56 protein-coding genes, 1 tRNA gene and 2 pseudogenes (1 of these 59 only partly in view) are annotated in these 54,228 nt (G+C 64.4%); 19 read left to right on the top strand and 40 right to left on the bottom strand.

Annotated elements, in window-relative coordinates; translation table 11 throughout:
• Nucleotides 1-167: 167 nt before the first annotated feature.
• On the bottom strand, nt 168-3,848 hold the full coding sequence (locus CDN99_RS08165; RefSeq protein WP_088384459.1) for a DUF7149 domain-containing protein: 3,681 nt from the start codon (nt 3,846-3,848) through the stop codon (nt 168-170).
• A 174-nt stretch (nt 3,849-4,022) separates the two neighbouring features.
• Between CDN99_RS08165 and CDN99_RS08170 the strand changes: the two genes are divergently transcribed.
• The 6 genes from CDN99_RS08170 (at nt 4,023) to qatD (ending at nt 11,457) form a co-directional block, all read left to right on the top strand.
• Nucleotides 4,023-4,096 (top strand) — tRNA-Gly (locus CDN99_RS08170).
• A gap of 238 nt (nt 4,097-4,334) precedes the next feature.
• Nucleotides 4,335-6,188, top strand: a complete 1,854-nt coding sequence (locus tag CDN99_RS08175) for a tyrosine-type recombinase/integrase (RefSeq protein ID WP_033470438.1) — start codon at nt 4,335-4,337, stop codon at nt 6,186-6,188.
• Between the two features lie 319 nt (nt 6,189-6,507).
• The gene (qatA, locus tag CDN99_RS08180) at nt 6,508-8,466 is read left to right on the top strand and encodes a Qat anti-phage system ATPase QatA (protein ID WP_033470440.1); all 1,959 of its coding nucleotides are present in this window, start codon (nt 6,508-6,510) and stop codon (nt 8,464-8,466) included.
• Nucleotides 8,467-8,702: 236 nt separating this feature from the next.
• Nucleotides 8,703-9,350, top strand: coding sequence for a Qat anti-phage system associated protein QatB (qatB, locus tag CDN99_RS08185; RefSeq protein WP_207949509.1), 648 nt, complete (start codon nt 8,703-8,705; stop codon nt 9,348-9,350).
• Nucleotides 9,347-10,696 (top strand): Qat anti-phage system QueC-like protein QatC, encoded by a 1,350-nt coding sequence (qatC, locus tag CDN99_RS08190; RefSeq protein WP_033470447.1) that lies wholly within the window; start codon nt 9,347-9,349, stop codon nt 10,694-10,696. The genes qatB and qatC overlap by 4 nt, the downstream gene beginning before the upstream one ends.
• Before the next feature lie 8 nt (nt 10,697-10,704).
• Nucleotides 10,705-11,457, top strand: a complete 753-nt coding sequence (qatD, locus tag CDN99_RS08195; protein WP_033470450.1) for a Qat anti-phage system TatD family nuclease QatD — start codon at nt 10,705-10,707, stop codon at nt 11,455-11,457.
• A 162-nt stretch (nt 11,458-11,619) separates the two neighbouring features.
• Here qatD and merB read toward each other — a convergent pair whose 3' ends face one another.
• Genes merB through CDN99_RS08220 form a run of 5 tightly spaced genes read right to left on the bottom strand, consistent with a single transcriptional unit; the run spans nt 11,620 to nt 14,620 of the window.
• Nucleotides 11,620-11,805 carry an organomercurial lyase gene (gene merB, locus CDN99_RS08200; RefSeq protein ID WP_088384460.1) on the bottom strand — a complete coding sequence of 62 codons (186 nt, stop codon included), beginning with the start codon at nt 11,803-11,805 and terminating at the stop codon, nt 11,620-11,622.
• Between the two features lie 12 nt (nt 11,806-11,817).
• On the bottom strand, nt 11,818-13,503 hold the full coding sequence (gene merA / locus CDN99_RS08205; RefSeq protein WP_088384461.1) for a mercury(II) reductase: 1,686 nt from the start codon (nt 13,501-13,503) through the stop codon (nt 11,818-11,820).
• Between the two features lie 22 nt (nt 13,504-13,525).
• Complete coding sequence (gene merC, locus CDN99_RS08210) at nt 13,526-13,960, bottom strand: organomercurial transporter MerC (RefSeq protein ID WP_088384462.1); 435 nt, start codon at nt 13,958-13,960, stop codon at nt 13,526-13,528.
• A 9-nt stretch (nt 13,961-13,969) separates the two neighbouring features.
• Entirely contained in the window at nt 13,970-14,263 is a 294-nt protein-coding gene (gene merP / locus CDN99_RS08215) for a mercury resistance system periplasmic binding protein MerP (protein ID WP_088384463.1), read from the bottom strand.
• A gap of 12 nt (nt 14,264-14,275) precedes the next feature.
• Nucleotides 14,276-14,620 carry a mercuric transporter MerT family protein gene (locus tag CDN99_RS08220; RefSeq protein ID WP_088384464.1) on the bottom strand — a complete coding sequence of 115 codons (345 nt, stop codon included), beginning with the start codon at nt 14,618-14,620 and terminating at the stop codon, nt 14,276-14,278.
• Between the two features lie 58 nt (nt 14,621-14,678).
• Between CDN99_RS08220 and merR the strand changes: the two genes are divergently transcribed.
• The gene (gene merR, locus CDN99_RS08225) at nt 14,679-15,089 is read left to right on the top strand and encodes a mercury resistance transcriptional regulator MerR (RefSeq protein WP_088384465.1); all 411 of its coding nucleotides are present in this window, start codon (nt 14,679-14,681) and stop codon (nt 15,087-15,089) included.
• Between the two features lie 341 nt (nt 15,090-15,430).
• Here merR and CDN99_RS08235 read toward each other — a convergent pair whose 3' ends face one another.
• Nucleotides 15,431-16,027 (bottom strand): GNAT family N-acetyltransferase, encoded by a 597-nt coding sequence (locus CDN99_RS08235; protein WP_088384467.1) that lies wholly within the window; start codon nt 16,025-16,027, stop codon nt 15,431-15,433.
• Complete coding sequence (locus CDN99_RS08240) at nt 16,024-16,602, bottom strand: MarR family winged helix-turn-helix transcriptional regulator (RefSeq protein ID WP_088384468.1); 579 nt, start codon at nt 16,600-16,602, stop codon at nt 16,024-16,026. The genes CDN99_RS08235 and CDN99_RS08240 overlap by 4 nt, the downstream gene beginning before the upstream one ends.
• Before the next feature lie 119 nt (nt 16,603-16,721).
• Between CDN99_RS08240 and CDN99_RS08245 the strand changes: the two genes are divergently transcribed.
• Genes CDN99_RS08245 through CDN99_RS08260 form a run of 4 tightly spaced genes read left to right on the top strand, consistent with a single transcriptional unit; the run spans nt 16,722 to nt 18,815 of the window.
• The gene (locus CDN99_RS08245) at nt 16,722-16,958 is read left to right on the top strand and encodes a thioredoxin family protein (RefSeq protein WP_088384469.1); all 237 of its coding nucleotides are present in this window, start codon (nt 16,722-16,724) and stop codon (nt 16,956-16,958) included.
• 57 nt (nt 16,959-17,015) lie between these two features.
• Nucleotides 17,016-17,492 (top strand): cytochrome P460 family protein, encoded by a 477-nt coding sequence (locus CDN99_RS08250; protein ID WP_088384470.1) that lies wholly within the window; start codon nt 17,016-17,018, stop codon nt 17,490-17,492.
• 8 nt (nt 17,493-17,500) lie between these two features.
• Nucleotides 17,501-18,016: a redoxin family protein gene (locus CDN99_RS08255; RefSeq protein ID WP_207949521.1), complete on the top strand. Its 516-nt coding sequence runs from the start codon at nt 17,501-17,503 to the stop codon at nt 18,014-18,016.
• A 1-nt stretch (nt 18,017) separates the two neighbouring features.
• Entirely contained in the window at nt 18,018-18,815 is a 798-nt protein-coding gene (locus CDN99_RS08260) for a YggS family pyridoxal phosphate-dependent enzyme (protein ID WP_088384472.1), read from the top strand.
• A gap of 194 nt (nt 18,816-19,009) precedes the next feature.
• Here CDN99_RS08260 and CDN99_RS08265 read toward each other — a convergent pair whose 3' ends face one another.
• On the bottom strand, nt 19,010-19,624 hold the full coding sequence (locus CDN99_RS08265) for a hypothetical protein (RefSeq protein WP_133320753.1): 615 nt from the start codon (nt 19,622-19,624) through the stop codon (nt 19,010-19,012).
• Nucleotides 19,625-19,628: 4 nt separating this feature from the next.
• Nucleotides 19,629-20,066 (bottom strand): helix-turn-helix domain-containing protein, encoded by a 438-nt coding sequence (locus CDN99_RS08270; RefSeq protein ID WP_238139429.1) that lies wholly within the window; start codon nt 20,064-20,066, stop codon nt 19,629-19,631.
• A gap of 45 nt (nt 20,067-20,111) precedes the next feature.
• On the opposite strand from CDN99_RS08270, the gene CDN99_RS08275 reads away from it, so the two are divergent.
• From CDN99_RS08275 to CDN99_RS08290, 4 genes are all read left to right on the top strand, one after another.
• On the top strand, nt 20,112-20,408 hold the full coding sequence (locus CDN99_RS08275; RefSeq protein WP_202820242.1) for a helix-turn-helix domain-containing protein: 297 nt from the start codon (nt 20,112-20,114) through the stop codon (nt 20,406-20,408).
• A 227-nt stretch (nt 20,409-20,635) separates the two neighbouring features.
• A complete protein-coding gene (gene istA, locus CDN99_RS08280; protein WP_088384475.1) occupies nt 20,636-22,171 on the top strand; it encodes an IS21 family transposase in 1,536 nt (511 codons plus the stop codon).
• A gap of 10 nt (nt 22,172-22,181) precedes the next feature.
• The gene (gene istB, locus CDN99_RS08285) at nt 22,182-22,922 is read left to right on the top strand and encodes an IS21-like element helper ATPase IstB (RefSeq protein WP_088384476.1); all 741 of its coding nucleotides are present in this window, start codon (nt 22,182-22,184) and stop codon (nt 22,920-22,922) included.
• A gap of 10 nt (nt 22,923-22,932) precedes the next feature.
• Nucleotides 22,933-23,130, top strand: coding sequence for a hypothetical protein (locus CDN99_RS08290; protein WP_088384477.1), 198 nt, complete (start codon nt 22,933-22,935; stop codon nt 23,128-23,130).
• A gap of 295 nt (nt 23,131-23,425) precedes the next feature.
• Here the strand turns inward: CDN99_RS08290 and CDN99_RS08295 are convergent.
• Nucleotides 23,426-24,049: pseudogene (locus CDN99_RS08295) on the bottom strand (substrate-binding domain-containing protein); the annotation flags it as partial.
• A gap of 107 nt (nt 24,050-24,156) precedes the next feature.
• Here CDN99_RS08295 and CDN99_RS08300 point away from each other — a divergent pair.
• On the top strand, nt 24,157-24,456 hold the full coding sequence (locus tag CDN99_RS08300) for a helix-turn-helix domain-containing protein (protein ID WP_033470452.1): 300 nt from the start codon (nt 24,157-24,159) through the stop codon (nt 24,454-24,456).
• 8 nt (nt 24,457-24,464) lie between these two features.
• Here CDN99_RS08300 and mobH read toward each other — a convergent pair whose 3' ends face one another.
• The 3 genes from mobH to CDN99_RS08315 form a co-directional block, all read right to left on the bottom strand.
• A complete protein-coding gene (gene mobH / locus CDN99_RS08305) occupies nt 24,465-26,309 on the bottom strand; it encodes a MobH family relaxase (protein ID WP_033470454.1) in 1,845 nt (614 codons plus the stop codon).
• Nucleotides 26,310-26,513: 204 nt separating this feature from the next.
• Nucleotides 26,514-27,434 (bottom strand): nucleotidyl transferase AbiEii/AbiGii toxin family protein, encoded by a 921-nt coding sequence (locus CDN99_RS08310; RefSeq protein ID WP_033470456.1) that lies wholly within the window; start codon nt 27,432-27,434, stop codon nt 26,514-26,516.
• A complete protein-coding gene (locus CDN99_RS08315) occupies nt 27,427-28,185 on the bottom strand; it encodes a type IV toxin-antitoxin system AbiEi family antitoxin domain-containing protein (protein ID WP_033470458.1) in 759 nt (252 codons plus the stop codon). The genes CDN99_RS08310 and CDN99_RS08315 overlap by 8 nt, the downstream gene beginning before the upstream one ends.
• A gap of 231 nt (nt 28,186-28,416) precedes the next feature.
• Here CDN99_RS08315 and CDN99_RS08320 point away from each other — a divergent pair, with 231 nt between their 5' ends.
• On the top strand, nt 28,417-28,779 hold the full coding sequence (locus CDN99_RS08320) for a DUF3742 family protein (RefSeq protein WP_439650516.1): 363 nt from the start codon (nt 28,417-28,419) through the stop codon (nt 28,777-28,779).
• 28 nt (nt 28,780-28,807) lie between these two features.
• On the opposite strand, the gene CDN99_RS08325 is transcribed toward CDN99_RS08320, so the two are convergent.
• The 20 genes and pseudogenes from CDN99_RS08325 to CDN99_RS08425 all read right to left on the bottom strand — a co-directional run bounded on the left by CDN99_RS08325 (nt 28,808) and on the right by CDN99_RS08425 (nt 45,838).
• On the bottom strand, nt 28,808-30,340 hold the full coding sequence (locus CDN99_RS08325) for a conjugal transfer protein TraG N-terminal domain-containing protein (RefSeq protein ID WP_033470462.1): 1,533 nt from the start codon (nt 30,338-30,340) through the stop codon (nt 28,808-28,810).
• 15 nt (nt 30,341-30,355) lie between these two features.
• A complete protein-coding gene (locus CDN99_RS08330; protein WP_033470464.1) occupies nt 30,356-30,709 on the bottom strand; it encodes a hypothetical protein in 354 nt (117 codons plus the stop codon).
• On the bottom strand, nt 30,706-32,112 hold the full coding sequence (locus tag CDN99_RS08335; protein ID WP_033470466.1) for an integrating conjugative element protein: 1,407 nt from the start codon (nt 32,110-32,112) through the stop codon (nt 30,706-30,708). Before CDN99_RS08335 ends, CDN99_RS08330 begins: the two co-directional genes overlap by 4 nt.
• A 10-nt stretch (nt 32,113-32,122) precedes the next feature.
• Nucleotides 32,123-33,067, bottom strand: coding sequence for a TIGR03756 family integrating conjugative element protein (locus CDN99_RS08340; protein WP_033470467.1), 945 nt, complete (start codon nt 33,065-33,067; stop codon nt 32,123-32,125).
• Nucleotides 33,064-33,510 carry a TIGR03757 family integrating conjugative element protein gene (locus CDN99_RS08345; protein WP_033470469.1) on the bottom strand — a complete coding sequence of 149 codons (447 nt, stop codon included), beginning with the start codon at nt 33,508-33,510 and terminating at the stop codon, nt 33,064-33,066. The genes CDN99_RS08340 and CDN99_RS08345 overlap by 4 nt, the downstream gene beginning before the upstream one ends.
• Nucleotides 33,511-33,891: 381 nt before the next feature.
• Nucleotides 33,892-34,058, bottom strand: a pseudogene (locus CDN99_RS29190) (thymidylate synthase); the annotation flags it as partial.
• A gap of 17 nt (nt 34,059-34,075) precedes the next feature.
• On the bottom strand, nt 34,076-35,407 hold the full coding sequence (gene bioA, locus CDN99_RS08360; RefSeq protein ID WP_050485076.1) for an adenosylmethionine--8-amino-7-oxononanoate transaminase: 1,332 nt from the start codon (nt 35,405-35,407) through the stop codon (nt 34,076-34,078).
• A gap of 53 nt (nt 35,408-35,460) precedes the next feature.
• On the bottom strand, nt 35,461-37,134 hold the full coding sequence (gene ilvD, locus CDN99_RS08365) for a dihydroxy-acid dehydratase (RefSeq protein WP_033470471.1): 1,674 nt from the start codon (nt 37,132-37,134) through the stop codon (nt 35,461-35,463).
• Nucleotides 37,135-37,220: 86 nt separating this feature from the next.
• Complete coding sequence (gene pyrC, locus CDN99_RS08370; RefSeq protein ID WP_033470473.1) at nt 37,221-38,264, bottom strand: dihydroorotase; 1,044 nt, start codon at nt 38,262-38,264, stop codon at nt 37,221-37,223.
• 10 nt (nt 38,265-38,274) lie between these two features.
• Nucleotides 38,275-39,123 (bottom strand): DUF6671 family protein, encoded by an 849-nt coding sequence (locus tag CDN99_RS08375; RefSeq protein WP_042928636.1) that lies wholly within the window; start codon nt 39,121-39,123, stop codon nt 38,275-38,277.
• The gene (locus CDN99_RS08380; RefSeq protein ID WP_042928637.1) at nt 39,120-40,214 is read right to left on the bottom strand and encodes a calcium/sodium antiporter; all 1,095 of its coding nucleotides are present in this window, start codon (nt 40,212-40,214) and stop codon (nt 39,120-39,122) included. The genes CDN99_RS08375 and CDN99_RS08380 overlap by 4 nt, the downstream gene beginning before the upstream one ends.
• A gap of 66 nt (nt 40,215-40,280) precedes the next feature.
• A complete protein-coding gene (locus tag CDN99_RS08385) occupies nt 40,281-41,279 on the bottom strand; it encodes a YcjF family protein (protein ID WP_033470479.1) in 999 nt (332 codons plus the stop codon).
• The gene (locus CDN99_RS08390) at nt 41,276-41,503 is read right to left on the bottom strand and encodes an amphi-Trp domain-containing protein (protein ID WP_042928639.1); all 228 of its coding nucleotides are present in this window, start codon (nt 41,501-41,503) and stop codon (nt 41,276-41,278) included. Before CDN99_RS08390 ends, CDN99_RS08385 begins: the two co-directional genes overlap by 4 nt.
• Entirely contained in the window at nt 41,500-42,210 is a 711-nt protein-coding gene (locus tag CDN99_RS08395) for a VC0807 family protein (protein ID WP_088384478.1), read from the bottom strand. Before CDN99_RS08395 ends, CDN99_RS08390 begins: the two co-directional genes overlap by 4 nt.
• Nucleotides 42,211-42,218: 8 nt before the next feature.
• On the bottom strand, nt 42,219-43,076 hold the full coding sequence (locus tag CDN99_RS08400) for an ion transporter (protein WP_033470486.1): 858 nt from the start codon (nt 43,074-43,076) through the stop codon (nt 42,219-42,221).
• Entirely contained in the window at nt 43,076-43,285 is a 210-nt protein-coding gene (locus CDN99_RS08405) for a M48 family metallopeptidase (RefSeq protein ID WP_033470488.1), read from the bottom strand. Before CDN99_RS08405 ends, CDN99_RS08400 begins: the two co-directional genes overlap by 1 nt.
• A 16-nt stretch (nt 43,286-43,301) precedes the next feature.
• On the bottom strand, nt 43,302-43,898 hold the full coding sequence (locus tag CDN99_RS08410) for a hypothetical protein (protein WP_050485078.1): 597 nt from the start codon (nt 43,896-43,898) through the stop codon (nt 43,302-43,304).
• A gap of 124 nt (nt 43,899-44,022) precedes the next feature.
• Nucleotides 44,023-44,325, bottom strand: coding sequence for a P-II family nitrogen regulator (locus CDN99_RS08415; protein ID WP_033470490.1), 303 nt, complete (start codon nt 44,323-44,325; stop codon nt 44,023-44,025).
• Nucleotides 44,322-45,281: a sodium-dependent bicarbonate transport family permease gene (locus CDN99_RS08420; protein WP_033470491.1), complete on the bottom strand. Its 960-nt coding sequence runs from the start codon at nt 45,279-45,281 to the stop codon at nt 44,322-44,324. Before CDN99_RS08420 ends, CDN99_RS08415 begins: the two co-directional genes overlap by 4 nt.
• Entirely contained in the window at nt 45,278-45,838 is a 561-nt protein-coding gene (locus tag CDN99_RS08425) for a hypothetical protein (RefSeq protein ID WP_141100704.1), read from the bottom strand. Before CDN99_RS08425 ends, CDN99_RS08420 begins: the two co-directional genes overlap by 4 nt.
• 161 nt (nt 45,839-45,999) lie before the next feature.
• On the opposite strand from CDN99_RS08425, the gene nhaR reads away from it, so the two are divergent.
• Both nhaR and CDN99_RS08435 read left to right on the top strand, forming a co-directional pair.
• Nucleotides 46,000-46,920, top strand: a complete 921-nt coding sequence (nhaR, locus tag CDN99_RS08430; RefSeq protein WP_050485079.1) for a transcriptional activator NhaR — start codon at nt 46,000-46,002, stop codon at nt 46,918-46,920.
• Between the two features lie 17 nt (nt 46,921-46,937).
• Complete coding sequence (locus tag CDN99_RS08435; protein WP_033470498.1) at nt 46,938-47,888, top strand: L-threonylcarbamoyladenylate synthase; 951 nt, start codon at nt 46,938-46,940, stop codon at nt 47,886-47,888.
• Nucleotides 47,889-48,146: 258 nt separating this feature from the next.
• On the opposite strand, the gene CDN99_RS08440 is transcribed toward CDN99_RS08435, so the two are convergent.
• From CDN99_RS08440 to CDN99_RS08465, 6 genes are all read right to left on the bottom strand, one after another.
• Nucleotides 48,147-48,557, bottom strand: coding sequence for a hypothetical protein (locus CDN99_RS08440; protein WP_229659165.1), 411 nt, complete (start codon nt 48,555-48,557; stop codon nt 48,147-48,149).
• Nucleotides 48,558-48,840: 283 nt separating this feature from the next.
• Nucleotides 48,841-49,335: a RadC family protein gene (gene radC, locus CDN99_RS08445; RefSeq protein WP_033470504.1), complete on the bottom strand. Its 495-nt coding sequence runs from the start codon at nt 49,333-49,335 to the stop codon at nt 48,841-48,843.
• 195 nt (nt 49,336-49,530) lie between these two features.
• Complete coding sequence (locus tag CDN99_RS08450) at nt 49,531-50,271, bottom strand: DsbA family protein (RefSeq protein ID WP_033470507.1); 741 nt, start codon at nt 50,269-50,271, stop codon at nt 49,531-49,533.
• Nucleotides 50,272-50,283: 12 nt separating this feature from the next.
• On the bottom strand, nt 50,284-53,166 hold the full coding sequence (locus tag CDN99_RS08455) for a conjugative transfer ATPase (RefSeq protein ID WP_033470510.1): 2,883 nt from the start codon (nt 53,164-53,166) through the stop codon (nt 50,284-50,286).
• Entirely contained in the window at nt 53,166-53,600 is a 435-nt protein-coding gene (locus CDN99_RS08460) for a TIGR03751 family conjugal transfer lipoprotein (RefSeq protein ID WP_033470513.1), read from the bottom strand. The genes CDN99_RS08455 and CDN99_RS08460 overlap by 1 nt, the downstream gene beginning before the upstream one ends.
• Nucleotides 53,581-54,228, bottom strand: the 3' portion of a protein-coding gene (locus CDN99_RS08465; protein ID WP_033470516.1) for a TIGR03752 family integrating conjugative element protein. It continues 816 nt past the right edge of the window; the window shows 648 of its 1,464 coding nt (coding positions 817-1,464); its start codon lies off the right edge, out of view; it ends in the stop codon at nt 53,581-53,583. The genes CDN99_RS08460 and CDN99_RS08465 overlap by 20 nt, the downstream gene beginning before the upstream one ends.

The following is a 54,228-nucleotide window of genomic DNA, read 5'->3' on the forward strand; positions in this document are numbered from 1 at the left end:
TCGCGGCGTTCCTCAGCTTGGTCTTGCTCAGCGGTTTGTCGATTGGCATAAATGCTCCGGGGTCGGGTCATGTTATGCCTCGCACACAAAATTCAGGACAGGTCCGGACTGTCTCATGCTCCAGGTCTCCGCGAACCTGAAGCGTGTCGCGGCTGCGATCCGTGAACCTACTCAACAGCAGCAACGGCTTCCGCTTCTTCTTCAGATTTCGTAAACCACCGCTCCACTATGTCAATTTCTCGTTGACTCAACCCATAGAGCCCATAGACCAGCGCGTCAAGCCTGCCTTCCGGTTCGATTGCCAACAGTCCTACTGCTGCATTAGATTCCAGCGTATGCGCAATCGCATCAAGCTCCGCCAACACCTCTGGGTTAATGGTGCGAGGCATTGGAAAAGTTTCGATATCGTGAACAAGGATCTTCGGGAATGCTCCCTTAGACGCCTTCGGTGACGAGTTGAAGTGGAAAAAGGTTGCCAACTTCGAGTTCAAGATTGCAGCAGCGCTTGTCAAGGAGATAGTGCTCGAAGGACTGTCTTTCACAATGATGACGGCTGGATCGTTATAAAGCTCCGCACTTGTGACTGCCGCGAAAATTCGAGGATTAGTTATCTCGCGAACAAGCAGCCGTTTGCCCACGAAGAACTTAGGGTTCCGTGGATTCGCGATGCCGGCACCATACTTGATGTATTCATGTTGATTCCAGGACACCCGGAATCTGGTGACGTCACTTCCCCAGAGCCATTGCTTCCATTCTGGTCCGTGGCAGATCGTTGAGTGATAAACGCGATTCTTGATCGTGTTTTGATCCTGACCCTGATAACGGTCATACGCAATGAGGCCCTGACTTACCTCAGGAAAGTGGGTGCTAAGGTGCGAAGAGTTCGAGCGCACTTTTCCGACCAGATCGAGGACTTCCCTCGGCAGCCGAAACAATAGCCCCCAATTCAGATTGTTTGCAGCAGCTTGTTCACTCGAAACATGTTGCCGTTCTCGACGCACGAGCTCCTGAAATGACATTGCTCCAGAGGTGGGGCGATAACTTAACGCTTCCCCAGCCTGCCTCCGACCAGTAAGGACTACATTGCGGACTGTGGCCTCTGCAAAAATACTAAAATTTGTGCAATCCAGAACCTCGTCAAACGACCAGTTTTTGAATAATTCCAAGCGATATGCAGCCGCACCCAAATTGAACAAAATCGTATTGGGGACGATGAAAGACAAGATTCCACCACTGGCGAGCAGTTGTTGCGCCCGGTTGATAAACCAGTAATAGATCTCAAAATCAGGAACTTTGCCCAAACGAGCCACCAAGTGTTTCCGATCCTCCCCTTGGATTGGAACGCCATAAGGTGGATTGCCAATGATGACGTCGAAACCTTCGAAAGCGCCATGAACATTCAAGGCTTCGGGGAATTCAAACCGCCATTCAAATGCATTTCGGTACATGCGGTTGTTTCGAATCGTCTCGATTTCAGCCGCTAACCTACCAACCTCGTTGGTAAGCCTGTTCACCGTCTGGTCATGCTTCCTTTTCGCCGCAGGAGTCAGCCCAAAGAGCGTTTTTTGCCGTGTCAGCGTTTCAAGCTCTTCTGAGGCACTGCGATGCCGAAGAACCTTCGGATCGTTGCTGTAAATCTCCTGTTGGTAACTGGATTTTATTTCCGAGATGAGTTTCTCCATCTCGAACTTCTCTTCTTTGCTTTGAGCTGTTCTGTAATTGACAACAGCAGTTCGATAGTCCGTCAGACTTCGCTTGCTTTTCTTCAGGGCGTTCCTCAGATCAGCGTCTAACTGGTACTGAGCTATTAACGAATTTCCCGCTTTGATGTTGATGTCGATGTTCGGCAGTGTTTCCAACTCGTCGTCGGACTTGTAGTACGCCGACTTCAGCAACTCGATCCATAAGCGCAATCGACATATCTTGGCGGAGTTCGGGTTGATATCAACGCCGAAGAGACAGTTTTCGATAAGCTGCTCTTTCTCGTGGAAGATCGCCTCTTGTACGCGCTGACTTTCCGCGCTATGGCGTTTGTATTCAAATAACTCGCCGTCTTCATCCGTAACCACCAGCTCGTCATTTGTCACTTCGACTCTGTACTCCTTTAGGCGAGCGCCGGAACGGTCAGTCAGGATCCGTAGCTCGGATTTGACTGCGATGAGTTCGTTAAGGACAGATACTAAGAAATGCCCGGAGCCCACCGCCGGATCACAGATGCGAAGTTCATTGATGATTTGGTTGGCTTCTTGACGGTCTTCGATCTTGTCGTAAAGCTCCGCGAAGCTTACGCATGTCCAGTCTTTTACCTTGTTAAATCGATTTAGCACAGCCGTTCGAACCGCCTCGCGGGCCATGTACATGGTCACGAAGCCCGGAGTAAAGAAGGCACCATCTTGATAGTTATTGATTTTTTCAAAAATCAATCCCAAAACGGACGCGCTAATCAACGATTTTTCATCTTCCTGAATGGCCTCCGCGCCCGTGCTAGCGAAGTCGTACGCATCCAAGAATCGCAGCAAGTAGGTAAGTGCATCCAGCTTTCCCGCGTTGCGTTTCCCCGACGGATTCCTGAGTACGGTTGTCGATAAGACTGGAAGTTCGCGCCCTTCCGAGAGATTGCTAACAAGAAGAGTATCGTGTTCTAAGGGGGTCGGCTCAAAAAGCGAGCTGTTCAGATACGGTATCCGACCGAACTGAAGCTTTGCCTCTTCGTCGCGCGTATCCCAGCGCCTCGCGAGTACGCGGAAGAATAGAGCATTCAGATCGTCGTACGACTTTACTCGCTGAGAATTGAAAAAATTATGGCTTTTGTCCCCGGCATTGAAGGCTACGAGTTGTGCTTCAAGCAGCTTCAGAAAGAGAACGCGATTGATCCAAGTGATACAAAGTTCAAGACCAACATTCAATAGCTGCTCTTCTTTATCGCCCCCGTAAGACGAAAGATTTTTTATTCTATTCAGCTTATCGAGCGTATCGACTTGAGTTATGGCATTTTCGAGAAGAGCTCCAGCATTCCGCGCACCTGGCAGTTTCCTACGGATGATCCGTTTGCCCTTCTCTTTTACTTCCTCCAAGCCGATCAGATGGAGGAGCTCGCTATAAAAGCCTTGATCAAGGCTATTGCTATCATTTTGAAATGGAAGTTTCAGCAAGTGTTCGGGAGAAAAGACCTTGAGAAGCTCAATGAGCTTGCGATCATTCTTCTTATCTGAGTCCCGGGCATAAGCCTCATAGCTGCGGAGATCGACGTACGTAAACGCAATATCGCCAGCGATCTTTTGGAGTGCCGGCGAGGCTACCTGTTTATAGAAAAAATCCGTCGTAGTGCCGGATAGACGTCCTTGCTCAAAGTCATTGAACTGTCGCGTCAGCTCACTATCCTGTGCGAAGAGGCGTTCGAATACCTGGGCATCGAAGAAATACCATTCCCAGGCATTCGTAATTGCAAGATTCCTAACTTCCAGATTTTTCAGCGTGATGCGTTCACGAAGGTAGTACAGAAGAAGCTCTTGCAAAGCCTTGCTATTAAGTTGCCCGCGTTGTGGCATCTCCGATTTGTTTGTCGGCTTTTTGGTTTCGACGATGACCCCGGCAGTAGACGAAGCTTGTCGTCCGTTATGGACGACCAAATCCGTTCTGGCCTTGGTGTTTATGAAGTGCTTGCCGTCATACCCGATTTTTCGGAGGAAATCGGATATGAGGTTCTTGTGATGCTCTTCGGACTCATGAGCATTGACGTTGTCAAGCAGCCATGTGAGTTGAACCTTGAAGGCCTCCACATATGATCGCGGTGGTTTTGCCTTCAAGAAAGCCTTGTTCAACGCCTGCTTCGCAGATATTTCCTTCATGCGACATGTTCTCTCGTCCCCGGGGACAGTCATGTTAAGCGAGGAAGAAGCCGAAGCCGTTGCTGCTGTTGAGTAGGTTCACGGATCGCAGCCGCGACACGCTTCAGGTTCGCGGAGACCTGGAGCATGAGACAGTCCTGGCAGACCGTTCCATCGCGTAAACTCTGCCCCATCGCGGGATTCGTATAGTGGCAATACCCTGGCTTCCCAAGCCCGTGCGGCGGGTTCGATTCCCGCATCCCGCTCCACCGCATCAATCTGCGGACTTCCGCAGAAGTCCAAGAGAGTCTGTAAGTCGTTGCCACGCAAAGACTTTTCCTCTCTTTGATGTTCTGCTGTGGTCCACTGCGATCCGCCTACAGCCGGGACTTTTAAGTCCACAAACAAGTCCATTTTTGCGGGCGCGGCTGATTCCGGATTGTTGATGGAGGGGCGAGGTCGACGTGACCAGCATCTGGTTCCTGACTCATGTTCAGGAGCAAGAGCATGGCACTCTCAGACCTGGCCGTTCGACAGGCCAAGGCAACTGGCAAGGCATACACCCTCCCTGACTTGGATGGCCTCTCCCTGGCCGTCACGGCGGCAGGGGGCAGGACTTGGCACTTCCGCTACTACTGGGCGGGCAAGCAGAAGCGGATGTCGCTCGGCACCTACCCGGAGGTGACGCTTCGAGAGGCCCGCAGCCTACGCGATGACGGCCGCGCCCTGCTGGCCAAAGGCATCAATCCTCGCGTTCACCGCAAGCAGAAGCGCACCGCTGTCCGGCTCGCCGACGAAAACACTTTCGAGGCGGTGTATCGCAAGTGGCTCAAGCATCGCGGGCTCAGCCTCAAGGAAGGCCGGCAGACGACTCTCTCGATCCTTCCGCGCATCTTCGACAAGGATGTGCTGCCGACCTTGGGCAAGCGGTCGATCTATGAGATTAAGCGTCCCGACCTCTTGGAGGTGATCGCCAAAATCGAGAAGCGCAGGGCGCTCTCCGTCGCCGAGAAAGTCAGGACGTGGTTCAACCAACTGTTCCGCTACGCGCTGGTGATCGTGCCGGGCCTGGAGCAGAACCCTGCCTCCGATCTCGATGTGGTGGCGCTGCCACTGCCACCCGTCAACCACAACCCGTTCCTGCGCATGGCCGAGCTGCCCAAGCTGTTGCAGCGGCTGCGGAGCTATCGCGGCCGGCGGCAGACCCAGCTCGGGCTGCGGCTATTGCTGCTGACGGGCGTGCGAACCGGTGAGCTGCGGCAGGCGACGCCGGATCAATTCGATCTGGACCGTGGGCTGTGGATCATCCCGCCCGAGGTCGTGAAGCAACTCCAGGTGGACATGCGCAAAAAGCGGCAGCAGCCGAAGGACATCCCGCCATACATCGTGCCACTGTCGATTCAGGCCATGGAGATCGTCCGGCACCTGCTGGATGAGTTCAAGCCGGCCCAGCGCTACCTGTTCCGGCACGACAGCGACTTGAAGAAGCGCATCAGCGAGAACACGCTCAATGGTGCGCTCAAACGCATGGGCTATCAGGAACGCCTGACCGGACACGGTATCCGTGGCACGATGTCCACTGCGCTCAACGAGATCGGCTACCCGAAGGTCTGGGTGGATGCACAGCTCTCGCACGTCGATCCCAACAAGGTCAGCGCGACCTACAACCATGCCGAGTACGTGGAGCAGCGTCGCCGCATGATGCAGGACTGGGCCGATCGGCTCGACCTCTTCGAGCAGAACCAGGTCGAGGCGGCCAGCATGCCGCTCACCGTGCATCTGGAAGGCGTGCCCGCGTTCCCGAATGAGCAAACCGCAAGCGCACCCTCCACGCCGGTTGCCGCTTCGCCAATCCTGCTCGTGACGAAGCCGGGTGACGCCATGCCGTTGGTTTCTGCCGCCACACATCGGCTGCCGGCGGTTCCGCCCCCTCGATCAGCCGCGCCGCTGGTGCCTTCGGACATTCAGCGCGAGAGGATGGAGCTGTTCGATGTCTTCGAAGCGCCGCACAACCTTCCCGTCGCTGCGTTTGCCAAGATGGCGGGCAAATCCCGCAGGTGGATCAGCTACGAGATCAAGGCGGGCAACTTGCTGGCGTTGAACGTAGGCAACCGCGGCCAGCGCGTGCCGGACTGGCACCTCGACCCACTCAAGCACGAGCTGATCCAGTCCGTCCTGAAGCTGACCAGGGGTGCGGACCCTTGGCAGATCTACCATGCACTGCTGCAACCGCGCTCGATGCTGCGGGGGTGTTCGGCACTGGAGGGCGTGACGGCCGGCAATCTCGACAAGCTCGTGATGGCGGTGAGCACGACCGTAAAGGAAAACGAGTGGTCCCCGCAGCAGGCGAGGTTGGCCTGAGCGGCGCGCGGCGAACGCCGGCCTCTCGGGCTTGGCATGCATCCCGGTAAGATGCCTATCGAACTGCGCGTCGAGAATGCAGACTCTGATCGCTCATGACCACCCAGTCTGATTGATCTTGGTTAGTAATTCAGACAGCGTGATCGAGCCAACGGCGGGACTCGACCCGAAGCGGCCGGAAGGAATACGCAAGCCCAACCGCTGGTTCGCCCTATGGGGCAACAATCTAGTCACAATGAATGAACTGTCCTAATAGCGTTGCGTATGGGACTTTAGCGTCATTACTTGCTGCGAGTCACTGTGAGGAAGAGAGGGCGGGATGATTCTCACGGACAATGAGACAAAGGTCGACCTCCTCAACAACGAGGCGATCGCCAAGACCATCATCGAGCTGCTGTGCGAAAAGCCCGAGCGCGCCGTGACGATCGGCGTTCACGGCGACTGGGGCGCCGGAAAATCCAGCATCTTGGAGATGATCGAGAACGGCCTCGGTTCGGATGAGGACGTGCTCTGCGTCAAATTCAACGGATGGCGTTTTCAAGGATTCGAAGACGCCAAGATCGCGCTGATTGAGGGCATCGTCACCGGGCTTATCGAAAAACGCCCGTTGCTCACCCAGGCCGGCATGGCCGTGAAAGACATCTTCCGGCGGATCGACTGGCTCAAGATCGCGCGACACGGGGGCGGTCTGGCTTTCACTGCGTTCACCGGCATCCCCACAGCCGATCAGGTCGGCGCGGTGGTCGGCACCTTGAAGGGCATCTTCTCCGATCCCGCGAAACTCGCCACGCAGGAGAATTACGACAAGGCCATCGACGGTGTGCAGGGTCTGCTGAAACCAGGTGAGTCGAAGAATGTGCCGGAAGAGATCGAGGCGTTCCGAAAAGCCTTTGACGACCTGCTCAAGCAGGCGGGCGTCAAGCAACTGATCGTTCTCATCGACGATCTCGACCGCTGCCTGCCCGACACGGCGATTGAAACCCTCGAAGCCGTCCGCCTGTTCGTATTCACCGCCCGCACCGCGTTCATCGTCGCGGCCGACGAGGCGATGATCGAATATTCGGTGCGCAAGCATTTCCCCGAACTGCCGGACACGACCGGCCCCCGCGACTATGCACGCAACTATCTCGAAAAGCTGATCCAAATTCCGTTCCGGATTCCGGCTTTGGGCGAGACCGAAACTCGTATCTATGTCACCCTGTTGCTCATCGGTGCCGAGCTGGGCGAGGACGATGTCGATTACTCGGCGCTCATCATCGTCGCGCGTGAATTGCTCAAACGCCCTTGGCAAACGGCGGGGCTCGACGCGCAGACGGTCAAAACCGCCTTGGGCGACAAAGCCGGCAAGGTCCAGAACGCGCTAACCTTGAGCGATCAGATCGGTCCGATCCTAGCCAGCGGCACTCAGGGCAATCCCCGGCAGATCAAGCGCTTCCTGAACACCCTGCTCCTGCGCCATCAGACCGCACTCGCGCGCGGCTTTGGGGACGAGGTGAAGCTGCCCGTCTTGGCGAAGCTTATGCTGGCCGAACGGTTCCTCTCCAGATTGTTCGACCAGATCGCCAGCGCCGCCGCCCGCGATCCGGAAGGCCGCTGCGTAGATTTGGCGGCGCTTGAAGCCGCCGCATCGGAGGAGAAGCCAGCCCCCAAAGCGAAGCGGGCCGGGCCGAAGATCAGTTCCACCGATGACGCCAAGGCGACCGCCGTGCCGGACTCCCAGGACAGCGCCATCCTCACCGAATGGAAGGCGGCCGACGCGATACGGTCTTGGGCGCGGCTGTCACCGGCCTTGGCCGAAGTCGATCTGCGCCCCTATCTGTTCGTGACCAAGGATCGGAAAGACTATTTTGGCGCGGCCTCCGTCCTCGGGCGTCTCGCCGCGGTGGTCGAAAAGTTGCTCGGCCCGAAACTTGCCGTCCAGGCGTTCGAAGGTGAACTCAAACAGCTCGTTCCGGCCGAGGCCGCGCAGATCTTCGAGGAGCTGCGCGGGCGCGTCATGGGCGGAGACACCTTCGATACCGTGCCGCCGGGGGTCGATGGGCTCGCGGTGCTGGTTCGCGCGCATCCAACGCTTCAAGCTAATCTTCTCGATCTGCTGGAAGCCTTGCCGGTGGATCGGTGCGGGCCGTGGCCCGCGTCGGGTTGGGAGGGCGTTATCAAGGATTCCGACGCCGTGGCGCGCTTCGAGAAGCTACTCCAAAAATGGTCCACCTCCGGTTCGTCCTTCTTGAAGCCTACGGCGAGCGCCGCGCTTCGCACGCGGAAGGGTGGGCGCTGATGGGCACATCGAACGCCTATGGGGGTGCGGGTGGAGCCACCCCGCTCATTCCGAGTTGGTTGCAGGGTGACGGCGACGGCGGGGCCGGCGCGGCCGGGGGCGATGGCAACGGGACACAATCCCCGTCACCCGATGGATCGCCCTCAGCCGTTCCTCCCGCGCCAGCGCCTCGGCCAATCGCGCCGGTAGGGGCATCGGATCGGTTCACGTCCGCCCGAAACAATTTCACTCGCTTCGTGAGTTCGGGCGGCAGCGACCGCAGAAGTCTCGGCCGTGCTGTCTCGCAATATGTGTCCAAGTCGGCGGGTGGCTCACGCCAAGCCTCGCAGCGCATGGGCTCATCGCGCGGCGTGGGTGCCGGGCTCGTCCGATTCCTCAACGACGCCAGCGCCAATGGCGTTCGCGAAGCGCTGCGAACGCTCAACCTCGAAAGCCTCGCGGGGCGGCCGATCGAGGAAGTGTTCGCGGGGCTCGCCGACTACATCTGCCCCGAAGGCGGGTCGATCGACGAGGGAATCGCGCGAGACGCCTTCGTCGAGACGATCGCCGATCTCGCCGGTGCGGGCATTACCGACATCGACGCGCTCACACCCGGCCAGATCCAGACCGTCTTCGAACTATATGCGACGCACGCGATCGAGGCGCGCATCTGCAACGACATCGGCACCAAGGTCGTTATCTTGCCCACCGATCCGCGCGCGGCCGAGAGGGTTCAGGCGCAACTGCGTGATTTCATCCAGCGCGGCGTCAGCGATGCGATCAACGCCGCGGGTGTCAACATCCAGTCGCTGACCCCTGATGCGGTGATGGGCTTCGTGACCGACGTCTACCAATCTGCATTCGACGTGTTGCAGACGATGGGCGACGGGGAGGCCGCAAAATGAGGCGCCATGTCATCATCGGCCGTTTCGGGCCGGACGATAAGACCCGCGTCCCGAAGGCGCGCGACGAGGTTGCATCGACCTTGCAGTTGGTGACGAGCAAGCGTCTCGATCATGGAATCGGCCGCGCCTTGGCCGACCTCAAGGCGCTGCACCTTACCCCGAGCGAGATCGGCGCGGACATGCTCGTCGTCGCGGCCCATGTCCACGCGGCAGACACCCGCATCTCCCGCTCCACGGAATCGCAGGACGCCTGGACGCGCGAGATTCGTCTGGTCATCCCTGTGAGCGATCCGGTGCGATGGACGGCCGCCGCGCCCATCCTGGTCCGCGCCCTGAACTTCCTGACCGGCGACAGATGGGATGTGGGCTTCCGCAAACGGGCCAAGGGCTATGCGAAGCTGGTTCCCGCCGCGGCACCCACACTTATTCCCGCCCCGTTCGATGGCGTGAGTCTGTTCTCCGGTGGCTTGGACAGTCTGATCGGCGCGATCGACAGCTTGAATGATGGCGAGATGCCGCTCCTGGTCAGCCACGCGGGCGAAGGGTTGGTGAGCAAGTCGCAGGAGCAGTGCTTCGAAGGTTTGAAAGCCGCTTACAAATCATCCGCCTTCGATCGGCTGCGGGTGTGGATGAGCTTCGATAGCGGGCTCGTCGAGGATGTCGGATCGGAGGACACCACGCGCGGCCGCTCGTTCCTGTTCTTCTCCCTGGGCGTCGCCGCCGGCACCGCGCTCGGCCGCGACTTCGTGCTCAAGGTTCCAGAGAACGGGCTGATCGCGCTAAATGTGCCGCTCGATCGGCTTCGGCTCGGCGCGTTAAGCACCCGGACGACGCATCCTTTCTACATGACCCGGTGGAACGATTTGCTCCAGGCGCTCGGCGTCGGAGGGAAGGTCGAGAATCCCTATTGGGACAAGACCAAAGGGGAGATGGTGGCCCAATGCGCCAATCCGGCCCTATTGAAGCAACTCGCCCCGCTGTCGCTATCATGTTCGTCGCCGACGAAGGGGCGCTGGACCAAGAAGCCGCAGGGTCACTGCGGATACTGCCTGCCATGTCTCATCCGGCGAGCCTCTCTGCGAGGCAAGGATTCGACGGTTTACGGCGTACCCGACCTGAATGCTGCCACGTTGGACACCAGGCAGGCCGAAGGTCAGCAGGTCCGATCCTTCCAGATCGCAATCGCGCGGCTATCGAAGCGCCCGGAACTCGCCAAGGCCCTCATCCACAAGCCGGGGCCACTCTATGACGACCCCTCCCGCCACGATGACTTGGCCGATGTCTATCGCCGTGGATTAGAAGAGGTCGGGCGCTTGCTGACTGGCGTTCGCGCCGCACCGTCGTGAGAGGCCTCATGCGATCGGGTCTCGTCGATTTTCATTGCCACCTCGATCTCTACCCCGACCACGCGGCCGCGGTGGAGCGTTGCGAGCGCGATGGCGTCTTCACCCTTACCGTGACCACCACGCCCAAGGCTTGGCCGCGGAACCACGAACTGGCGTCCGCCACCCGTCATGTCCGGGCGGCCCTCGGACTGCATCCTCAACTGGTCGCTGACCGCGCCCACGAGATCGAACTTTGGGAGGAGTTCTTGCCTAGAACCCGCTATGTGGGAGAGGTCGGGTTGGACGCCGGCCCGCGGTTCTATAAGTCTTTCGAGACGCAGAAGGAGATTTTCGCTCGCGTGTTGTCGCTCTGCGCAGCGGCGGGGAACAAGATCGTCACGATGCATAGCGTCCGAGCGACCAAGGCCGTGCTCGATATGATCGAGAAATACATGCCGCCTTCGCGCGGTCGCGTGGTGCTTCATTGGTTCACCGGCACCGCAGCGGAGGCCAGGAGGGCGGTTGATCTCGGCTGCTACTTTTCGGTGAACGCGGAAATGCTCGCCAATGAAAAGCGCGCCGCGATAACCAAGACGCTGCCGTTGGATCGCGTTCTGACGGAGACAGATGGGCCGTTTACAAAGACCGATGCTCGTCCGACCACACCGAGCGATGTCTGGATCGCTGCGGAAGGTTTGGCGCGTCTGCATGGAATCCCGCCCATTGATATGTCCGCCACCATATTGCGGAATCTGAAAAGCCTGCTCGAAGAACAGGGCTAGTTTGTGCGTACCGCCGGGTAGTTGCGCAGTGATCGCCAGAGAAGCTGCGCAACCTCGCCGCAGAAGCTGATCAGCGAGTGCCGGGCCGTTGCGCGGTCGGCGGTGGGCAGAGAGTCAGCATGCGGCCAGGAGCGTGTGCCAGTACGAGAGCGGACTGGCTGCTCATCGCGACAGGCTCCTCCGTGAGAGTTCTTGGCCCAGGCGGAACGCTTCTTCGACGCTGACGATGGTCACGTGCTTGTGCGTACCCGTCCAGACTTCCGCGGTGGATGCCGAGGCGAAGAAGTGCACGTGACGGCAGAACGTGCCGCGGATGTCACGCGAGGCACCGAGAAGTGATGGGTGCATTCCGATTCTCCGTCAGCCCGCGCAGCAGGACAGCTGCTTCACATCCTTGGTGAAGGTCTGTGCTGCAAGCTTCAGCCCCTCGACCATCGTCAGGTACGGGAACAGCTGATCGGCCAGGTCCTGCACAGTCATGCGATGTCGAATGGCCAGTGCCGCCGTCTGGATCAGCTCACCCGCTTCCGGTGCGATCGCCTGCACGCCGATCAGCCGACCCGATCCGGCTTCCGCCACCAGCTTGATGAAGCCGCGCGTGTCGAAGTTGGCGAGCGCGCGCGGCACGTTGTCGAGTGTCAGCACGCGGCTATCCGTCTCGATGCCGGCGCGGTGCGCTTCCGCTTCGCTGTGGCCGACGGTCCCGACCTGCGGATCGGTGAACACCACCGCCGGCATCGCCGACAGATCCAGCGCGGCCTCGCCGCCGGTCATATTGATGCCGGCACGCGTGCCGGCCGCCGCCGCCACGTATACGAACTGCGGTAGGTCGGTGCAGTCACCGGCGGCGTAGATGTCGGACGCGTTCGTGCGCATGGTCGCGTCCACGACGATGGCGCCTTGCTGGTTGGTTGTCACGCCGGCGGTGCCGAGATTCAGGCTGCGGGTGTTGGGGGTGCGGCCGGTGGCCATGAGCAGGCGATCCGCGCGCCGCTCGCCGTGATTCGTGGTGAGCACGAACTCGCCGTCGACATGCGCGATCCGGCTTGCCTGAGTCTGTTCCAGCACTTCGATGCCTTCGGCGCGAAACGCGGCCGTCACCGTCTTGCCGACCTCGGGGTCCTCGCGGAAGAACAGTGAGCTGCGCGCCAGGATCGTGACCCGGCTGCCCAGCCGCGCGAACGCCTGCGCCAGCTCCACGGCGACCACGCTCGATCCGATCACGGCCAGCCGCTCGGGAATGGCGTCGCTGGCCAGCGCCTCGGTGGAGGTCCAGTACGGCGTGTCTTTCAGGCCCGGGATCGGCGGGATCGCAGGGTTGGCGCCTGTAGCGATCAGGCAGCGGTCGAAGTGCACGACTTGCTCGTCGCCGTTCCTCAGCTTCACGATAAGCGCGCGGTCATCCTTGAAGCGCGCCTCACCGCGCAGCACGGTGATGGCGGAATGGCCGTCGAGAATGCTCTCGTACTTGGCGTGGCGCAGCTCCTCGACACGCCCCTGCTGCTGCGCCAGCAGCTTGTCGCGCAGGATGGCAGGCGCCGCCGCGGCGATACCCCCGTCGAACGGGCTTTCGCGGCGCAGGTGCGCGACATGCGCCGCGCGGATCATGATCTTGGACGGCACGCAGCCGATGTTGACGCAAGTGCCGCCAATGGTTCCGCGCTCGATCAGCGTGACACGCGCCCCGCGCTCGGTGGCCTTCAGCGCGCCCGCCATCGCGGCGCCGCCGCTGCCGATCACGGCGAGATGCAGGGATTCATCACTGCCTGGGCGCTTACCGTCGCCGCCGAGCCAGGACTGCATGTTGCCCAGCAAGCCGCCGGAGGGCGGTGGCGTACGGCCCTCGTCCACGCGGGCCTGATAGCCGAGCGCGTCCACAGCCGCGATCAGTGCGTTCGCGGTCGTGCCGTCTGCCAATGCCACCTCGGCCGAGCCCAGGGTGTAGGACACGCGCGCGGACTGAACGCCCGGCACTTTTTCCAGCGCCTGCCTGACATGTGTCGCACAGGAGTCGCAGGTCATGCCGGAGATCTTGAGTTGAGTCATGGTTGAGTTCCGATGAGCGGGGTCAGGATTGTTTGGCCGGGAGTTCGCAGTGCTCCGGGTCGCAGCGCCGGCTGGCCGGCGATACGAGGTCCCAGACGGACACGGCGATCATCAGGCCGAGTCCGGTATAGGTGGCGTAGCTGCTCCAGCCGTACTTGAACCAGGGGTACAGCGACAGCAGCAGGACGGTCGGCCCCAGCATCCCCAGCAGGCTGCGGTGCCACTGACGGTGGTTGAACCAGCCCAGGGCGTTGATGACCAGCGCCAGCGAGGCAAACACCGGCAGCAGGGTGTTGATGAACACCCCCTCCCATTGACTCAGGAACCCAAGGCCCACGGCCGCACCGAGGCTGGCAATGGCGGGGAAACACATGGCGCATCCCATCGCCGAGATGAGCGCACCCACTGAACCCGTTTTGTCGCCGATGCGAGTAATCCACTGAATCAACTGCTCCATGTCGCGCTCCTACTGCCGCACCGTGGACGGAAAGCCGGCGTTCGCCGTCGCCCGGGTCATGTCCTCGACCGTGGTCTTGGCATCGTCGAAGACGACTGTGGCTTGCTTGTCCTTGAAGCTGACATCCACCGACTCGACGCCGACCACGCGCGACAAGGATTTCTTGACCGTGATCGGACAGGTGACGCAGGTCATGCCCGAGACGTCCAGCGTGACGGTGCGAGTCGCCGCATGAACCGCGCTGCATTGGCAGCAAGCCAGTACGGCGGCCAGCCCCAGAGCAATGAATAGACTCTTGACCATGATCAGTCTCCTTCAGAAGAACAGAACTGCGTAGTAGGGGAATGTGAGCAGGCCGGCGACCAGCGTCGCCACACCCAAGAAGATCCACTTGCGTCGCCGCTGTACGCGCGGATCGGCGCAGGCCCGGTCAGGTTCGCAGACCTCGGCGGTTCGGAAAATGCCGCGGTAGGCGAAGAACAGGGCGAGGACCGCCACCGCCACGAAGATCGGGCGGAAGGGTTCGAGAACCTTCAGCGTCGCCAGCCACGAACCGCCGAGGCCGGCCATGACCAGCACCAGCGGCAACACGCAGCACACCGAAGCGCCGAGACCAGCGGCGACGCTGGCGGCGAGCGAGAGGTTGGAACGGTCCTGCATACAGCCTCCTGTGAACGGATGCTGTTACGCTACGACCGTAGCTGACTACGGAGTCAAGATGCCCGAGACCTACACCATCGGCAGCCTGGCGCAGCACACCGGCGTGCATCTGGAAACGATCCGCTACTACCAGCGCCGGGGGCTGGTGGACGAGCCGGAGCGCCCGCTGGGCGGCATCCGGCGCTACACGGCGCACCACGCCCGGCGGCTGCGCTTCATCCGCCATGCGCAGGATCTCGGCTTTTCCCTCGATGAAGTCGGCGATCTGCTGAAACTCGAGGACGGTGCGCATTGCCGGGAGGCGCGAACGCTGGGGGAGCGCCGGCTCGCCGACGTCCGCAACAAGCTGACGGACCTGCAACGCATCGAATCTGCGCTGGCCGCACTGGTCGATCGCTGCGCATCGGTCAAGGGCCGGGTACGCTGTCCGCTGATTGCTTCCCTGCAGCAGACCATTGATCCGCAATGAATCGGCACCGACGCGCGCGCCTCGCCAACACAGCCGGGCAATCGGGCGCGTCAGACTGGCGTCGATCCACAATGGGCAGGATCGGGTAGCGAATCGACTGGAAAGCCTGCGCCCTCGGCGTGGAGCCGATGGCCCGCGTTGGATCGCCACTCCCAAGTGTGAGCATGCGCCGGCTTTTGCTCGTTCAAACCGGTCGTCGACCTCGATCATTCCGTGTGCGCGATCGAGCAGGCCGCGGCAGTCTGCGCTCGGGCTCTGCAGATACAAATCACATCTAGGGGAAGATGGCGCGCTCGTTGAGCAGCACAGACCCGTGGGCGCACTGAAGCCGGATTGCCGCGTCACTCTCCAGGCCGATGCATCTCCCAATACCGGGATTCACGCGAGGTACCATCGGCCCGCGTGCAGAGCCTGGTTCCCATGTACTGGAATCCTGCGGTCTCGATGACACGAGCAGAACGCAGATTGTCCAGTGCGGCAGTCACCACGATCAGCCTGACGCCGAAGGCGTCAAATATCCAGTCAAAGCTGCGTGCTGCGCCGAGCTTGCCTTCACCTTGGCTTTGGCGGTCCGCGCGGTAGCCTCCGGCAATCTCTGCTGCGGAGTGCTCCGGCCAGACGGTGAAGCAGGAGTAACCGCACACGCCACCGGCGGCGTCGAGCATCACGACGAGCAAGCCTTCGCCATCCGCGTGCTTGCGCTGCGCTGCCGCAATCCAGTCAGATATGTTGCGAAGCGTGGTCGGGCGCGGCAGATCGTAGATGGGATCCGATACCCGAGGATCGACCAGAAGCTCGGTGAGCCCTGCCGCATGCTCAGATCTCGCCAGGCGGTAGTTGGCCCCAAGCGTCAGAGGATCGGCGCGTCGCACCTTCGCCCGGATGGCGAGTGCTTCTTCGGGAGGGACTTCGAGTTGCGTCAGCGGCGGGGCGCTCATGTGGACACCGCAACGCCCGCTACATCGGCCGGACGGGTCCACTCCCGGCAGATGCGCGTGGTCTGTTCCCGCGCCAGCGGCTCACGGGTCAGTCCGCAGCGAGCGCCTCGCTTTTCCGTCAGGAAGTGCGCGCAGCGTTGGCACACACCGAATGCGCGCTGGCCGTTCTGCCGTTGCAGCGCGGTCAACAGGCCGCGCAAGGCGTCGGCCAACGGCGGCGCTTCCGAAGGCATCGCGCTCAGGGCCTGCTCCAGGCGTTGCGCCCAACCGTCACGCAGAACTTTGGCGCCCGCCGCAGTCGGCTCCAGGTGAATACGCCGCCCGTGCTGGGGATCGGGCGTCTTCACGATCAGGCCCTGCCGCTCCAATAACTGCAGGGACTGCGACACGGTGCCGCGCGTGATGCCGAAGTATTGCGCCACCGCGATCGGCAGATTGCTGTAGCGATTGGCGCGATCCAGGTAGGCCAGGATCTGCAGATGGATGGGCAGCAGGCCGTGTCGCGCGGCGTCATCGCGCAGTGATTGCTGGATCAGGGCGCCGAGGCGCTCGAGCAGAACCGGTGTGTCATCCATGCCCGCAATGTATCGCTTCGATGCATTATTGACAATGACGGTTTGGCGGCAGTAGAGTCCATAATGTATCGCCTCGATACATTAACGATGTTCCACCGCCAACATCCCAGGAGAAGTCCATGTCCCAGAAAGCCGTCTTCTTTCATGCCGGTTGCCCGGTATGCGTGTCCGCCGAGCAGCAGTTCGCCAAGTCACTCGATCCTGCCCAGTTCAATGTGGAGATCGTGCATCTGGGCGAACAGAAAGCCCGTCTCGCTGAGGCAGAAGCGGCGGGCGTCAAGTCCGTGCCCGCGCTGGTGATCGGCGGGCAGCCCTTCCATATCAACTTCGGCGCGGCGCTTGCCGATCTGAAGTAAGCCGACTTTTCGCGGCGGGGCGCGCCCCGCCGCTTTCTCATTCGGAGGATCCCAACGATGAAATGCACATTGATCGCCGCACTGTTGGCCGCCTGTGCTACACCCGTGCTCGCAGCCGATCCTGCAGTCCCGTACCCCGATGGTTACCGCAGCTGGCACCACGTCAAGAGCATGGTGATCGAGAAGGGCCATCCCCTGTTCGAGTCGTTTGGCGGCATCCATCACCTCTACGCCAACCCGAAGGCGCTGGAGGGTTACAAGTCCGGCAAGTTCCCGGATGGAGCGGTCATCGTCTTCGATCTGCTCGACGCCCCGCAGGCGGATAACGCCATCACCGAAGGCGCGCGTAAGGTTGCTGGCGTGATGCACAAGGACGCGAAGAAATACGCGGCAACCGGCGGCTGGGGCTACGAGGGTTTCGGAGGCGGCGACAAGACCAAGCGCGTCGTCGGCGCCAACGCCGCCACCGCCTGCCATGCCTGCCATACCGCGCAGAAGGATCACGGCTACGTGTTCAGTAGCCTGCGCGACTGAGCGTGACGGTGAGTGACTTTCCGACAGCGCCCGCCTGGCAAGTCAGCCAGTGGTTCAACGCCGACCGCCCCCTGGACCTGGCCGCCCTGCGCGGCCAGGTCGTGGTGCTACATGCCTTCCAGATGCTGTGTCCCGGTTGTGTCTCTCATGGTGTGCCGCAGGCGGAGCGCATCCATCGCCTGTTTGCCCAGGATGGCGTCGCGGTGGTCGGTCTGCATACGGTGTTCGAGCATCACGAGGCTATGACGCCAGTCGCGTTGAAGGCCTTTCTGCACGAATACCGCGTCAGCCATCCGGTGGGCGTGGATGTGGCCGTTGCGGGCGCCCCAATCCCGGCCACCATGCTCACCTACGCGCTGGAAGGCACGCCGTCGCTGATCCTGATCGACCGCGCGGGGCGCCTGCGACTGAAACACTTTGGCCGGCTGGACGACCTCACGGTGGGTCGCGAGGTGATGCGCCTTGCGACGGAGTCAGGGCCCGGCGTGGACTCGTGCACCGACGAGAGTTGCCGCGCCGTCTGACGTGACCTCGACGGCCTTAGCTCCGCAGCCTCTGGCAGAGCGCCTGGCGGCGGTGCAGGCGCGCATTGCCGCGACCTGCGCCCGCGCCCACAGGGATCCGACCTCGGTGAAGCTTCTGCCCGTGAGCAAAACCGTGCCGACAACACGCCTGCGCCATGCACTCGCGTTGGGTCTGCGCGATTTTGGCGAGAACCGTGTGCAAGAACTGCTCGGCAAACGCGATGAGATGGGGAGCGACGCAGCCCGTTGGCATCTGATCGGCCATCTTCAGACCAACAAGGTGCGTCGGATCGCCACGCGCATCGCGAGCTTCCACGCCCTCGACAGTCTGCGCGTGGCCACCGCGCTGGACCGCGCTTTGTTCGCCGAAGGCCGGTCTCTCGACGTGCTGGTGCAAGTCAACACCGCAGGCCAGCCACAGCAGTATGGCTTGCCACCGGAATCGCTGCTGCCGTTCCTGAGGGAACTGCGGGCCTGCCAATGTCTGAAGGTGCGCGGGCTAATGACGCTCGCCATCTTCAGCGCCGACCCTGCACGGGTGCGCCCGTGTTTTGACCGGCTCCGCGTCTTGCGCGATGAGGCGCGCGAGGCGCTACCGGAGGCAGCCTCACTGCAGGAACTCTCGATGGGCATGAGCGGCGATTTCGAGACCGCCATTGAGGCGGGCGCCACCATCCTGCGCCTTGGTCGGGTGCTGTTCGGCGATCGGGGCGTTCCCGACAGCGCCTACTGGCCGCAGGCGGCTGGCACTGGGGACGGCGAAGTCGGGCCCAAAATCCTCGACACCGCCACTGACTGACTCCACGTCCCGCAGCGGTTCTGGAGCAGAGGCGACAGAAGTCGCATCAGGTTCGTCGCCTTGTTGGGTTGGGGGCGCCCTAGGCACGACGAACCGGACTTGGGGAATCAGTACCGGCAGTCGGAACTCCGCTCAATCGAACCTGATCGGCGTGCCGCTTTCAAACACAGCGACAGAATGTCGATGTGCTGACGTCATCGATCATCGTCACTGCGCTCCCGTTCCTTGCGAAGCCTGAGAAACCAAGGCTTCACGTACATCCAGTACAGCCCGCAGCAGAACGTGAATAGGCCAAGCAGCGCCAGCACCGGCTTGATCGCCTTGGCCGGTGCCCTGACGAGAATTGGCCAAGCGGCGAGCAGTAGGGCCAGGAACAGGAACCCGAACACCGCGATCTGCGCGCCGCCCCACAGGGCGATCCAAGGGCTCGCCGTAAGGCGCACTCCGAATACCGACCGATGCAGATTGCCGGTGTGCTGGAACAACTGGATTTCCGGGTCGGTCAGGTCGTATCGATTCTTCAGCGCGATCAGGCCGATCCGATCCCGGCGATTCCAGCGGAATCCCGGACCGAAGCGTTTGCGGAACTTGCCCTCGTCGGCGATCACTTCGTCGTCAGAATAGAGGCTGTCCAGCGGTTGGGATTCCGCGAGGATGCGGCGCATCTCTTCCAGCCGCGGGTCGAGTCGCTCCGGTGGCGGCGACTGCTGGTCAGGGCGCAGCGAGACAACCTTGCTGCGAGTTCCGGCGTTGCCTTCGGGCGGATCTTCCTGCAGAGCGTTGCGCCCCGGACCATGACGATCACTCATCGGGTCAGGCCGCGACGGACAGCATTTCACGCAGATGCGTAGCGTCAACCTCGCCTTTGGTGATGCAATGCTCGTAGCTCAGCCGGATCAACCGCGCCTTCTTGTCGGGCTTGAGCGTGCGACGGTGCTTGGTGAGCCATTCCTCGATGAGCCGAATCACGCTCTCCATCAGATCCATGTCGAGCACGCGACGACCCACCAGGACCGGATCTTCACCGGGACCCGTGAGCTGCCACAGCGGATCGATCCGGAACGTCTCGCACAGCGATTTGAACAGCGCCGTGGGCATTTCCCGCTCGCCGCGCTCGTAATTGGCATAGGCGCGCAGGGATAGCCCCAGCTTGTCCGCAAAATCAGCTTGCGTGAGTCCGCTGGCGACCCGGATGGCCATCAACCGGCGACCCATGGCGAGGTTGTCGTCTTCGTTTGACAACTTACTCATAACTGCCTACTGTGAGTCTCAGGACTTCCCCTGACGATATCACGCATGCGCCCAGCCCTGGAACAACACGAGCGGATCAAGATGCGGCTCCGCGTCGCCGGCAGCTCGCTGGCCGAGGTCGCTCGCGAGCTGGGGGTCGCCGGCACGTCGGTCACGAGCGTGAGTCAGGGTTACCGGCGATCCCGGCGGATCGAATCGGCCATTGCCGACAAGCTCGGCGTCGTGCCCAGCAGCCTGTGGCCTGATCGATATCCAGATGGCGCAGGTGGTGATGACCGATCCCCCGTGTCACGGAATCTGGACTGCATGGGAGGTGGCTCGCTCAGCCCGGTCTTCTGCTGATGGCGGTAGCGGTACGTTTCGGGCAGCACAACGAGAAAACCCACGCCTTGCCGGGCGTGGGTCTCGAGCAGCTTCAACTGAACCTTGAGCCTGCATTCTCGTTTCTGCTTCCGGCGGTGTCAAGGACAGCGGCCCGTTCCGGGCCGTGCGATGGGCCTTTCCCCGCCGCCGGAGTGAGGTCCTCCCTCACGCCTCTTTCTGGAGGTGTCAATCGATGAGAACGCGGGATGAATCTGAAGGATGTGTGTCGCTATCTGCTCACCACCGACTTCTCCAACCGGGAAGTCGGTCGAGCAGCGGGAGTCTCGCCCAACACGGCGGGCCGCTACCGGATGCGCCTGGCTGAGGAGGGTCTGGACTGGAATGGGGTCGCGGTTCTGACGGACCGGGCCTTGGAGGAGCGGCTGAACAACGGCCGTCAGCTCGCGCGCAAGGCCTTTGCCGAGCCCGACTTCGCCCATGTCCATGCCGAACTGCGTCGGCCGGGCGTGACCTTGCTGCTGATGCACGAGGAATATGCGGACGCGGCCGGCAGTGACGCGATGTCGGAAACCGAATTCCGGCGGCGCTACGACCGCTACGAGTGCTCCCTGGGCATCGTCATGCGCCAGCCGCATGCGCCGGGCTACCGACTGTTTCTGGACTACTCGGGCAAACGCCCGAGCGTTCTGAATCCGAAGACCGGGGAGAAGCAACCGGTCGAGCTGTTTGTGGCCGTTATGGGTGCGAGCCGCAAGACTTTCGCGTATGCAAGCGCGACGCAGCGGCTGCCGGACTGGTGCGAGGCCAACGTGCGCGCCCTGGAGTTTTACCGTGGCGTGCCCAGGCTGCTGGTCCCCGACAACTTGAAGTCGGCGGTGGAACGGGTGACGGTGGCCGAGGGCCACATCATCAACTACACCTACAGCAAACTCGCGCAGCACTACGACTGCATCGTGATGCCGACGCGAGCGCGCAAGCCCAAGGACAAGGCCGCCGTCGAGGTCGGCGTGCGTTTCGCCCAGCGATGGATACTGGCGCGGCTGCGTAACCGGGTCTTCACGTCGATTGAAGAACTGAACGCCGCCATCGCGGAGCTGCTGGTGCGCATGAACGACAAGCCCATGCGCGGGCACGGCGGCAAAAGCCGCAACCAGCTCTTCGAGGAGCTGGATCGTCCGGCACTGAAGGCATTGCCGGAACTGCCCTTCGAGTACGCAGACTGGAAGCTCAACGTCACGGTGGCACAGGACTACCACGTCCTGTGGGACGAGCATTACTACTCGGTGCCGTACACCTACATCGGGGCCAAGGTACGCATCCGCGCGACCGCCCGACAGGTCGAGGTGTACGCAAAGGACGATCACTTCCCGATTGCGACCCACCTGCGGAATGCGCACAAGGGTGGTTGCACCACCTTGCCGGAGCACCAGCCTGCGTCCCATCGGGCGTACGCGCAGGATCAAGGTGCCGAGCTGATCGCATGGGCGGACCGCTCAGGCCCCTGGATCAGTGCCTTCGTGAAGAAGCACATCGACACGCATCGGCGGCCGGCGTTGTCGATGCAGGCGATGCGCGGCCTGCGCGGCATGGCCAAGGAATACGGCCCAGAGCGCCTGAATGCTGCCTGCCATCGCGCGCTACGCATCTCCACCACGTCGGTGTCGTCCGTGCGCTCGATGCTCCAGCGCCGGATCGAGAGCACGCCATTGCGCGGCGCCAGTGACGATGAGCCATTGCCGGGCCACGACAACGTGCGTGGCGCCAAGACCTACGAATCCTGAGGAACCCCGAATGACCATCATGAACACCGCCCAACAGCTCCGCGAACTGCGTCTCGTCGGCATGGCCGAGGCGCTGGATCAGCAGATGTCTCAGTCCGCCTTTCTCGGCGCGTCCTTCGAGCAACGCCTGCAGATGCTCGTGGATGCCGAGATCAGTTACCGCGACACGCGGCGCTACAAGAGCATCCTGCGCAACGCGCGACTCAAGGTGCAGGCCGTGCCCGAGGACATTGACTACCGAACCGGCCGCGGCATCGACAAGGCGACCTTCGCCGATCTGCTCACATGTGCGTGGATCTACAAGCAGATGAACCTGCTGATGACCGGCCCGACCGGCACGGGCAAGACTTGGCTGGCCTGCGCGCTGGCAGTGCAGGCGGCGCGCAAGGGCATCACCGTGGCTTACCGCAGGCTCGGGCGCTTGCTCGAAGAGATGGCCATCGCGCACGAAGACGGCTCCATCACGAAGCTGCGCAACCAGGTGGCCAAGGTCCAGCTCCTGATCCTGGACGACTTTGGCCTGACCGCACTGACCAATCGCGGTCGCGCCGACCTGCTGGAGCTGCTCGATGATCGGGTCGGCACGCACTCGACGATCGTGCTCGGGCAGATGCCGGTCAAGGAGTGGCACGCCTTCATCAATGATCCCGCGCTGGCCGATGCGCTGCTCGATCGGCTCGTGCATTCGAGCCTGAAGATCGCCCTCAAGGGCGAGTCGATGCGCAAGCTCAAGTCGGAGGGTGGGCAGTAGCTTGGCGGGGATGCGCAACAGCGTGGCACCACTGCGCAGGAAGCTGGTGCCATTGCGCAGCGACTTGGCGCCGGTGCGCAGCCTGGTGGCGTCGCCGCGCAAGGTCTTGATGCCGGTGCTCAGCTGGCATGGCGTCGGTGCGCAGATTAAATGGCGTCAACCGATCAACTCGCACGGCGGAGCCGCGCAGGTGAGCGCCGTTTTGTAGTTTGCGCGCTGCGCACTTACGCCCAGTGCTCTTCGCGCCCGGAACGCATGGTATGCATGCGGCTTGCAACACCGCTTTCGCGGGTAGTTTCGCCCGCTCTATACCCGACAGCGGTTCCAAAGCCCCAAAACTCGGGCCAGAGGGCAGTTTCGAACGTCGGCTTCTGGCCGCGTGCCGCCGGCTACAGGCGATGACTATGATCGTCGGGCCACGTGCTCACGTGGCCGGATGGCCTGTTCAGTAACAGTGGTATCCGCAGAGCACGACGTTGCTCAGTAGGTACTTCGAGGTCCCCGGACACGCTGCGAGCACGTTGGATGAACCTCGCCATGGGTTCGGTCAGGCGCGCCAGGGGATGCAGGAGGTAAGCCATCACGACGGTCGGTGCGCCAGCCAGCGGCCGCGCGGCGATGCCGCGGTTCAGGTAGCCAGCAAGCCTCGCAGACGGCGCGACGACGAGGCCGTACCCGGCTGACACGAGCGTCATCGCGATGTCGAAGGAGCTGACCAGCTGCTCCCGATCCTGCAGCGCATCCCCGAGGACACGCTGCGCCACAGCGCGCCACGGCTCGCCGGCCGTTGACTGCGCACGGATCAACGGCTGCTTGAGCACTTCCTGGCACGGCACTTCACGGTAGGCCAGCAAGTGGGAGCGCTTGGCCACGGCGACCGCCAGCGTGTCATGCCACAGCGGTTCGCATACCCAGCCAGGCCACTGCCGGGCAACCGCAGACAAGGCGAAGTCGAAGCCGTCGCCCGGCAGCTCCGCGCCCCGACCGGGATCTGTCCATCCAGCCAGGACGGCATGGGTCTCCGGCTCTTCGGCGCGCTGCAGGGCTAGCACGTCGGCGAGCTGGGGAGGCACCCATTCGCCGAGGACGGCCATGCGAATTTCGGCGGTGATGTCGCTCGATTCCACGTCCAGCTCCCCCCAGGCGGTGAATGTCGTGGCAACTGATCTCGGAGCCATTGAATGAGTTAAGTTTAACGTGGTTTAAATCGTGACCTTGTTCGACGCTTTTGGCAATGCAAAAGCGTTCGATCCAAAGAGGCCGCCCCGTCGGCACTACTACCTACGAAGCGGAACCAGCCATCGCGTTTGGGGCTGCCGTGCGGGAAGAAAGAACCAACCAGGGTATCGCTCAGGAAACGCTGGCCCACTTGGCTGGCATCGAACGGTCGCACATGGGCAAGATCGAACGCGGAGAGCACGTCCCCACGCTTCCCCTCATCCTCAAGATCGCCCGCGCGCTGAAATGCAGTTCTGCTCACTTGATGACTCTGACCGAAGCCAAGCTGGCGGAGTCGGCCCCATCCGCAGATTGAAGCCGGCCTTACCCCTGATCGTCGTTGTCCTTGCCGCCAAAGGCTGAATCTTCGCGCTTTGCGGCCTCGTTGAGGAGCCGCAGGTATGGGTTGTCTGGCGGCGTCTCCTGGAACAGCGCATCCGGGCTGGCGAGCAGATAGCCGTGCAGCCGGCGCGACTTGCGCGGCCCCGTGACTTCGCAGGTCCAGATGTTCAGCCCGCTGGGCTGCTTGCGGTGCTGCCCCAGCTTCTCGAACCGCTTCTGCACCCACTGCCACCCCTCCAGCTTCTCCTGCTTGGCCAGCGCGGCGACTTGAAGGTACTCCTGTGCATAGCGCTGAAACACGCCGGGGCTGACGAGGTAGGCCGTGCCGGCGACGGTATGCACCAGAGCCTTGGCGTCGTTGATGATCAGCTTGCGCGTCTGGATGCTCTGACGCAGCCAGGCCATGAAGTGCGCCCCAGAGGGCTCCGCGCGATCCTGGGAAGGCACGAGGTTCATCTGCGGCGGTGGCACGGTCAAAGGGGCCGGCTCGGGCTCGGCAACAGGGCAACTCGGGATCTCCGGTGCTGTAGGTGCAGTGGTGTCGCCCAGCAGGTCGAGCAGCGCGGCCACGCCCGGGTCTGTGGCTGCGGATGCGATCGGCGCCGTGCTCGCGGGTGCAGCATCGATGCCTTCCGCGCGCGGCACATCGGCCACCGCCGGCGCCTGCGGCTCCGCTTGTTCCTCTTCGACCTGCACACGGCCTGCGAACGGCGCCGGCCGATCGGCGGCATCCCAGATCATCGCCGGCGAGAGTTTCAGGAAGGTGAAGGCGTGCGACCAGCCGGCGTCGCTGGTGACGGTAGCCTTCCAGATCGCCTTGCCATCCGGCGTCGGTTGCACGATGCCGTGATCCTGCAGCACGTTGAACACGGCCGTATTGCTCGCCGGGATGCCGTCGATGCCCTGCGACAGCAGATGTGCGCGCAGCTTGTCGGAGACGGTCTTGCTCACCAGCCACAAAGCCTCTTGGGTCAGCCAACCGTCCGCCGGGCCGCCCTGGTTCAACTTGAACTCTTCCTTGAGCAGGTAGCGCAAGCCGTCGAGCAATTTGCGTTGCAGCGCATGCTTGGGTGCCGCCAGCGCCTTGCTGGGATCGCCGCCGAGTTCCTGGGCGACCGATGCCTGGTCGGCCTGCACGACCAGCTCGCCGAGCGTGCCGGCGTGCTCGTACTGGCCGGCCAGCACGTACAGCAGCGCGGCCCAGAGGTCGGGATAGCCGCTGAGCCAGTCGAAGATGTCCCGATCGAGAAGGCGCGCGTAGAGCAGCCCGGTGGCGGCGCTGTGCAGGCGGTACTCACGCTCCTTTCGGTAACGAAAGCGGTAGGGCTTTCGCACCGGGCCGTGCCAGGGATGCCAGGCGCTGCCGTCGGCATGCTCGACGTGCAGATCGACCGCTATCTTGCCGATGTCGTGCAGCAGGGCCGCGTAGGCCGTGCCTGCGGTCCAGGCTTCGGCCTGCGCCGCCTGTGCCTCTGGCGTGACGCCCGCAGGCAGCAGGTAAGACTGCCGCAATTTCAGCGCGTAGGCGACGATCTCCAGGCCGTGGTCCAGCATGCCGCCCGGATAGGCGTGGTGGTGGCTTTCGGACGCAGGGAACTGCTGGACCAGTTCGGCGTAGCGTTCCAGCGGCGCCAGGTACAGCGTGGCGAATTGCCCGCGCGACAGCGAGGTGCGCTGCCAGATGTGTTCCAGCAGCTTCTGCCGGCGCGGTGTTGCCAGCAGCGATGCGGCCGACTCGGGCCGCGTCAGCCCTTTGGGTGTCTCGGTGGAGGGAGTGGATGGTGCGCCGGAGGCCGGCAGCATCCGTTTGCGAAACAGCGAGAGCATGGCGAACCTCGGATGAGAGGCTGCTCAGGGGTGCCTTTTGGCCTTTTCGGGTAGGGCCTTTCCCCTTGGCCCCATTCCCTTGCCCCTTCCCAGCCCTTGCGGCCTTTTTGGAAGCCTTTGGGTATAGGGGCAGCGCGTGTCGCGTGCCGCAATCAATGCGGCATGGGGCAACCCCGGCAAGCCGGGAATACTTCTGCCGCCGCGTCAGATCTGGCCCAGGCCGGCATCGAGCGCAGCGGCTTGCGCGGCGAAGTCCTTGGGGCGCTTTTTGCGAAAGGTCTCCAGGTTGTTGAGCTTCCAGCGCAGTGCCGGCAGTTGCGCGGCGTGCTGGCATTGCACCAGCGACCAGTCCGGTTCTGCGCGTACCAGGCCGCTCAGGAACCGCCTGTGCGCCTTCGTCAGCCGTTGCTGCAACTCGCTTCGCAACTGCGCGCGAGCGTCCAGCAGCGTGTCCAAGGGGCAGTCCACTTCGGCCATACCGACAAAGGCCCGTTCGTACTCGCCGGCGATGTCCTTGTCGTTGCCGAACAGCACTTCGTGGGGCGGCCGGTTGTGCCCGGCCAGGTAGACCACGAAGCACTCGACCATGCCATCGCTGATGCCGCCCGATTCGTAGAGCTGCCACACGTCGAACAGATCGCGCGGATGCTGTCGATCCAGCGCAGCCACCAGCTTGCTGGCGTACAGCTCGTCCGGCGCCAGGATCGGCAGCTCGAACTCGACGCCGAACAGATCGCGGGTCTTGGCGCTCAGTGGTCGCCGCTCGACGGGCAGCACACTGCCACGGAACACGACATTGACCTCGATCTTCACCTGGCCGACGTCGTTCTCGACGATCAGCTTGGTGTCCCCCAGGTCCTTGGCGCGAACCAGGCGTGTCTGCACACCCAGTGGTGCAACGCGCGCGGCGATGGCGGCCAGTTCCTGGTTGATGGCTTGCAGCGCTTCGTCGCGCGGCGTCTGCCACGGGAGGTACACCACGTCGATGTCCACCGACAGGCGTGGCATGTCCTGCACGAAGAGATTGATGGCCGTGCCGCCCTTCATAGCGAAGATGCCATTCGCGAAAACATCGGGCGCGACAGCCAGCAGCAGGCGAACGGTGTCCGCGTAGGTCTTATCCATGGGACTTCAGACTCAACAGGCTGCCGTCGTCGAGTCGGCTCATCCAGCGCGTGGCGCTGCCGGTGCGAACCGGGTACTGTTCCAGCAAGGCATCGACGTCCACGAGGCTTGTTTCCCGCGCCCAGGTGAGGAACAGGCGCACGGCCTTGACGCTGGTACAGCAGGACAGCAGTTGTCCGAGCATGTCCTTGCGGGGCGAGCGCAGTCCGTCGAAGACGTTGCGCGCTTCTTCGAGGCTCTGCTTGACACCGGCTTCGTACAGCAGCTCCAGAACGGCACGCTCGGGGGCTGCCACCCGCAGATCCTCGGGCAGGCCAGGCGGCGTGGACAGGGTCTTGCTGGCCAGCGCCGTGTCCGGCCAGTCGAACAGGCGGGCATGGACGTAGCGGGCCGGGAAGCGCGAGGTGAACCAGACCGGCAGCGCGTAGCGGTTGTCGCCCCACAGCACCAGCGTGTCGCGGCTGCTCAGGTTGTGCCGCACGCCCTGCAGGGCCAGGGCGCTCTTGCCGCCGACATGCAGGCCGGGCACGCGCTGCCGCAGGAACTTCAGCGCACCGTAGACCCCAAAGTCATCGTTCGGGAATGCATAGACACCCTGGGCCAGGCGCACGAGCCAGCCCCCGTCGGCGTAGTGGGCAGCGAGCTGGGGCGACACCCCGAACTGGCTCAGGGTGGCCAGATCGAACGGTGCTCCGCGGGGAAGCTCCGCCTGCAGACGCTTGATTACTTGGTGCTTGGAATTTCCATCCATGTTATAAAAATAACACGAAATCCAATCACGCCCTAGCGCTGCCACAGACATTTGCACAGAAAGTAGCATCATGTTTTACTTTTGGAGCATAATCTAATCATGATCGGCAGCCCAGGCCAATCCGACTCGCCGATCGCAACCTCGCCTTCTGGATCGCGGTCTATGCTGGAGGGCGAACGACAACGCCTCCCCCCATGAGGTGAGGCACCACTGAAACCGAGGCACATGAGCATGACCACCAACACGCACAACGGGCGCTGGAGCCACCGGCTGGGCCGGGGGGCTGGCCGCGCCTGGCGTGGCTACCTGCGTCGTGAGCAACGTGCCGCCGGCTGGCTGGTGGCGCGTGGAGTGCCTGCAGATGCGGCCAAGGCGGTGCTCTGGATCGTCAAGCTCGCCGTGTTCGGTGTCCTGCTCTACGCTGCATCCTGGCTGGCCTTGCTGCTGGTCTTTGCGGTGGCCGCCGCATGGCTTGCGCGGAACGCCGATGCGGATGATGAGAACCAGCCAGAGTGGCGTGAAGGACACTCCGGCCATGGTCTGTACGACAAGAACGAGTGGCGCCACGACATGGGCGACTCTGACGAGTCGTAGCTGCCCCATCGGTACGAAAGGATGCGTTTTACTTCGCGCCGCCTTTCGATGCAGCTGTCATCGCAAGGCGAGAACCACTACCTCCAGCCGCCTTTGCGTCGCCGGTAGCGACGGTAAGCGCACCAAGGATATTGCCTGCCCGTACACCAGCCCAGGCCAGTGCCATCACCCAGAACGTCGGCAGCACGATGAACATCATCGCCATGACGAAGTTCAGCAGCATGTCCCCGAACGCATTGTTCAGACCGATCAAAGGATCGAAGTTGCTGTGCGGCCGGTTCGCGCCGAAGCCCCAGCCGTAGAGCGCGTCGAGGATCGTGCTGTCGATCCAGCGCGCGAGCTGGAACCAGAAGTCCACGAAGAACAGCGCGAACTTCACGCAGCTCACCGTCACCGTCGTCTTGAGGTCGTAGGTGCCCACCAAGAGCACCAACGGGATGCAGATGACGAGCGCCATCTTGAGCATCGTCAGCACCATCGGCAGCGCCTGACGCACCACGTCCATCGCCGGGAAGAAGCCCAGCGAGCCCACGGTCAGCCCCAGGTCGCTCGCGCCGCGCGTGACGATGTTCGGCAAGGTCTTGTCGATCTGCCCGCCGTAGTCGGTGTAGACGGCGCCCTGGTTCATCTTCTGCTGTCGCGGTGAGACCACGGCGCGGATCACCGAATCATTGACCTCGCTCTGCGACAGGAAGCCCGCCCAGCGGCCGATGCGGGTCAGCAGGTCCGGGTCGACCTGTGCCAGCAGCCGGCTGCGCAGTCCCTGGCTGCCATCGGCCCACCACTGCCGGCAGGACGGATAGCCGCCGCCACTGTCCACCTGAGCCAGCCCCGCATCGCGCGTGGCGTCATAGGGCCAGACGATGCGCGGCGTCTTGGAGCGGTAGGTGTCGTAGAAGCCCGGCGTGCTGAGGAAGTAGCTCGACCCGATCCATGTCACGTCGTTCATCTGCTCCTCGGTGAGCGTCGGCCGATTCATGAACAGCTTGGCGCGCGAAGGCCCGTAGCAGTCGTGTGTGAAGTCTGCGACCTCCTGGGCCAGCACCGGGTCGTCGGTGCGCGTGGCATCCACATCCATCCGTATTTGCCGCAGGTCCGTGCCGCAGGGAATCGCTGCAACCGCCGCGCCCGTCACGGCTTTCGACAGCGCGTGCATGGCGAACCACCACACCGGCACGAGCGCGCTCTGGTTGTTGAGCGTGGTGTAGGCGTTGGACCAGCCCGTGTCCTGGGGCTGCGGGACATTGACCTGGCATTGTGCGGAGCGGGTCGTGTCGAAGCGGATGATACTGAGGTCGACCGGAACGAACGGGATGCCGGCGAACAGGATCACCACGATGGCCACCCACACACGGTTCTCGATGCGCAGCGAGGACAGCACGCCCTTGTTGCCTTCGTCCGCGCCCTCGCTGCGCGCCCGGAGCCATTCGTGGATGACGATGACAACGAACGGCAGCGCGAACACGCCGCTGGCCACCAGCAGGTTCCAGATGCCGTTGTTGACGATCCAGCCCACCAGCGTGAGGTAGTACTCCAGATAGTCCGTCGTGTAGAGCGTCATGCCCGTCTCCCGGTCTCAGCCGTGCCGCAGCAACTGACTGCCTTCCAGCAGCACGAGGGCTGTCACGGCCGCGATCTCCGTGCGCCGCAGGCGCTGATGCGCCTCGGCCGACGGTTCACGTTGCCGCAGGCGCCCGCGCATCCACCACCAGCCGTAGGCTGTTGCTGCGTAGAGCAGAAGCCGCCACAGGAAGAAGTGGCCCGCATGCGCCCTCAACCAGTTCTCCCAGCCATCGACGCCGCCGACCACGTGGATGCCCGCGATGTTCACCGCCACCGCGGCGGCGACCACCAGCAAGGTCCACAGCAGCGCCACGCCAACGCGGCGGTTGAACAGCCACGGCAGCCGCAGCCAGGCCAGCCGGCTCATGGCGTACCGCTCCGCGGCTTCTCGATCTCCCGCAGCCGGTCGCGTGTGGTGTCGCCCTCGAAGACACCGCGCGAGCCGGCGGCGCGGGTGCTGTGGCGCTGGATGATCGCCATCGCCGAGTTGCCGGCCAACGTGCGCCGCAGCTCCAGCTCGGTCTTGAGGTTGTTGATCTCTTGCTCCAGCGCGGCGTTCTCCTGATCGACCGCCTGCACGGCCAGCTCGTTGGCTGCGACGTTGGGCTCCTTCTTGCCCGTCAGCAGCGTGCGCTGCAGCAGCAAGGCTTTTTCCAGCACGCTCGACAGTGCGGCCTCGGATGCGAGACGCCGGCCCAGCACGTCCTGATCGGGCTCGTCGCGTAGCGCTTCGATCACGCCACGGGTGATCGGCAGCGAGCTGCTGCCGGCGGCTTCGAGATGGGCCGGCGTCGTCGGCCGCGCCCCTGTCACCAGCTCTTGCAGCGACTGCAGCTTGGTTTCGTACTCTTCCTGGATCATCGGCGTGAGCCCGACGCCTGGGGTGGTCTGCGTCTTGGTGCAGCTCTCGCAGGTGCGCTGCTCACGCTCGCCCAGCACGCGGATCGCCCAGGCCGAGGCCGCCTGCGGCGATGGCCAAGTCTGGCAGGTCAGGCGGTTGCCGCAGGCGCTGGACGCAATCGGCGACGCATCGCCGACGCTGCGGCCGTTGAGCAGGTTGTAGCCCGCACGCGTCACGTCGCCCACCACCTTGATCGAGCTTTGGCCGTTGCCGCCGGCATTGCTGCCGCCAACCCAGGGCACGCCGTTGTTGCCCCGGTTGGTCTCGGCCTGCTCGATGGCGGACACGGCATCGGTGCTGGCGACCGCATCGCGCAGCGCCAGGCCCTCGGCGAGCTGGTTCCAGCCGGCTTGACCGCCAGCCATGTCGGCCATCCGCTCGGCGATCGCACGGCAGGTCATCTTGGAGCGGTCGAAGTCCAGCCGCGCCTGCAAGATGCCGTTGGTGAGCAGGTTGTAGAGCCCGGGATCTGCGCGCTGGATGATCAGCGCCGGCAGCGACGCCACCGCGGCAGTAGCGTTCTGGATCACGTTCGACATGATCGTCTGGAAGCCATTGGTGAGGCCGTTCAACTGGTTCTGCAGCGTCGTGGTGATGCTCATGTCGCCGCAGATGAGGTTGCTGTTCCAGCCGATGCCGACACCGATGCTCTGCATGTTCCCCGCACCGCCCATGGACACGGCGCGGCCACCGCCGATGCTGTAGAGCACGTCGTCGCCGATCACGCTGCCGCTGACATTCACGCCATTGGGGTCGATGCGGGTCTGCGCCCAGGCGGCGCCGACGGCCAGCGTGATGGCCGCCACGAGCAGCGTGGCCCGCAGGTGCGACTTCGCGCGGCGCAGGAAGTCAGGGAGGGAGGCGTTCATCGTGGGTTCCTCACATGAAATCGACGCTGCCGAGGAAGACCTGGCCACGGCGCCGGCAGCAGGAGTACGGCCGCCACAAGGCCCAGGCGTAGTCGCCTTGCTGGGCCTGCACGCGGGTGCGGCTGTGCGGGAAGACCACGCAACTGTTCGAGAGCGTGGGCGTCAGCTCCTGCCACTTGCCCGTCGAGGCGTCGGTCTCCATCAGCGCGCCGGCCGGCCAGTAGCCGTCGCGGGCGTTGGCCAGCAGCGGCTGGTACACGTGGATCTGGCCGCGGCGCGTCACGATGTCACCCGCACGCTGCGCGACCACGGCACCGCTCTTGTAGTCGTCGGTCTGGTGCAGGAAACCGCCACGCGGATAGACGTTGCCCCACAGGTTCAGGCCGGCGCGCGTGCCGATCTCGCGCCGTCCGGGAATCAGAGCTTCGGGGTAGAACGCTTCGGGGATGTTGTAGCGCCAGGCGATGGTATCGAGCGTGCTCAGCAGGTAGGGCATGAAGGCCGTGCCCGCACCCTCGCAGGAGTAGCCGGAGGTGGCGGCGAACTGGCTGAACACCAGGCCGGCGGGGTGGCCGATCACGTCAGCGTTCTTGAACTTCGCCAGGTTGTTCTCGTTGTCGTGGTTGGTGGTGCCGTCGCCGCCGGCCTTGGCGGTCGGATTCGGCATGCTCATCGCCCGCACTTCCAGCCAGGGGTTCTCACCCGTGTTGCTGTAGCTCGACACGACGGCATCGGGCACGTAGTGGCGTACCTTCACCGAGGTGCGCACCGAGCAGCCGAACGGCGTGCAGTACAGCCAGTAGCAGATGCCGACGACACGGTACTCCAGGCAGTCGGGCGACAACGCCGAAGAGACGATGGTGGCGGTGTTCAGGGCGAACGCCGAGGTGGCCGCGCCCAGCATCAGCGAGGCGACGATGGCGCGCAGGCGCCGGGAAGTCATCAGGCGGCTCATGGGCGTGCGCTCCGGTAGGCGTCGATGCGCGCGACGGCGCGGGCCACGTCGGGCTCGCCGTAGACCACGTAGCGCCGATCGACCACCACAGCAGGGATCTTGACGATGCCCAGTCCCCAGGCATCGGCGACGCCCTGGTAGGCCTGGCCGATTCGGCGCTGCAGGTCGGCGCCGCCATCGAGCAGCCGCTGCCGTACCAGGGCCTCCGCCTGGGCTGGGTCAGCGGGCAGGTGCGCCGTGAGTTCGGCCTCGATGTGCGCCGGCTGGTCCAGCTCGATGACACGCACGCCGGCCAGGGCCTGCACCGGATGACGGCTGTCGGTGACGACGAGCACGTCCGCCGCCACCGCAGCCTGGCTGAACATGAACAGAACTGCCCACAGTCCGGGGGCAATGCTGATGATCAGCAGCTGGGGCGAAGCCCTGAAGAAGGGGGCCGGCATATCGGGTGTCCTTGAAATCGATCAAGGTCGCAGTCGACTTCAAGTGCCGATGTGGCGCGACAAAGAAACCGCAGTCGGGCCCTGCCGGTTTCATGCCTATGCCGTTGTGAGCATTGCGTTTGCCTCCTGTAGGAGGCGGAGGTCAGGCGCGCGACGCTGAGGTGCCCGCGAACCCAAGAAACGCATGATGCAAGCGAATCGGCATCGACGGCTTGGAGCGCGCATGTAGGCTCTGCCAAGTCCCTTCACTGATGTCGCTCGGGGCGAGGCGATCTACCGAGCGCGAAACTCGTCTCAAGTAAGCGTTGACGCCATCCGCGGAGTCCGGAGGCGAGCCGGAGAGAACATAGCCCACCATGAAGCCGATTGCGTGGTTCTCCCCGTACGGAGGTGGATATTCTTGGTGGTCAGCAGCGGGAGCCGTGCCGACAGGTCGAAGCGCATCTGATGGCCGAACAGGCTCAACGTCCCGGTGCCGGTGCGGTCGCTTTTTTTAGCGCCCCATGCGCGAGGACGTGACGCAACAACCGCAGGAATTGCCGCTCCATCGAGTCGCCGCTTCCGCTCATCGCATTGCCCCACGTCCATCGATCTCCGACAGGACGCGCCGAACCGCGCCCGTCAATAGCGAAAGGTCCTGCGGCTCGATCACGTAGGCCGGCATCATGTAGACCAGGCGGCCGAAAGGACGCAGCCAGATCCCGGCCTCCACGAATCGCGGCGTCAGCGCGCGCAGGTCCACCGGCGCATGCATCTCGATGACGCCGATCGCGCCCAGCACCCGCACCTCCCGCACCGTCGCCAGCGCGGCACAGGGGGCCAGTTCCGCGCGCAACTGGCGCTCGATGTCCCGCACCCGCGCCTGCCAGTCCTGATCCAGCAGCAGGTCGACACTCGCCACGGCCACGGCGCAGGCGAGCGGATTGGCCATGAAGGTCGGCCCGTGCATGAAACAGCCGGCGCCGCCGCGGGAGATGGTCTCCGCGACCTCGGCGGTGGTGAGCGTGGCGGCGAGCGTCAGGTAGCCGCCGGTGAGCGCCTTGCCCAGGCACAGGATGTCCGGGGCGATGCCGGCGTGCTCGCAGGCGAACAGCCTCCCGCTGCGCCCGAAGCCGGTGGCGATCTCGTCGGCGATCAGCAGCACGCCGTGCGCGTCGCACAGGGCGCGCACCTGGCGCAGGTACTCGGGGTGGTAGAACCACATGCCGCCCGCGCCCTGCACGACGGGCTCCAGAATCACCGCCGCGAGTTCGTCGCGGTGCGTCTCGATCAGGCGCGCGAACCCGGCGATGTCGGACGGATTCCAGGCGTCGTCGAACCGGCAGCCGGGGCGCGGCGCGAAGAGCTGCTCGGGCAGTGTCCCTCTGAAGAGGTGGTGCATGCCGGTTACCGGGTCGCACACCGACATGGCGGCGAAGGTGTCACCGTGATAGCCACCACGCAGAGCGAGCAACCGGCGCTTGTCCGGGCGGCCCCGGGCCTGCCAGTACTGGATCGCCATCTTGACGGCCACCTCCACCGATACGGACCCGGAATCGCACAGAAAGACCTTCTCCAATGTGGCTGGAGTGATCGCCACCAGCCGCCGCGCCAGTTCGATCGCCGGCGCGTGGGTCAAACCGCCGAACATCACGTGCGCCATGCCCCGTAGTTGATCCTCCACCGCGCGGTTGAGCCGGGGGTGGTTATAGCCGTGGATCGCCGCCCACCACGAGGCCATGCCGTCGACCAGTTCGCGCCCGTCGGCGAGCTTCAAGCGCACCCCCTCGGCACCGATCACCGGCCACGCCGGCAGCGGATCGGTCATCGAGCCATAGGGATGCCAGAGATGGGCGCGGTCGAAGGCCAGCGCGTCCGCCCAGTCCGGCCCAACCTTGACTTCGCCGTCAATTCCCATCGGCAGCCTGTGCCAGGGCGGCTCCCATCGCTCGAGTCAGATCTGTCATGGCTTCAATCGGTCACCGCCCCCTTGCTCGCCGACGATACCTGCTTGGCGTACTTCGCCAATACGCCCCGCGTGTAGCGGGGCGCAGGCGGTTGCCAAGCTTTGCTTCGGCGCGCGATTTCGTCCTCGGGCACGTTGAGTTGCAGCAAGCGTTGTTCCGCGTCCAGGGTAATCGAGTCGCCCTCCTCGACCAGCGCGATCGTGCCGCCCACAAAGGCCTCGGGTGCAACGTGACCGACCACCATGCCGTAGGTGCCGCCGGAGAAACGGCCGTCGGTGATCAAACCCACGCTGTCACCCAGGCCCGCGCCGACCAGGGCGGAGGTGGGCGAGAGCATCTCGCGCATGCCGGGGCCGCCCCTCGGGCCTTCGTAACGGATCACCACCACGTCGCCCGCCTTGATTTTCTGCGCCAGGATCGCTTCCATGCACGCCTCTTCCGAGTCGAACACGCGTGCGGGGCCTGTGATCCTCGGAACCTTCACCCCGCTGGTCTTGGCCACCGCCCCCTCGATGGCAAGATTGCCTTTGAGGATGGCGAGATGGCCGTGCGGATACATGGGCCGGCCCCAGGGCCGGATGACATCCTGATCATGGCGCGGCTCTTCGGGCACGCTCTCGAGCGCCTCGGCCAGAGTCTGGCCGGTCACGGTCAGCGCGTCTCCGTGCAACAGGCCGTGGGCGAGCAGCATCTTCATCACTTGCGGGATGCCGCCCGCTTGGTGTAGATCGGTGGCGACGTAGCGTCCGGACGGTTTCAGATCGCACAGCACCGGCACGCGCCTGCTGAATGCATCGAAATCATCGAGTGTCAGCTTCACTCCCGCGGCGTGCGCGATGGCGGGCAGGTGCAGCACGGCGTTGGTGGAGCCGCCCAGCGCCATCAACACGGCGATGGCGTTCTCGAACGCCCGGCGGGTGAGGAGGTCGCGCGGCAGGATTTGTTTACGGATCGCCTGCACCAGCACCTCGGCCGATTTCGCCGCGCTGTCGGCCTTTTCCGCGTCCTCCGCGGCCATGGTCGAGGAATACGGCAGGCTCATGCCCATGGCCTCGAAGAGCGAGGCCATGGTGTTGGCGGTATACATGCCGCCGCAGGAGCCCGCGCCCGGGCAGGCGCGGCGCTCGATCTCCAGTAACTCGTTCTGGTCAATTTTATGCGCGGTGTACTCACCGACCGCTTCGAAGGCGCTCACAATGGTGAGATTGCAGCCCTTATAGTGGCCCGGCTTGATGGTGCCGCCATAAACAAAGATCGCCGGGATGTTGAGGCGCGCGATGGCGATCATCGCCCCCGGCATATTCTTGTCGCAGCCGCCGAGGGCGAGCACCCCGTCCATGCTCTGGCCGTTGCACACGGTTTCGATGGAATCCGCGATCACCTCGCGCGACACCAGTGAATATTTCATGCCCTCGGTGCCCATCGAAATGCCATCCGAGATGGTGATGGTGCCGAACATCTGCGGCATGGCACCGGCTTTTTTCAACGCGGCATCGGCGCGCGCGGCGAGCGCGCCGATGCCCATGTTGCACGGCGTGACGGTGCTGTGCGCGTTCGCCACGCCGACGATGGGTTTGTCGAAATCCCCATCGTCGAACCCCGTGGCGCGCAACAGGGCGCGGTTGGGCGAGCGCTGCACGCCTTGGGTGACGGTTTTGCTTCTGCGGTTGTCGGGCATGATTTATCTCCTGATATGAGCCGTGCCCAAAGCGCCGTGACCGGGGACATTGGGTGTGGAATCTTGCAAACGAATGCCTTACGAGTTCACTCTGCCAACCGCCACGCAATCGTTTCCCCGGCGCGCAGCGGCACGCCTGTTTCCTTTCCGAAACGCAGCTCCTCGGGCACGGTCCAGTCCTGGCGCTCCAGTGTGATGCGCCCCGTATTGCGCGGCAGCCCATAGAAATCGGGGCCGTGGAAACTGGCGAACGCCTCCAGCCGGTCGAGCGCGCCGGCCTGCTCGAAGGCCTCTGCATACAGTTCGATGGCGGCGTGCGCGGTGTAGATGCCGGCGCAACCGCAGGCCGACTCCTTGGCGCGGCGCAGGTGCGGGGCGCTGTCGGTGCCGAGGAAGAATTTCGGGTTGCCGCTGGTGGCGGCGGCAATCAGCACCTGGCGGTGCGGCTCGCGCTTCAATACCGGCAGGCAGTAGGCATGCGGGCGGATGCCGCCGGCGAACATCGCGTTGCGATTCAGCAATAAATGGTGCGCAGTGATGGTGGCGGCCACGTTGGGGCCGGCCCGCTCGACGAACGTGACCACCTCGCGCGTGGTGATGTGTTCCAGTACCACCTTGAGGCGCGGAAAACGCTCGATGATGCGCTGCAGATGTCGCTCGATGAACACCGCCTCGCGGTCGAACACGTCGATCTCGGGATCGGTCACCTCGCCATGCAGCAGCAGCGGCAGACCGGTCTCCTCCATGGCCGCGAACACCGCGTCGCAGCGCGCGAAATCGGTGACGCCAAATGAAGAGTTGGTTGTTGCGCCAACGAGAAAGGCTTCACCCACCGCGTGCACGAAACCGCTCGCCCTGGCCCGCAGGATCTCTTCGGGCGTGGTGTGGTCGGTGAGATAGAGCGTCATCAACGGCTCGAAGGCCATGCCCGCCGGCAGCGCTGCCAGGATGCGCGCGCGGTAGGCGCGGGCCTCGTCCACCGTGCGCACGGGTGGATCGAGATTGGGCATGACCATGGCGCGCGCAAACCGCCGCGCGGTGTCGGGCAGGACCGCGGCCAGTGCATCACCGTCGCGCAGGTGCAGGTGCCAGTCGTCGGGACGGGTGAGGGTCAGGCGTGCTGTGGCCATTGATGGGATCTCATGGATTGCAGTAATCGCAGCGCCCCGGATCGGCGTACTGCGGCTCGGGGCGCTCGCGCGTTTCGCGATGCGCGCACTTCAGGCAGCCGTACACCTCGGCGCGGGTCTCGCGGGTCGGGGCGCCGCAGTCGCCACAGAGCAGGCCCGCAATGCGCTCGACGAGCCAGAACCCCGGCGCGCCGCAGGCCGGACAGGGCGAGCCGAGCTTGGCGACCAGGTCCTCGGCCGCAAGCCGGATCATCTCCATGCGCGTGGGGTTGGCGTGGGCCCGCAGGTCGGTCTCCAGGAACACCTGGCCGCTCGCCGATTGCGCCTGCGCCCAGGCGAACGCGGCTTTAAGCTCCTCCCAGGCGGCGATCCCCTTGCGCAGGCGCGGGTCGTTCTCGCCCTCGGGGCGCACGACCAGATGGTGCGCGGGAAACGCCGCCTGCCGGGCGAAGGCCTCGGCCGCCGTCCAGTCGCCGGTCAGAAGATGCGCGTGGATCGCCTTGCCCTGCGCGACACCGACGATCTCGAGCCCCTGCTCGTCGTCGATGAAGATGAGGAACTCCACGTTCCAGGGGAACATCCCCACCATCGGGTCCGGCCCGAACGAGCCCTCGCTGGCGAGCCCGAGCGAAAGTCCGGACATCTCCATGCCGAGGCGCGCCTTCTTGCGCGCCGCCTCGAGCTGCTTGCCGGCGCGCGGGATCTCGCGGGTGAAGGTGCCGAGGAGATCGGTGTCGTAGCCGCCGACCCGTTCCACCTGGCAGCCGAGCGCTGTGTCGAGCACCGAGGCAATCACGCGCTCCTTGCCGTGCTGGGTGAGCAGGGCGATGCGTGTTCCGGCGTAGACAACGCGGGTCATGGCGCCGCAGCGGTCGGCAGCGTCCGATGGCGCGCCAGCAGCACAATCAGCGTGATGACTGTGAGCGGCAGCACGAAGCCCAGCATGGTGGCGCTGTACGCCGGCAGTGCCATGTGCTGCGTGGCCGCAAGAATCAGGTACGACACATAGACGGCGTAATAGCCGAGGAACAGCGCCCCCTCCCAGCGCGCGATCCGGTGGCCGGTGGCGAAGATGGGCAGGCACGCGAGCGCCACCGCGATCATCACCGGCAGATCGAAGCGGACCAGCGCGGCGGCCACGTCGAGCCCGCCGGGCGTGACCAAGGCGGCGATGCCGGCGATTGCCAGGAGATTGAACAGGCTGCTGCCGATCACGTTGCCCACGGCGATGTCGCGCTCGCCGCGCAGCGCGGCCACCAGGGAAGTGGCCAGCTCGGGCAGGCTGGTGCCGACGGCGACGATGGTCAGGCCGATGACGATCTCGCTCACCCCGAAGGCGTGCGCGATCGCCACCGCGCTGTCGACCAGCCAGGTGGCGCCGAGCACGAGCAGCGCCAGGCCCGCGGCGATGAAGACGATCTGGACCGGCAACCGGTCGATCCATGCGCTCGCGCCGCCGTCGAACTCCCGCGCATATTCGGCCTGTATTTCCGGGCTTTCCTGGCGACTCTGGCGGATAGCGAAGACCGTATAAGCCACGATGCCGGCCGTGAGCAGCAGACCATCGAACAGGCCGATGCGGCCATCGAGCGCCATGACCCAAAACAGCACCGACACACCGATCACCAGCGGCACGTCGAAGCGGACGAGCTGCTGCTGAACCACCAGCGGCGCGATGAGCGCAGAAAGCCCGAGCACCACCAGCACGTTGAAGATGTTGCTGCCAACGATGTTGCCGACGGCGATGTCTGCCTGTCCCGAAAGACCGGACTGAACGCTGACCGCCAGCTCCGGCGAACTGGTGCCGAAGGCGACCACGGTGAGTCCGATCACCAGCGGCGAAATCCCGAAACGGGCCGCGAGGCGCGCGGCGCCGCGCACCAGCAACTCGGCGCCAGCCACCAGCAGCACCAGGCCCAGCACCAGAAAAACAACAACCGTAAGCGTCATGAAATCAAAGCCTCAAGAAGTCTGACCAAAAGATGCGCGCACTGTGGGGAAAACCCGCATCGCCGATCACCGCCCGCGCACCATGGCCATGACCCGCCCCATATCGAGCGTTGCAGCCTGTTGCTGGATCTGGGGCAGGTATTGCGTTTGCATCTGCTTGGCGGGGCCGAGCAGGTTCTGGAACGTATCCTTAAGCATCACCGTATTCATCACCCGGCCGCCGGCGTAATAGCGTTTGGCGAGCTGCCCCAGGGCGTAGGTGGTGGCGAAGGAGAACGCCATGCCGGTGGCCGCGCTTCCCACCTTGCCGAAGGTCCTGCCCGCTGCCTTGCCGAGCAGGCCGCCCAGCAGCTTGCGGCCGAACTGCTCCAGATATTGCGAGGTGAGGCCGACCCCGGCGGCGGCGATGAATTCCTTGATGTGGCCCTGGTCGAGCTGGACGCCGTGGGCGCTGCCGATGCCGTAGACCATCTTGATCTGCAGCGGGATGATGGCCATCGATGCCCAGGACTGCGGCAGTAGTTCCAGCGCACCGTTCATCAAGGCGTAGTTGAGGATGGACTTGTCGAGTTCCGCCTCGGACACGTTCGGCTGCGCCGCCACCACCGGCCCGGGCGCGGCGGCTACAGCGGCGGCGCCTGCCGCGGCTACGGGGGCCGCGGCCTCGCTGAGCTCGACAATGGCGTCGGCCTCGCGCTCGAAGGCGGCGGTCTGCCCCGCATCGAGCTTCAACAGGGCTTTCAGCTCGTTCAGGAAGCGCTGCTCGGCCTCGCTCTGGCGACCGTCGGCGTCGCACACGCACACCGCCATTTCATAGGCCAGCTGGCGTTCATGCCCTTCAGGGTGCTCGCCGGGGTCTTGCAACGCGGTAACGGCGGCATCCAGGCTGATGCGCTTGAGCAGCACGTCCTGATAGAGGCGGGCGAGATCAGGCGCGCCCGCTTCGCCGCCCAGCGACTCGGCGATGCGGCGGATTTCCTCGCGCTCGCGGTCGTGCTTGGCGCCGTCGGCGAAGGCGGCGTGGAGGGCGATGGCGAGGATGGCTTTCTGCTGTTCGGGGTTCATTGCGGGTTCTTCCATCTGATCTGGAATTCGATTTCTTCCGACTCGCCTTCCCGTTCGTGTTCGATGTTGCAGACCGCCCGCACCGGCACCGAGATTCTTTCGCCCGCGATCTGGATTTCAAAGCGTTCGCCCTGTTCGAGCGCATCGGCCAGGCGCCGCAATTTCGCAATGAACTCCGGCAGGGGGTAGGTTTTTTCCACATCGCGTTCAGGTTTGCTGTTCATGCGTGTCCTTTCAGTGCTTCGGTGAGTTTCAGTCCGGCCAACTCGCGGAGGGAGCGCGCCAGGAAATAGAGCGCGGCCATCATGATCAACATGGAGGGCAGCGCGATCATGGGATAGCTAAACAGGGTGAGCCGCCCCAGCTCTTCGTTGAAGGCGGGGGTGCCGGCCGGGCTGACGACGATCCAGGTGGCGAGCAGGTAGTTCATCGCCGCGGAGAAGAAGAAGGAAGCGCCCAGCATCCAGGTGGCCGCTTTCAGGCGGGCCTCGAAGACGTCGCCGGTGCCGCGCTGGCCCAGGTTCTGCTGTATCCGCTCGACGTTCATCAACGCCGGGCTGAACAGCAGCACCCGCACCAGCGGCTTGCGGGTATAGGCGGAGACGACCACGGCCAGGCCGATCAGGCCGGGAACCGCCGCTTCCTTGATCGCCAGCCACTGCGTGTCCAGTTGCAGCAGGCCGATGCCGCCGGTGAGCAGGATGCTGACCAGGCCCAGCGCGGCGAACAGGTTGAGCTTGCGCCGGGTAAGCAAATCCCGCGCGCCCCAGGCGAGCGGGAAAGCCAGCGCCAGCAGCAGCGCGTTGAGGACGCCCAGATCCTCCTCCGGGCTGGAGAGCTTTATCAGGATGATCGAGGGGATGATCAGGGTGATCAGCAGTTCGATCAGCGGATTGGCGGCGGGTTTAGAGGCGGCGGCGGTGTCGGTCATGGCGGGGCTCACTTTTCGTTTGCGGCGGGCTGTTGCGACAACAGCGTCCTCAGTTCGCGGATATCTTCGCGCATGGCACGCACTTCGGCATGCAGATCCGCTTCGATGTGCTCGCGGGCCTGTTCGACCGCCGCGACCGTCTCCTGCTGCTCCTTCTCGGTGAAGCTCTGCATGGCATTGACGATGATGGCAATGAACAGGTTGAGCATGGTGAAGGTCGCCACCAGAATGAAGGGCACGAAGAACGCCCAGGCATAAGGGAAGTTTTCCATCACCGGACGGGCGATGCCCATCGACCAGCTTTCCAGGGTCATGATCTGGAACAGGGTGTAGAACGAGCGGCCGAGGTGGCCGAACCATTGCGGGTAGTCGGCGGCGAACAGGTTGGTGGCGATCACCGCGAACACGTAATAGACGATCAGCAACACCAGGCCGATGGACAGCAACCCCGGCACCGCGCCCAGCAATGCGCCCACCACCCGCCGCATGGAGGGCACCATGGTCAGCAGCCGCAGCACGCGCAGCACGCGCAAGGCGCGCAGCACGGCGAACTGGCCGGTGGCCGGCATCAGCGCGATGGCGACGACGACGAAGTCGAATACGCTCCAGGGATCGCGCCAGAAGGCCCGGCGGTAGAGGAAAAGTCGCAGGCCGATCTCCACCACGAACACCGCCAGGATGGCGCGGTCGAGGTGAACGATCAAGCCGCCGGCTACCGCCATCGCGGCCGGCCAGGTCTCCAGGCCGAGCAGCACCGCGTTGATCAGGATCAGGGCGATGATGGCGCCCTGCACGCGGCGATGCTCGATGAACGTGCGCAGTCGTTCATGCGTAGAGGCGGATGCGGAATGCGCGACGGTCTCCATCAGCGTCCCGCGCCCGCCTTCAGCGCGGCGATGCGCTGCTCCAGCGGCGGATGGGTCATGAACAGGCACTTGAGTCCGCCGACGATGCCGAAGGCCGCCAGCTTGGCGGGCAGCGGCTGCGGATGCAGGCTGTTCAAACGCTCCAGCGCCGCGATCATGTTGTCGCGGCCCGCCAGGTTGGTGGCGAGAAACAGGACGACACGTTTCATGCCCGGGTCCCTGGGATCATTGCCGCGGCTGTTGCAGACGGACTTCGATCGCGCCGCCGGGACGGCGCGTCAACGCCAGGTCGAAGGACTCGCCGCCGCGCTGGAACCGGTGCCGTTCCGCATCGGGTGTGGCGGAGATCACCTCCTGCACGTAGCCGGCGCCGGCAAAACCCCGCACATAGTGCGCGAGCACCGCGTCGAAATCGGCGCGTCCCGCGTAGTGCACGTCGATCGTTCCGCCATCGCTCGCGTAATGGCTGCGCACCAGGCCGGGATAACGTGGGACCGGTCCGGGGTCGGCGCCGCTGACGTCGCGCGCCGGCGGCTCGGCACCGAGCCCTGGCACCCAGCGGTCGACCTGTTCCTTGACGCCCGGCAGCCAACGCTCGGCCTGCGCCTTCAGATCCGGCGCCACCTGCTCGATCCTGGTTGCACCCTGGGTGACCGCGCGTTTGCCCATTTCCGTCGCGGCCGGCGCCTGCGCCCACATCCAGGACAGCAACGCGATACCGGCCCAGACGATCAGGCCTGTGATGACCACGACGATGGCCCCCAATATCAGCCAGGTGCGCGTACGAATGGTTCGCAGGCTCGAAACGGCTTGCGTCAGCAATCCAGAAGTGTTCAGCCTACCCATTTCTCCCCCGTTGACGGACGTTTGCCGCACGTTACGGCCCGGAGCCACCACTCCTTCGAGGGGCGTGCAGCGGACATCGCGGCGCCTGTCGTTATCTGCATCAGAACTTCTCCGGCCTCAGTACCGACACGTCGTTGACGAACAGCACCATGCCGTAATCGTCGTAGTAGCGCGCCCGCAGATGCCTTGCGATGGCGTCGGCGATCTCGGCGTCGCACAGGATTTCGATGCGGATGTTGCTGCTTTCGTCCCAGGCGGCGTTGCGCGGCCCGCGACTTCCCTTGCCGCGGGCGTCGGTGATGGTGAAGCCGTGCGCCCCCAAGCGCTCGATCTCCTCAACCAATATCCTTTCCAGGGCCGATTCGGTAATGATGGTGAGCAGTTTGCGTGTTGAGCTGTTCATGAGCCGAGACCTCCGGTCAGGGCGAATGCTTGCGTCGCCATGGCGTGATAGAGCGGAATGCCGACCAGGACGTTGAACGGGAAAGTGACGCCCAATGAGGCGGCCAGCGACAGCGTCGGGTTCGCTTCCGGCACCGAGATGCGCATGGCCGCCGGTACGGCGATGTAAGAGGCGCTCGCGGCCAGGATGCCCAGCATCGCCGTGCCGCCCAGCGACAGCCCGAGCCCCAATCCCAGCGCAATACCCACCACGGAGGAGACGAGCGGCATGCCGATACCGAACAGCACGAGGAATGGACCGTGCTGCCGCAGACTGCCGAACTGGGCGGCCGCGATGAGCCCCATCTCCAGCAGGAACAACGCGAGGATGCCCTTGAACAGATCGAAGAACAGCGGCTTGACGGAAGTCAGTCCCTCCGGGCCGGCGGCCCAGCCGATCAGCAGCCCGCCGACGAGCAGCACGATGCCCTTGCCCAGAAACACCTCATGCGCGACCGTGCCGATCCGCATGTCACGGGAGAACCCGCGGGCCAGCAGGATCCCCACCAGGATGGCCGGGATCTCCAGCACGGCGAGCAGGAACGGCATGTGCGACTCGAACTCGATCTGCCGGCTGGCGAAATAGGTGGTGGCGACGGCATAGGTGCCGACGCTCACCGAGCCATAGTGGGCGGCAACGGATGCCGCGTCCGCACGGGGGAAACGCCCCATGAACCGCAGCACCGGAAAGGCGACCAGCGGCAACAGTACGCCCATCGCCATGACCGCGAGGGCTTGCAGCGCGAGGTCACCGAAGGGTTGCCTGGCGAGTTCGATGCCGCCCTTGAGGCCGATGGCGAGCAGCAGCAGCATGCTCACCAGTTCATAGACGGCCGCGGGCAGTCGCAGCTCCGAGCGCAGCAGGCCAGCGGCCAAGCCGAGCAGGAAGAACAGCAGGACGGGGTCGAGGGTGCTCAAGATGGCGTTCCTTCATCGTGCGGCTGCGCCGATGGCAGGACCAGGCTGCCGCCGGCGTCCTGGTAGATCGGCGGCAGCACGAGTTCCGGGTAGCGTGCTTCGAGCACCTGCAGCTCCGCGCTCACGCTGGAGTCGGGCGCATTGCCTGCGAAGACCGGGATGAAGCGTGCGGCGAGCGTGGTCGCGTCTTCATGGCCGAAGCAGTCCAACAGCGCCGCCACCAGGTCGACGCGGGAGACGGCGCTTGCCGCCGTCTCGAGCCAGCACAGCATCCAGATCCCGTTGATCCCTGTTGTCTCCAGGATACGGACGGTTCGCCGCGCGCCGGCCGCATCCGGCAGAACCAGCGCGCACGGCAAGTTCGCCACGCCTTCTTCGTCGATCCAGATGCCTTGCACGGTTTCAACGTCGCTGGCGGGCAACCGGCGGCGCAGAATCGACAGGTAAGCGGCCAGATCTTCGCTGGCGCGCTCCAGATCCCCATCGCTGCGCACGAGCAAGAAGGCGCTTCTGGACTCGGTCGGCATGTCTTCATCCCCTGCGTAGGTGGCGGGCACTGGACGCTTCTCACCACGAGCGCCTGAGGCGCGAAAGGCCGTGCAGGACCCGTCCTGTTGTTACCCGGAAGGTAACCTGGTGAATTTTGACGGTCTGGATGAATCATATAAAGTCGAATATAATTCACAGACACTTCGTAAAAAGTTGCGAATAGCAGATAATGAATCTCAAACACCTGCGCTACTTCTGGGCGGTGGCCCACGCCGGGAGTGTGGCGGCGGCGTCCAATAAGTTGCATCTGACGCCGCAAACCGTCAGCGCCCAAATCAAGCTGCTCGAGGACGACCTCGGAACGGCCTTGTTCAAGCCTGCCGGACGCGGACTCGAACTCACCGAGGCGGGGCGCGTTGCGCTGTCCTACGCCGACGAGATCTTCGCGCTGGGTCACGAGATGGTCTCCTCGCTGCGGGCGAACGCAATCCCGGAGCAGACGATGGCTACGTTTCGCGTCGGTATTTCCGATGCGATCCCCAAGTCGCTGACACACCGGTTGCTGGCTTCGCTGAAGAGGGTGGAGAAGCCGATACGGCTGGTGTGCCACGAGGGCACGATCGACTGGTTGCTCGGGGAATTGGCACTGCACCGGCTGGAGATGGTGCTGGCCGATCGCCCGATGCCGGCAGGGTTGGCGGTCCGCGGCCACAGCCGCAAGCTGGGTGAAAGTGCCGTCGCCTTTTTTGCCGCGCCCGAGCTGGCGCGGCGCGGCGCGGCTTTTCCAGCCTGTCTGAACGGGGCGCCACTGCTGCTGCCCGGTCAGAACGCGGCGGTACGGGGCGAGATCGACCTCTGGCTGGGCGAGTCACGCCTGTACCCACGGGTCATCGGGGAGTTCGATGACAGCGCCCTGATGAAGGTCTTTGCACAGGCGGGTGAAGGCTATTTCCCCGCGCCCGCGATCCTCTCGGACGAGATCTGCGCGCGCTACGGCGTCAGCGAGGTGGGGCGGCTGGAGGAGGTGCGCGAGGCATTCTGGCTGATCAGCACGGAACGGCGCATCCAGCATCCGGAGGTTCGCGCCGTCCTGGAAGCCGCCCGCGGCGCGGTCTTCGTTCCGCAGGGCGACGGCCAAATGGCGCGGTAAATGCGGGAGTCCTGATCATGTTGCAACTTACTTCCCACCCGGACGATCTGTCCACCGCCGTGAACCTGCTGCGGGCGGGGGAACTCGTGGCGCTGCCTTTCGAGACCGTTTATGGGTTGGCCGCCGATGCGACCAACCCCGATGCCTTGCGCGCGATCTTTCGCGCCAAAGGCCGCCCGGCCGATCACCCGCTGATCGTGCATCTCGCCGCCACCGAGCAACTGTCGGACTGGGTCACCGAGGTACCGGAGGTGGTCTGGCGGCTGGCTTCGGCCTTTTGGCCAGGTCCGCTCACCCTGGTGCTGCCTGCCGCGCGAACGGTTTCGCCGCTGGTGACCGGCGGCCAAACGACCGTCGCGCTACGCGTGCCGGCACATCCGGTACCGCAGGCCGTCTTGCGACAGTTCGGTCGGGGCCTGGCCGCGCCATCCGCGAATCCTTTTGGTCAAATCAGTCCGACCACGGCGGCGCATGTGCGGCGACACCTGGCCGGAAAGATCGCGGCGGTGGTCGATGGCGGCCCCTGCCTGGTCGGCATCGAGTCGACCATCGTCGATCTCAGTCGTGAACATCCGCGCATTCTGCGTCCCGGCGCCATCACCACCGATATGCTCGCGCGCCACCTGTTTCTTGCGGGCACCGTTGCTGCGGCAGCGCCTCGCGTGCCAGGCGCCCTGGCCTCGCATTACGCGCCGCGCACGCCGTGCTACCGGATCCCGGCCGGGCTGGCCGAGGCGCCGTTTCCAGGCCGGCGTACCGGGCTGCTTGCGCAGCGCCCCGCAAATTGGCCGGTGGCGAAGTTCTGGCCGATGCCCTCGCAGTCCGAAGACTATGCGCGCGCGCTTTACGCGGCTTTGCACGAGGCCGATGCCACCAGTTGCGAGGTCTTGCTGATTGCGCTGCCGCCGGACGAACCGGCATGGGCGGCCATACACGACCGCTTGCGCCGTGCGACCCGATCTCTTTAGCGGACGGTGGCAGCGCAGCTTGGCGGAACGCCGCCTCAATGCGTGCGGGAGCGAGCAGTTCACGAGGGCACGCAACTAAAGCAGGGGCGCGCGGACGCCTGAACGCAGCGACGCAAATCGCGGCTTCGCTGATGTCCACGCCATAGACTCGCCCGTAGAGCGTCGAGCGAATCACCTCCCTCGTGGACGGCTGACCTTGCGAGCGAAGATGAACGAAGCGCCACAACGCTTCGGCCTGGAAGACACCGGAGCAGCACGTCAAATCCAGCACCGCTCCCGTCCAGATAGGCCATCCATGACCTCATCGAGGATCAGCGAGACGACGACGGACAGTCGCGTGTAGTGCACGCCGTTTTGCAACGCTTCTGTGCGCTTTCCATCTGTCCACGGCTCAGCGTGCGCGAACTGCTCGTAGATCGAGCTGATGAGCTCGATCGGAATCACCTCGAACTGGTAGGGGAAGAAGCTGAGCTGCCCGCTTTCAGGATCGACAGCCGCCAGGAACTCCGCAACCCGCGTCAAGTGGTGAGCGGCCGGTGTCGTTTTCACCAAAGAAGGCGGAAACATATCGCCGTTGAGGGTCTGGGCCAGCCATGCGAACAGCTTGCTGGTCGCTGGCCGGTCGCGCAGTCCCGCCGGCAACGCCGTGCGGCCGCATACCCGCTTCAACCGCGTCGCACTAACGATCTGGCGGTCTGGCCCAGCGAGCACACTCCTATCACCCGTCGGTCTTAGGCGGAGTCTCGTTAGAAAATTTGCTATTTTCTTCCACGTATGGGCGTGCTTCTCAACAGGGATAGGCCGGTTCAGCCGCCTATCCCACAAGCTTTCCAAGCATCCGAAAATTGTGACCATCAGAGCGCATCGCGAACGTGGCAACCGGAGCCTTCCAGAGCAGTTCTTGTGGAGATGGGCAAGAGGCACAGGCGCCCCCGGAAGGGGCGCCTGCGGACTACAACAAGCCGGCTTCGGCGAACGAGTACGGACTGCCCTTGCCGACGATGAAGTGATCCAGCACCCGGACATCGACGGTGGCCAGGGCGCTCTTCAGCCGCTCGGTGATCGCACGATCAGCGGCCGAGGGCTCGGTGTTCCCCGAGGGGTGCTGATGCGCCAGGATCAGCGCCGAAGCGTTGAGCGTCAGCGCACGCTGGACAACCACCCTTGGATACACCGAAGTCTGGTCGACCGTGCCCTTGAACAGCGGCTCAAACGCGAGCACCTGGTGCTGGCTGTCGAGAAACACGACGGCGAAGATTTCGTTCGGCTCCGCGACCAGTTTCAGGCGCAGGTAGTCGCGCACGGCGGCGGGACTGCCCAGCGCCGGACCGGCCTTGAACACGCGGTTCTCCAGCAGGGTGATGGCCTGCCGGATGATCCAGTCTTCGTGCTGGGCGGCGATCAGGGCGAGCGACTCCGGGCGGGAGTCGGCGATGACAAGAGACATGGCGAACCTCCAATGGATGAGATCGGAGGGCGCCTGCCCCTGGAGGGCAAACCCTCCTGGGGACGATGGGGATGAAACAGGTGACGAGCGGGCATCCACCACCGCGGATGCAGTGGCCGTTCGCGTCAAGGGATGCGATGCGAACGGGTTTCGATCAACGCGGACAAGCCGCGCCGTAGCCTTGAAGATCGATGGCTACCTGGGCATGTCGCCAGCAACGCTGGCGGGCATGTCTGGGAGATGTGAGGACTCGGCGCTCGCCGTGTCGCCGGCAGCCAGCAGGTCAAGCGCCGAGAGCAAGGCGTCGCCGTCCAAGGGGCCGTGCAGCAGGAGGGTCTTGCCAGTGTCGCGATCGCGCAGTAGCAGGGCCGGCGTGGCGGCAATGCTCTGTCGTGCCGCCTCCGCGGCCTGGGCGCGGATCACGGCGTCGGGCCGCTCGCTGTCGAGGCACTGCTGCAGCGTTGGCGTGAGGTCGGGATAGCGCAGGCCCTCCGGCAGGCCCTGGCCGTCGCCGCGGGTGTGCGCGTAGAGCCAGGCCACCGCCTGCCAGAACGCGGCATGCCCGCCCACCTCGCCCGCGCACTCGGCCAGGCGTGCCCCGGCGGTCGCGGCAGGCTCGTGCATGGACAGCGGCAGGTGATGCCACTGCCAGTTCACCTCGCGGTGGGCGTCGATCCAGCGCTGCAGCGTCGGGAAGTACGCCCGGCAGTACGGGCACTCCAGGTCGGCGTAACCGACCACCGTGAAGCGGGCATCGCTGCGGCCGTACAGCCACGGCGGCCCGGCCGGCTTCGGTGGCTCGGGCACGGTCGTGATCGGATGCATGAACTCCGGGGCCTCATCGGGCGTGCGCAGGAGCAACCACCCGGCGGCACCCACCGCCGCGACCAGCAGCGCGATCAGGGTATGGCGTCGAGTGAACAAAGGCAGGCGCATGGTGTTCCTCATTCAGGCCAATGCATCCAGCGCCAGCGGCTCGATGCCCCGCGCACGATCGATCTTCTCGGCCACGCGGAAGGCGGCATCCAGCTCGCCGATGCCGTGCTGCTGCATCAACTGGAAGCGTTCGGCCTTCTCCTCGGGCTCGGTCATCGCCATCGCCAAGTAGAGGCTGGGCGGCACGGCGCGGAACAGCACTTCCATGCTCTTGGAGAGGATGACGCCCTCCGAGAAGGCGCCGGCCTGCTTGCGCGCCGACAGCATCAGCGCCTTCTGCGAAGCGTTGAGTTCGCGGAAACGCGCGACCTTCTCCACCTCGTCCGGCGGCATCGACAGGCAGATCCACCACTCGATCATGTTGAGCATGGGCTCGGCCGCCTTGGGCAAGTCGTCGAGGTTTTGCGTGGCCAGCCAGAACCAGGCACCGAGCTTGCGCCACATCTTGGTGATCTTGACGATGTACGGCGAGAGCAGCGGGTTCTTGGTGATGATGTGGCCTTCGTCCGTCACATTGACGATGGGTCGGCCCAGGTACTGGTCCCGCTCGGCGATGTTGTTCACCGTGTTGATCAGCGAGATGTAGGCAATGGAGAGCTGCGCGTTGTAGCCCTCGCGGGCGAAGGTGGCGAGATCCACGATCGTGATGTCCGCCTCGGGCCACGGTGTTCCCGGACGGTCGAACATCTCACCGTCCACGCCCTGGCAGAACATATCCATCGCGTCCGCCATCTCCTGCAGCCGCGCCCGCCGGGTCTCCGGCAGCGTGGCATCGCGGCTGCGCTCGCGCAGCGCGTCGCGCACGTCGCGCGTGAGCACCGTGCGTTGCTCGGCCACGCAGCGCCGCGCCGCGTCGAGGATGCACTGGCGGATCAGGCTGCGGTCGGCGCGCGTCATGCGCGCTTCCTCGCGCTCTTCACCGCCCGTGATCATCAGCCGCGCCGTGATCTCCAACTCGCCGAGCACGTCGCGCTGCTCGTCGCCGTCCATCGCCGCAGCAGTTTCGGCGCGGTCCTCGTCGAGCGCGTCGGCGTCGAGGGTCTGCACCTGGCCCGGCGTGTCGACCAGGCGCCAGGCATCGGCAAACGGGGCCAGGCTGACGCCCGAGCCTGGTGCGAGCTTCACGCGGTTGACGCTGAGCCCAAGGCGCGCGGCGAAGTCGCCAAACAGCCCGAACGAGTTGCCCGCTTCGACGATGAACAGCCGCGGCCGGTAGATGGCGGTGACCTGGTTGAGCAGGTTGTTGAGGGTCGCGGATTTGCCGGAACCCGTGGGACCGAACAAGAACAGATGCGCATTCATCTGCCGGTCGAGCCGGTTCAGTGGGTCGAAGCTGATCGTGCCGCCGCCGCGATTGAAGAAGGTGATGCCGGGGTGGCCTGTGCCCTGGCTGCGGCCCCAGACCGGCGCCAGGTTCGCAGCGTGCTGCGCGAACATGAGCTGCGTGTACCACCCGCGCTTATCGGCGGCCGGGTCGTAGACGCAGGGCAGCCAGCGCAAGTAGCTGTTCAGCGGCGCCACCTCGTCTTCCTCGCGCACCGGCTGCAGGCCCGCGTTGAGCATCACGTTGACGAGCTGCAGTCCGCGCGCGTCGAGCTGGGCCTGATCTCGACCACGCAGGTAGAACGCCAGTGCGCCACGGTAAAGCTTGTGGGAGCTGCCGATCAGGCCGCGCGCCTGCTGCACGTCCGCACGCGTCTGTTCGGAGGCCAGGGTTTCGCCGACGGCCTTCTTGGCCAGGTGATTGAGATGGCTTTCCAGCACGTCCTGCGGTGTCGCCACCACGGTCAGGCACATCACCGTGTCTTCCGGCATCTGGTCGAACAGCGCGTTCATGGAGTCGCCGCCCTTGCGCGTCTCGCCCGTCAGGTGTCCGGTCGCCGGCGACATGCGAAGGCGATCCATCACGATGACGCGATGCGGGAGCCCATCGAAGAACCACAGGCCCTGCTCGACATCCGAGCGCGGCGGGCCGAAGAACAGCCGCTGCGCGAAGTCGGTGCCGCTGGCGAGTTCGACTTCGCCCTCCTCGGGCTCGTCGGGGTAGCGGGTCAGCGCATAGAAGCGCTCGCGGTCTTCGGCGCTCGGGCCGAGCAGGGTCGGATGCGGGTTGAACCAGCGCAGCAGCCAGGCGTGGATGTCCGCCGCGCCGAGACGCCGGGCTTTCACGCCGGCATTCGCCAGCCCGCCAGCGAGGCGGTCGCAGATCGTGGTCAGCGCCTGCTCGGGCGACTGGCCGCGCCGCGTGGCCGCGGCCGCGGACGTGCGGCGATAGACCACCATGCGCACGCGCCGGACTTGGCCGCGCCACGGCAGACGCGTCACCGTAGTGTCCTCGAACAGGCCACCCGGCTTGGCGATGGCCCGCAGGTGATGGGTGAAGAAGCGCAGGTAGAAGTCGCTGAACGCGCTGCCCTGCGCACGCGGCTGCACGTAGCCCGCCAAGTTACTCAGGTAGTGGTTCCAATCGGCTTCGTCCTGGGCATAGAGCTGCACCACCCAGGGGTTCTCATCGAGTTCGTCGAAGGAGTCCTGCAGGGCGTTCTCCAGCGCATCGCGGGCCTGCCACAGCCAAGCCAGCTCACGGCCTTCAGTGCCCACCGGCAGCAGCTCGAAGAACGCGGCCACCGACTGCCCGTCTTCGAGCAGCATGGCCTTCGAGCCCGGCAGGTACTCGACCCACGGCAGCATGTCCGCGAACGACGGCGCGACGGTGTAGAGCGCGTCGTGGTCGGCCTGGGTCGCGGGCCGGCGCTGGCCGGCGAGCGCGCCGCCGGGCTCGGGTATGCCCTGTGCGGCCAGCGTCGACAAATGCCGTTCCCAGGCGTCGGCTGCACGAGACCCTGCGGCGGGCGACGGGGCCGCCTTCCGCGGCCATGGCAGCGACCAGGCCATCAATAGTCCTCCACCCGCTCGCCGGGCATTGCGTACTGCACGCGCTGGTACAACGGGAACGCCGTGCTGTAGCCAGGCACCGGCACCGGGTCGGTGCCGGCCAGATGCGGGTACACGTACATCACCAGGTCGGGATTCGGCAGGCGATGAAACTGCCGGTAGATTTCGTTGCCCGCGGTGCGCGTGTAGCGCTCCTGCACGGCGGGCGCGGCCTGCACGTCGGCTTCGGTCAACGGCCGACGCAGGCCCTGGCGTGCGTCGAGCAGTTGCCGTGCGATGGGGCCGCCGCCTTCGCCGCCGCCGGTCTCCTGCTGCCAGATGTCGAGCATGGTGTTGTGGCCGTGGGGCAGCAGCTTCTCCTTGCTGGTCGCACAGCCGCCGAGCAAGACGGCCGCCAGCAGCACGGCAGTCGCGTCAATCCAGGTCCGAAGCATGGGCTTCTCCGATGCGGTGGTTCACCCGACGCCCCTGGGCGTCGTGGTCGATGTGGAGCGGCTGCTCCAGATGCACGGCGACCCTGGCGCCGGGCTGCACGTAGACGGCCGCGAAGGCCTGGCCATACAACTTGTTGACCCAATCGGCCATATCGCGCACGCCACCGGCCAGGATGCGGCCCATCGCTTCGTTGCCGCCGATGCCGACCGTACCGAGCGAGCCGTTGCCGTTGGCGACCACGGCCACGCTGCCGCTGTCGGATTTGATGAGCGAGGCCGCGCCCGCGCCGGCCGCGGTGATCAGCGCCTGGCTGCCGAGGTACTGCTGCGCGTTGCTGCGCCGCTCGCCGCTGACGCAGGGAATGCCGTAGGGATCGCTGATCCAGCCGAGGCCGCCTTGCGTGGCACTCGTCGTGCTGTTGGCGCTGGCTTGCCCGCCGCGCTGGTCCCGGTTGCCGTCCTCGGGCACGGTGCGGATGGTGCCGTCGTGGAACACGAAAGTGACCGAACGGATTTGCCCGCGCACGCACGAAAGCGTCCAGTCGCCCGAGGCCGTGCCGCTGACCACGGCGCCGGCCACGTCGGGGATGTCGATGCCGTTTGCCGTCAGGTTGTCCGGGCCGATCAG

Source organism: Roseateles aquatilis, assembly GCF_002205645.1.
GTDB lineage: Bacteria > Pseudomonadota > Gammaproteobacteria > Burkholderiales > Burkholderiaceae_C > Roseateles > Roseateles aquatilis.

What these genes read in the sequence shown, in the direction of transcription:
- CDN99_RS08390 (WP_042928639.1), bottom strand. Translation starts at nt 41,503, where the DNA reads ATGAACAGCAAACCTGAACGCGATGTGGAAAAAACCTACCCCCTGCCG.
- merA (WP_088384461.1), bottom strand. Translation starts at nt 13,503, where the DNA reads ATGACTCAACTCAAGATCTCCGGCATGACCTGCGACTCCTGTGCGACA.
- CDN99_RS08320 (WP_439650516.1), top strand. Translation starts at nt 28,417, where the DNA reads ATGACCACCAACACGCACAACGGGCGCTGGAGCCACCGGCTGGGCCGG.
- istA (WP_088384475.1), top strand. Translation starts at nt 20,636, where the DNA reads ATGAATCTGAAGGATGTGTGTCGCTATCTGCTCACCACCGACTTCTCC.
- CDN99_RS08395 (WP_088384478.1), bottom strand. Translation starts at nt 42,210, where the DNA reads ATGACCGACACCGCCGCCGCCTCTAAACCCGCCGCCAATCCGCTGATC.
- merR (WP_088384465.1), top strand. Translation starts at nt 14,679, where the DNA reads ATGCCCGAGACCTACACCATCGGCAGCCTGGCGCAGCACACCGGCGTG.
- radC (WP_033470504.1), bottom strand. Translation starts at nt 49,335, where the DNA reads ATGTCTCTTGTCATCGCCGACTCCCGCCCGGAGTCGCTCGCCCTGATC.
- CDN99_RS08165 (WP_088384459.1), bottom strand. Translation starts at nt 3,848, where the DNA reads ATGAAGGAAATATCTGCGAAGCAGGCGTTGAACAAGGCTTTCTTGAAG.
- pyrC (WP_033470473.1), bottom strand. Translation starts at nt 38,264, where the DNA reads ATGGCCACAGCACGCCTGACCCTCACCCGTCCCGACGACTGGCACCTG.
- CDN99_RS08380 (WP_042928637.1), bottom strand. Translation starts at nt 40,214, where the DNA reads ATGACGCTTACGGTTGTTGTTTTTCTGGTGCTGGGCCTGGTGCTGCTG.
- merP (WP_088384463.1), bottom strand. Translation starts at nt 14,263, where the DNA reads ATGGTCAAGAGTCTATTCATTGCTCTGGGGCTGGCCGCCGTACTGGCT.
- CDN99_RS08450 (WP_033470507.1), bottom strand. Translation starts at nt 50,271, where the DNA reads ATGCGCCTGCCTTTGTTCACTCGACGCCATACCCTGATCGCGCTGCTG.
- CDN99_RS08340 (WP_033470467.1), bottom strand. Translation starts at nt 33,067, where the DNA reads ATGAGCCGCCTGATGACTTCCCGGCGCCTGCGCGCCATCGTCGCCTCG.
- CDN99_RS08335 (WP_033470466.1), bottom strand. Translation starts at nt 32,112, where the DNA reads ATGAACGCCTCCCTCCCTGACTTCCTGCGCCGCGCGAAGTCGCACCTG.
- CDN99_RS08315 (WP_033470458.1), bottom strand. Translation starts at nt 28,185, where the DNA reads ATGGATGGAAATTCCAAGCACCAAGTAATCAAGCGTCTGCAGGCGGAG.
- mobH (WP_033470454.1), bottom strand. Translation starts at nt 26,309, where the DNA reads ATGCTCTCGCTGTTTCGCAAACGGATGCTGCCGGCCTCCGGCGCACCA.
- merC (WP_088384462.1), bottom strand. Translation starts at nt 13,960, where the DNA reads ATGGAGCAGTTGATTCAGTGGATTACTCGCATCGGCGACAAAACGGGT.
- CDN99_RS08300 (WP_033470452.1), top strand. Translation starts at nt 24,157, where the DNA reads ATGCAAAAGCGTTCGATCCAAAGAGGCCGCCCCGTCGGCACTACTACC.
- CDN99_RS08275 (WP_202820242.1), top strand. Translation starts at nt 20,112, where the DNA reads ATGCGCCCAGCCCTGGAACAACACGAGCGGATCAAGATGCGGCTCCGC.
- nhaR (WP_050485079.1), top strand. Translation starts at nt 46,000, where the DNA reads ATGAATCTCAAACACCTGCGCTACTTCTGGGCGGTGGCCCACGCCGGG.
- CDN99_RS08405 (WP_033470488.1), bottom strand. Translation starts at nt 43,285, where the DNA reads ATGAAACGTGTCGTCCTGTTTCTCGCCACCAACCTGGCGGGCCGCGAC.
- qatC (WP_033470447.1), top strand. Translation starts at nt 9,347, where the DNA reads ATGAGGCGCCATGTCATCATCGGCCGTTTCGGGCCGGACGATAAGACC.
- CDN99_RS08400 (WP_033470486.1), bottom strand. Translation starts at nt 43,076, where the DNA reads ATGGAGACCGTCGCGCATTCCGCATCCGCCTCTACGCATGAACGACTG.
- CDN99_RS08435 (WP_033470498.1), top strand. Translation starts at nt 46,938, where the DNA reads ATGTTGCAACTTACTTCCCACCCGGACGATCTGTCCACCGCCGTGAAC.
- CDN99_RS08245 (WP_088384469.1), top strand. Translation starts at nt 16,722, where the DNA reads ATGTCCCAGAAAGCCGTCTTCTTTCATGCCGGTTGCCCGGTATGCGTG.
- CDN99_RS08455 (WP_033470510.1), bottom strand. Translation starts at nt 53,166, where the DNA reads ATGGCCTGGTCGCTGCCATGGCCGCGGAAGGCGGCCCCGTCGCCCGCC.
- CDN99_RS08175 (WP_033470438.1), top strand. Translation starts at nt 4,335, where the DNA reads ATGGCACTCTCAGACCTGGCCGTTCGACAGGCCAAGGCAACTGGCAAG.
- istB (WP_088384476.1), top strand. Translation starts at nt 22,182, where the DNA reads ATGACCATCATGAACACCGCCCAACAGCTCCGCGAACTGCGTCTCGTC.
- bioA (WP_050485076.1), bottom strand. Translation starts at nt 35,407, where the DNA reads ATGGGAATTGACGGCGAAGTCAAGGTTGGGCCGGACTGGGCGGACGCG.
- CDN99_RS08270 (WP_238139429.1), bottom strand. Translation starts at nt 20,066, where the DNA reads ATGAGTAAGTTGTCAAACGAAGACGACAACCTCGCCATGGGTCGCCGG.
- CDN99_RS08310 (WP_033470456.1), bottom strand. Translation starts at nt 27,434, where the DNA reads ATGGATAAGACCTACGCGGACACCGTTCGCCTGCTGCTGGCTGTCGCG.
- CDN99_RS08220 (WP_088384464.1), bottom strand. Translation starts at nt 14,620, where the DNA reads ATGCAGGACCGTTCCAACCTCTCGCTCGCCGCCAGCGTCGCCGCTGGT.
- CDN99_RS08240 (WP_088384468.1), bottom strand. Translation starts at nt 16,602, where the DNA reads ATGGATGACACACCGGTTCTGCTCGAGCGCCTCGGCGCCCTGATCCAG.
- CDN99_RS08460 (WP_033470513.1), bottom strand. Translation starts at nt 53,600, where the DNA reads ATGCTTCGGACCTGGATTGACGCGACTGCCGTGCTGCTGGCGGCCGTC.
- qatD (WP_033470450.1), top strand. Translation starts at nt 10,705, where the DNA reads ATGCGATCGGGTCTCGTCGATTTTCATTGCCACCTCGATCTCTACCCC.
- CDN99_RS08325 (WP_033470462.1), bottom strand. Translation starts at nt 30,340, where the DNA reads ATGACGCTCTACACGACGGACTATCTGGAGTACTACCTCACGCTGGTG.
- ilvD (WP_033470471.1), bottom strand. Translation starts at nt 37,134, where the DNA reads ATGCCCGACAACCGCAGAAGCAAAACCGTCACCCAAGGCGTGCAGCGC.
- CDN99_RS08330 (WP_033470464.1), bottom strand. Translation starts at nt 30,709, where the DNA reads ATGAGCCGGCTGGCCTGGCTGCGGCTGCCGTGGCTGTTCAACCGCCGC.
- CDN99_RS08250 (WP_088384470.1), top strand. Translation starts at nt 17,016, where the DNA reads ATGAAATGCACATTGATCGCCGCACTGTTGGCCGCCTGTGCTACACCC.
- merB (WP_088384460.1), bottom strand. Translation starts at nt 11,805, where the DNA reads ATGCACCCATCACTTCTCGGTGCCTCGCGTGACATCCGCGGCACGTTC.
- CDN99_RS08265 (WP_133320753.1), bottom strand. Translation starts at nt 19,624, where the DNA reads ATGAGTGATCGTCATGGTCCGGGGCGCAACGCTCTGCAGGAAGATCCG.
- CDN99_RS08235 (WP_088384467.1), bottom strand. Translation starts at nt 16,027, where the DNA reads ATGAGCGCCCCGCCGCTGACGCAACTCGAAGTCCCTCCCGAAGAAGCA.
- CDN99_RS08345 (WP_033470469.1), bottom strand. Translation starts at nt 33,510, where the DNA reads ATGCCGGCCCCCTTCTTCAGGGCTTCGCCCCAGCTGCTGATCATCAGC.
- CDN99_RS08415 (WP_033470490.1), bottom strand. Translation starts at nt 44,325, where the DNA reads ATGAACAGCTCAACACGCAAACTGCTCACCATCATTACCGAATCGGCC.
- CDN99_RS08290 (WP_088384477.1), top strand. Translation starts at nt 22,933, where the DNA reads ATGCGCAACAGCGTGGCACCACTGCGCAGGAAGCTGGTGCCATTGCGC.
- CDN99_RS08385 (WP_033470479.1), bottom strand. Translation starts at nt 41,279, where the DNA reads ATGAACCCCGAACAGCAGAAAGCCATCCTCGCCATCGCCCTCCACGCC.
- CDN99_RS08375 (WP_042928636.1), bottom strand. Translation starts at nt 39,123, where the DNA reads ATGACCCGCGTTGTCTACGCCGGAACACGCATCGCCCTGCTCACCCAG.
- qatA (WP_033470440.1), top strand. Translation starts at nt 6,508, where the DNA reads ATGATTCTCACGGACAATGAGACAAAGGTCGACCTCCTCAACAACGAG.